This window comes from Cellulomonas fimi (genome assembly GCF_028527925.1).
In the GTDB taxonomy this organism is placed as follows: Bacteria; Actinomycetota; Actinomycetes; order Actinomycetales; family Cellulomonadaceae; genus Cellulomonas; species Cellulomonas fimi_C.
Map to the genome: position 1 here is coordinate 57,265 of NZ_JAPESW010000009.1, position 56,139 is coordinate 113,403.

Sequence of the window (56,139 nt, forward strand, 5' to 3'; positions counted from 1 at the left end):
GGACAGGTCGCCGATCGCGAGGATGGAGAACGGTGCGCCGCCCTCGGTCGTCTCGCACAGGGCCTCGGCCGCCGACATCTTCATCGGCTGCTGGTCGAACATGAGCTTGGCCTGCGCGTCCCCGCTGACGGCCACCACGAGGCCCGCGACGAGCATCGTGACCACGCCGAGCATGACGGCGGGGCGGTAGACGTCGCGCGCCTCGTCCGCATGGTTCGCGCGGACCAGCTTGACCATCCACCACGCGGCGATGCCCGCGACGAAGGTGCCGGCCGTCAGGAACGCGGCGCTGATCGTGTGCGGGAACGCGGCGAGCAGCGTGTTGTTGCTGAGGATCGCGCCGATGTCGGTCATCTCCGCGCGGCCCGTCTCCGGGTTGTACGTCGCACCGACCGGGTGCTGCATCCACGAGTTCGCCGCGAGGATGAAGTACGCGGACAGGTTGGTCGCGATCGCGACGGCCCAGATGCACGCGAGGTGGATCTTCTTCGGCAGCTTGTCCCACCCGAAGATCCACAGCCCCAGGAACGTCGACTCGACGAAGAACGCGGCGAGCGCCTCCATCGCGAGCGGCGCGCCGAACACGTCGCCGACGAAGCGCGAGTACTCCGACCACGCCATGCCGAACTGGAACTCCTGGACGATGCCGGTGGCGACACCGATCGCGAAGTTGATGAGCAGGAGCTTGCCGAAGAACTTGGTGAGCCGCAGCCACCGCTCGTTCCCCGTCCGGACCCAGATCGTCTGCATGATCGCGACGAGCGGCGCGAGGCCGATCGTCAGCGGCACGAAGATGAAGTGGTAGACGGTCGTGATGCCGAACTGCCAGCGGGCGAGATCGAGGGCGTCCACGTGGGTTCTCCGTGCTCTGCGGACCGGACAGGCGGGCAGGTCGCACGGGAGGACGCCTCGGCGGGTGCCCGGCCAGTGGACCTGGGGGAACGCTAAGAAGCACCCCCAGTCTGCTCCTGGGACGAAGGTCCCGTGTAGTGACGGGGCGTCGTGAAACGCGGTCCGGAGGTGTCCGGTGTCACTCGACCGCCGCCGCGCCGACGGTCGTGCCGCGCTCGCAGGGGACCCCTGTGCGATACTGACCACGGTTCCGTCGGCGCCCACACCGCGGACGGACCCTTGAGCTCGCAGCACCAGCGCGCATCGCGCGCCAGTCCGCCGCTCGGCCGTGCCGCTCCATCCGGGAGCGCGCCGCCGCTGCAGGCGACGGCGCCGGCCCAGGTGCAGCAGCCACGACCGACGACTTCCGTCGCCGCGCCGAGGGCGTGCGTGACGACCGACCGACCGAGGACCGCGCGTGTGGGGCGGGGCTCTGCGGTACCCAGGAGCACCACGCGTGACCCCCGAGAACACTCCCGAGAACGCAGACGCCACGACGACGTCCGGGGGTGAGTCCGCGCCGAAGGCGCGGCGCCGCCGGGCGACGCGCACGACCGCCGCCGCCCCTGTCGTCGAGACCACGACCGACGCCGGTGACGGTGCGGCCGTCGCCCCCGAGCCCCCGGCCGAGCCGGCCGGGACCGCCGCCCCCGAGGTCGCCGAGGTCGCACCCGCGGCCGACGTGCCCGCCGAGGCGCCCGCCTCCAAGCCGCGTCGCTCCCGCCGCGTGACCCGCACGGTCACGCCCGCCGCCGAGACCCCCGCGGACGCGACGGCCGCTGGCGAGCCCGCCGCGGCTCCCGCGGAGCCGGCCGCGACCGGCGGCGCCGACGCGACCGCCGAGCCCGCCGCGGAGCAGGCTGCGGCCGAGCCCGCCGCCGAGCCGAAGAAGCCCGCGCGCCGCCGCCGCTCCGCCGCGCGCCCGGCCGCCGCCCCCGAGCCGGCCGCGGAGGTCGTGCCGCCCGCCGCCGAGGTGGCGGACGCCGAGGACGAGGTCGACGAGACCACCGAGGGCACCGACGTCGCCCCCGCGACCGCCGAGGGTGGCGAGACCGCGCAGGACGTGGCCGACGCACCGGCGCTCGACGTCCTCGCCGCGCTCGCCGACGTCCGCCCGGCCGAGCCGCAGGCGCCCACGAGCCCCCGGCTCGCGACGACGGCGCTGCTGTTCCAGGCGCCGGACCCGGCCGCCGCGCGTCCGCGCCGCCGCCGCGCGCAGGCCAGCGCCGGCTCCCCGGAGGAGATCTCCGAGGCCGCGCGTCGCGCCGAGCGTGAGGCCGCGGAGGCGGCCGAGACCGCCGCGGCTGCCGACGCGTCGTCGACGACCGAGGACGTCGAGACCGCGCCCGTCGAGGCCGCGGAGACCGAGCGTGCCGAGCGTCCGTCCCGCCGCCGGGGTCGCCGCGGCCGTGGTGCCGCGCCGGCACCCGTCGAGGAGACCGAGGTCGTCGAGGAGGAGGCCGACGCCGTCGCCCCGTCCGACGCGGACGAGGTCGAGGACCAGGCGGAGGACGAGGCCGTCGACGAGCAGGGCGACGAGCAGGGCGAGGGCGGCGGTCAGCGCCGGCGCCGTCGTCGCGGTGGCCGTGGTCGTCGCAACCGCGGCGACGCGGGCGAGCAGGACCAGGACGCCCCGGCCGACACGGACGCCGAGGACGAGGACGCCGAGCCGCAGGACGCGGACGCCGACGCGGACGAGTCGGACGCGGACGCCGAGCAGGGCGGCTCGAGCCGCCGGCGTCGCCGTCGTCGTCGGGGCAGCCGCGGTGACGCGGCCGAGCCCGAGCGTCCGTCGCGCCGCTCCGCGAGCGACGAGGTCACCGCGCTGCGCGGGTCGACCCGGCTGGAGGCCAAGCGTCAGCGTCGCCGTGAGGGTCGCGACGCGGGCCGCCGCCGTCAGATCATCACCGAGGCCGAGTTCCTGGCCCGGCGCGAGTCGGTCGAGCGGACGATGGTCGTGCGCGAGCGCGCGAACCGCACGCAGATCGCGGTGCTCGAGGACGGCGTGCTGGTCGAGCACTACGTGTCGAACCAGGCGCAGACGTCGATGGTCGGCAACGTCTACCTCGGCCGCGTGCAGAACGTGCTGCCGAGCATGGAGGCCGCGTTCGTCGACGTCGGCAAGGGCCGCAACGCCGTGCTGTACGCGGGCGAGGTCAACTGGGACGCCGCGGGGCTCGAGGGTCAGCCGCGCCGCATCGAGCAGGCGCTGAAGTCCGGCGACTCGGTGCTCGTGCAGGTCACCAAGGACCCGATCGGCCACAAGGGTGCGCGCCTGACGTCGCAGGTCACGCTCGCGGGCCGCTACCTCGTGTTCGTGCCCGGCGGCGGCATGACCGGCATCAGCCGCAAGCTGCCCGACACCGAGCGCAACCGCCTCAAGAAGATCCTGCGCGAGGTCGTCCCCGACTCGGCGGGCGTCATCGTGCGCACCGCGGCCGAGGGCGCCTCGGAGGAGGAGCTGCGCGCCGACGTCGCCCGCCTGCAGGGCCAGTGGGAGGCCATCGAGAAGAAGGCGAAGACCGCGTCGGCGCCCGCGCTGCTCCAGGGCGAGCCCGACATGGCGATCCGCGTCGTGCGCGACATCTTCAACGACGACTTCTCCGCGCTCGTCGTCCAGGGCGACGACGCGTGGTCGACGATCTCGTCCTACATCGACGAGCTCGCGCCCGACCTCGCGCAGAAGGTCTCGAAGTGGACCGGCACGCAGGACGTCTTCACGGTGCACCGCGTCGACGAGCAGCTCGCGAAGGGCATGGACCGCAAGGTCTGGCTGCCGTCGGGCGGCTCGCTCGTCATCGACCGCACCGAGGCGATGACGGTCGTCGACGTCAACACCGGCAAGTTCACCGGCTCGGGCGGAACGCTCGAGGAGACGGTGACGCGCAACAACCTGGAGGCCGCGGAGGAGATCGTCCGCCAGCTCCGGCTGCGCGACATCGGCGGGATCATCGTCATCGACTTCATCGACATGGTCCTCGAGTCCAACCGCGACCTCGTGCTGCGCCGCCTCGTCGAGTGCCTCGGCCGTGACCGCACGAAGCACCAGGTCGCCGAGGTGACGTCGCTGGGCCTGGTCCAGATGACCCGCAAGCGCGTCGGCCAGGGCCTGGTCGAGGCGTTCTCCGAGACGTGCGAGCACTGCCACGGCCGCGGCTTCATCGTCCACGACGAGCCTGTCGAGAAGAACGGACGCCCGGACGCCGGCGCGCAGCAGCAGGCGGCACCGGCCGACGCGGGCGAGTCGAAGCGCTCGCGCCGCAAGCGCGGTGCCGCCAAGGAGACCGCGCCCACGACGCCGCACCCGGGCGTGCCGGTGCTGCCCGAGGCGCGCGAGGCGGTCAAGGCGACGCTCGCGACCATCGCGGCGGCAGCCGCGCACGCGCACGAGCACCACCACGAGGCCGACGGCCACGTCGAGGCGCTGCGCACCGACGCGCCGGTGCGCGACGGCGAGGCGGCCGGCGACGGCGTCGCCGCGGTCGTCGACGAGACGGTCGAGACGGTCGAGGTGCGCGAGAGCGTCGTGGTCGTCGAGGACGCCGTCGAGGAGCTCGCCGCGGCGGAGGCCGCGCCGGGCACGACCGGCGCCCCGGCCGAGCAGCCGGTGCTCGACGTCCTCGCGGCGCTCGCCGCGAGCGGTGTCGCGCCCGCGACGACGCCCGGCACCGCTCCCGACGCCGGCGACGAGGCGGCGGAGTCCGACACCGCCGACGAGCCGCTCGAGCTCACGCCCGTGTCGCCGGACCTCTTCGAGGACGCGACCGAGGACGAGGAGCCCGCGGAGGCCCCGCAGGACTGACGGCACGTGCCGGGCGGCCGGCACCGCTCACGACGACGCCCGCACCGATCCTCCGGTGCGGGCGTCGTCGTGCGTGCGGACGATCCGCCGCGGGACTTCCGCGGCCGGTGGGCCGTCAGCGGCGGGTGCGGTCGTCGCGCGCGTCGTCGTCGTGCTTGCCGCGGCTGGCGCGCTCGCGCAGCTCGCGACCGCGGCGGACGTCCTCGGCGGCCTTCGCGGCCTTCTTGTCGCTCGCCTTGGTGTCGCGCGCGGGGAGCTGGATCGTCTCCTCGGCCTCGATGCCGCCCTGGAGCTCGCGGCCCCGCTCGAGCTCGGCGTCGAGCTCCGCGCCGAACAGCAGCGCGAGGTTGCTGATCCACAGCCACAGGAGGAAGACGACGACGCCCGCGAGGGACCCGTAGGTCGCGTCGTAGGACGAGAACGTCGTGACGTAGAAGCCGAAGGCGACGGACGCGACGACCCACACGACGAGCGCGACGGTCGCGCCGACGCTGATCCAGCGGAACTTCGGCTGCCGGACGTTCGGCGTCCCGTGGTAGAGCAGCGCGATCGCGATGACGACGAGCGCGACGACGACCGGCCACTTGAGCACGTTCCAGACGGTGACGGCGGTGTCGCTGAGGCCGACGGCGTCGCCGATCGTCTGGGCGACCGGGCCGGACAGGACCATCGCCGCGACGATGAGCACCGCGATCACGACGAGCACGAGCGTGATGAGGAGGATCACCGGACGCAGCTTCCAGATCGGCCGCCCCTCCTCGACCTCGTACACGCGGTTCATGCCGCGCCCGAACGCCGCGACGTACCCCGACGCCGACCACAGGGCCAGCAGCACGCCGAGGATCAGCGCGAGGCCGGCCTTGGTGTTGGACGTCGCCGCCTCGACGATCGGCTGCACCGTCTCGGCGGCCTGGTCGGGCGCGCCGAGGTCCGCCACGAGGTCCATCACGCGGTTGAGCGTCTGCTCCGGGTCGCCCACGAGGCCGAGCACCGACACGACCGCCAGGAGGGCCGGCGCGATCGCGAGCACGGCGTAGTACGTGAGCGCGGCGGCCTGGTCGGTGCACTCGTCGGCCAGGAACTCGCGGAACGTCTTGCGCGCGACGTACTTCCACGACGGCTTCGCGAGCTCGCCGGGGGAGTCGGGCTTGCGCGGGTCTTCTGGATCGGGTGCGGCCTCGGTCGTGCTGCGGCTGCGGGACGGGTCCTGGGACACGACGCCTCCTGGTGGGACGCGGCGACTGCGGGACGCCTCTTGCCCGACTGGTCCGACCTGGCGAGGCTAGGTCGGCGCTCGTGCGGCCGCATCCGGGACGCGTCCGGGACGTCGACCGGCCGGCTCGGTGCCGGGCGCCGCGTGGCTCAGGAGGACGCGGCGGCGAGGTCGTCGCGCTCCGCGAGACGCACCCCGGCGACCCGGTCCTCGATGCGCTGCAGCCACCGGTCCCGGCGCGCGGGGGAGACGTCGGCGACGCGCGGGTGGCTGAGCCACCGCACCGGGACGCCCATCTTCTGCCAGACGCCGCGCACGGACGCCTTCTGGACGGTGTTGCCGAACAGCCAGCGGTAGGCCGTGCCGGGCGTCGTCATGGTCGTGGCGACGGTCACGCGACGCAGACGCCCGAACCGCGCGCGGGGGAGCCCGAGCATGCCGTCGTCGTACGCCCAGCCGGGCAGCAGCACCTTGTCGTAGAACCCCTTCATGACGGCCGGCGCGGTCTCCCACCACACCGGGTGCACGAGGACGAGGTGGTCGGTCGCGTCGATGCGGGCCTGGAGGTCGAGCACCATGGGATCCAGGGTCCGGTGCTCCCGCCACGCGGCGAGGTCGGCCCGGCGCATGACGGGGTCGAAGCCGACCGCGTCGAGGTCGACGACCTCGGTCTGCTGGCCCGCACGCCGTGCGCCGCTCGCGGCAGCATCCGCGAGCGCGTGGCAGAAGCTGCCCTCGTAGGGGTGGTTGACGACGACGGTGGTGCGCACACGAGCCTCCTGAACGATGTTCAATTGAACGGTGTTCAGGTTGCGCTGAACGCTGTTCGGTTGTCAAGGTGGCCGTGGTGCGGCACCTGCCGTGACGGCCGGAGGAGGCGACGTGGCGGAGCGGCTGGACCGCGAGCGGATCGTCCGGCGCGCGCTCGACCTCCTCGACGAGGTCGGCCTCGACGGCCTCACCCTGCGCCGCCTCGCGGGCGACCTGGGGGTCCAGGTCGCCGCCCTGTACTGGCACGTGCCGAGCAAGGCGGCGCTGCTCGACGAGATGGCGACGACGATGCTGCGCGACCTCATCGACGCGGCCGGACCGGAGATGCGCGACCTGGTCGGCGAACCGTGGCAGGACTGCGTGCGCGTCTCCGCCGACCGGTTCCGGGCCGCACTCCTCGGTCGTCGCGACGGCGCGCGCGTCTTCAGCGGGACCTACGTGACCGACGAGCGGCTGCGCGGCTGGGTCGAGCTGCCGCTGTCGATCCTCGTGGACGCCGGGTTCGCCGAGGGCGACGCGAGCCGCGCGTGGTCGACGTTGCTGGCGTTCGTGGTCGGGTTCGTCGTCGAGGAGCAGGGGAGGCCGGACCGGGACGACGACGCCGACGTACGCTTCGCGTTCGGCGTGGACGTCGTCGTGCGCGGGCTGGAGTCGCGGCTCGCCGCCGACGCGGTGTGACCAGCGTCGCGCCCCGCCGCGGTTTGACCCTGGCTCACGCGGTCCGTACCCTAGAACGTCGGCGCGTCGTGTGCGCGCTGGTCATGTGTGCCGCCGCAACGGCGTCGACGCGACTCCCCTCGGACCGGTCTCCCGGGCGCTGCGGGACGTGCGCGGGCGCAGGCAGGCACCGGCAGACTTTTGACCGAGCAGTTCGACGAGCAGAGATGAGCAGCAACGTGGTGTACGCGATCGTGAAGGCTGGCGGCCGCCAGGAGAAGGTCGCGGTGGGCGACGTCGTCGTCGTCGACCGCCTCGCCGCGCAGGCCGGCTCCACCGTCGAGCTGCCGGCGCTGCTCCTCGTGGACGGCGAGAAGGTCACCACCGACGCCGCGGCGCTGGCCAAGGTGAAGGTGACGGCGGAGGTCGTGCGGGACGAGAAGGGTCCCAAGATCGACATCCTCAAGTACAAGAACAAGACCGGCTACCGCAAGCGCCAGGGTCACCGCCAGCAGCTGACCCGCATCAAGGTCACCGGCATCAAGTGAGTCGTCCCGCGGCGCGCTGACGCCGCGGCCCCCGCCTTCCGCAGCAGCAAGAGAGCAGGTCAGTCATGGCACACAAGAAGGGCGCGAGCTCCTCGCGCAACGGTCGCGACTCCAACGCGCAGCGCCTCGGCGTCAAGCGCTTCGGCGGTCAGGTCGTCAAGGCCGGCGAGATCATCGTCCGCCAGCGCGGCACGCACTTCCACCCCGGCAACAACGTGGGCCGTGGCGGCGACGACACGCTGTTCGCGCTGACCGCCGGCGCGGTGGCCTTCGCCACGCGTCGCGGCCGCAAGGTCGTGGACATCGTCAGCGCCGAGGCCTGACGACCACTCAGCAGTCGACGAAGGGGCGCACCGGTGCGGTGCGCCCCTTCGTCGTGTGACGATCACGAGAGCGCCCCGGTGACGTCCGGGGCCGGACAGGAGGACAGCCGTGGCGACGTTCGTCGACCGGGTCGTGCTGCACGCGACCGGCGGTGACGGTGGGCACGGGTGTGCGTCCATCCACCGTGAGAAGTTCAAGCCGCTCGCCGGCCCCGACGGGGGCAACGGCGGGAACGGCGGCTCCGTGATCCTCGAGGTCGACCCCCAGGTCACGACGCTGCTCGAGTTCCACCACCTGCCGCACCGGCACGCCCCCTCCGGCACGCAGGGCATGGGCGACCACCGGTCGGGGTCGACCGGGCAGGACCTCGTGCTCGGCGTGCCCGACGGCACGGTCGTCAAGGGCACCGACGGTGAGGTGCTCGCGGACCTCGTCGGTGTGGGCGCGCGCTTCGTCGTCGCCGCGGGCGGGCGTGGCGGGCTGGGTAACGCCGCCCTCGCCTCCCAGCGGCGCAAGGCGCCGGGCTTCGCGCTGCTCGGCGAGCCGGGGGAGGCCCTCGACGTCGTCCTGGAGCTCAAGACGATCGCCGACGTGGCCCTCGTCGGGTACCCCTCGGCCGGCAAGTCGAGCCTCGTCGCGGCGATCTCGGCCGCACGGCCCAAGATCGCCGACTACCCGTTCACGACGCTCGTGCCGAACCTCGGCGTCGTGCAGGCCGGGTCGTCGCGCTACACCGTCGCCGACGTGCCGGGACTCATCCCGGGTGCGTCGCAGGGGCGCGGGCTCGGGCTGGAGTTCCTGCGCCACATCGAGCGGTGCGCGGTCATCGTGCACGTGCTCGACTGCGCGACGCTCGAGCCCGATCGCGACCCGATCTCGGACCTCGACGTCATCGAGTCCGAGCTCGCGGCCTACGCCGGCGATCTCGGCATCGAGGGCGGGCGGGTCCCGCTCGCCGAGCGTCCGCGCGTCGTCGTGCTCAACAAGGTGGACGTGCCCGAGGCGCGCGACCTCGCCGAGCTGGTCAGGCCCGAGCTCGAGGCGCGCGGCCTGCCGGTGTTCGAGATCTCGACGGCCAGCCACGAGGGCCTGCGCCCGCTCACGTTCGCGCTCGCCGAGCGGGTCGAGCAAGCCCGACGCGAGGCCCCGCAGCCCGAGGGCACGCGCGTCGTGCTGCGCCCCAAGGCGGTCGACGACTCCGGGTTCACCGTGACGCGGCGCGAGGGCGGCGGCGCCGTCTGGTTCGCGGTGCGCGGCGAGAAGCCCGAGCGCTGGGTCCGGCAGACGGACTTCTCCAACGACGAGGCCGTCGGCTACCTCGCCGACCGGCTCGCGCGGCTCGGCGTCGAGGACGCGCTGTACTCGGCCGGTGCGGTCGCCGGGGACGAGGTGCGGATCGGTCCCGACTCGAACGCGGTCGTCTTCGACTGGGAGCCCACGCTCATGACGGGTGCCGAGCTGCTCGGCGGCCCGCGCGGCTCCGACGTGCGCCTCGAGGACCGGTCGCGCCCGACCCGTGGCGAGAAGCGGCAAGAGTACCGCGAGCGCATGGACGCCAAGACGGCGGCCCGCGACGAGCTGTGGTCCGAGCGCGAGCACGGTGTCTGGACGGACCCGGACGCGGACTGACGGGAGCGTCGGCCGACGACGTCGCGCTCGTGCCCACGGCACCGCCGGGGTGGACGGCGCGGGATGGCGACCAGCCTGAGCGGCGGGGCTGACCCGCTCGCGCGTCGCCGGGCGTCCGGCGCGCGGATGCGTCCGCGGTGGTGCCGGGTCGCGGGGGCAGAATGCGCACGTGAGCGCCGCACCCCTGCACGACCGCCAGCAGCTGCCCGCCGCCGCGCGGGTGGTCGTCAAGGTGGGGTCGTCGTCGCTCACGAGCCCGGACGGGCGCCTCGACCCCGAGCGGCTGCGCGCGCTCGTCGACGTGCTGGCCGAGCGGCGCAACGCGGGCGGTCAGGTCGTGCTCGTCTCGTCGGGCGCCATCGCGGCCGCGATCGGGCCGCTCGGCCTGGCTGCCCGCCCGCGTGACCTCGCGACGCAGCAGGCCGCCGCGTCGGTCGGCCAGGGGCTCCTCGTCGCGCACTACACCAGGGCGTTCGCGGACCACGGGCTCCGTGTCGGGCAGGTGCTGCTCACCGCGGAGGACACCGTGCGCCGCGGGCACTACCGCAACGCGCACCGGTCGCTGACGCGGCTGCTCGACCTCGGCGTCGTGCCGATCATCAACGAGAACGACGCGGTCGCGACCGACGAGATCCGGTTCGGCGACAACGACCGGCTCGCCGCGCTCGTGTCGCACCTGGTCCACGCGGACGCGCTCGTGCTGCTCACGGACGTCGACGCGCTGTACACCGGCCCGCCGTCGCGGCCGGGGTCGCGGCGGCTCACGCACGTCGCCGGCCCGCGCGACCTGGACGGGGTCGACGTGTCGTCGCGGGGGAGCGCCGTGGGCACGGGCGGCATGGTGACCAAGCTCGAGTCCGTCGCGATCGCGACGCAGTCGGGCATCCCCGTGGTGCTGACGTCCGCGACGCAGGCGCGCGCCGCGCTCGCGGGCGACGACGTCGGGACGTGGTTCGCGGCGACCGGGCGACGGTCGTCGATCCGGCTGCTGTGGCTCGCGCACGCGGCGCGCACGCGCGGCCGGCTCGTGCTCGACGACGGGGCCGTGCGGGCCGTCGTCGAGCGGCGGACGTCGCTGCTGCCGGCCGGGGTCACGGGCGTCGAGGGGACGTTCGACGCCGGCGACCCCGTCGAGATCGTCGGCCCGGACGGGACCGTCGTCGCGCGCGGGCTCGTCGCGTACGCGTCGGACGAGGTGCCCGACCTGCTGGGTCGCACGACGTCGGACCTGCGGGACGACCTGGGGCCGGGCTACGACCGCGAGCTCGTGCACCGGGACGACATGGTCCTGGTCAGGCGTCGGCGGGTGCCCGCCGCGCGCTGACGCGGCTCATGAGCTCCGGGCCGCGGATGGCGGGCGCACACCGCCTCGACGAGGGGCTCTGGTTCGTGCGGGTCCCTGAGCAGGGGACGCGCGTCGTCGACGGCGGCACGCTGCTCGTGCTCGCGCTCGACGTGCGCCCCGTAGACGGTGGCGAGCCGGGTGGCGGCCGGGTCGTGGATGCGCGGACCGACGCGCGCGCCGGCGGTCTACCCTGACGGGATGACCGCATCGCTCGAGGCACCCCTGCACGACGCCGCCGGGACGGACGTCGCCGCGGAGGTCCGCGAGGTCGCGCAGCGCGCGAAGGTCGCGTCGCGCGCGCTCGCGACCGCGACCCGCGCCACGAAGGACGCCGCGTTGCACGCGCTCGCCGACGCGCTCGTGACCGCGACGGACGAGATCGTCGCCGCGAACGCGCTCGACCTCGAGAAGGGTCGCGCCGGCGGGATCTCGCCGGGCCTGCTCGACCGCCTCGCCCTCACGCCCGAGCGCATCGTCGCGATCGCCGACGCCCTGCGCGAGCTCGCCGGTCTGCCCGACCCGGTCGGCGAGGTCGTGCGCGGCTCGACGCTCCCGAACGGCCTGCGCCTGCGTCAGCTGCGCGTCCCCATGGGCGTCGTCGGCATGATCTACGAGGCGCGCCCGAACGTGACGGTCGACGCGGCCGGCCTCGCGCTCAAGTCCGGCAACGCGGTGATCCTGCGCGGCGGATCCGCGGCGGCGCACAGCAACGAGGTCATCGTCCGCGTGCTGTCGGACGCGCTCGTCGCACAGCGGCTCCCCGGCGACCTCGTGCAGTCGATCGACGCGTGGGGGCGCCCGGGTGCCGTCGCGCTCATGCACGCGCGCGGGCTCGTCGACGTGCTCGTGCCGCGCGGGGGAGCGGACCTCATCGCGACCGTCGTGCGCGAGTCGACCGTCCCCGTCATCGAGACCGGCGTCGGCAACGTGCACGTGTACGTCGACGAGAGCGCCGACCTCGACGTCGCGCTGCCGATCCTGCTCAACGCCAAGACGCAGCGCGTCGGCGTCTGCAACGCGGCCGAGACGCTGCTCGTGCACCAGGGTGTCGCGGACGAGTTCCTGCCCGTCGCGCTCGCCGCGCTCGCGGACGCCGGCGTGACGATCCACGGCGACGAGACGACGCTGCGTCTCGCGCCCGAGGAGGTCGCGGTCGTCGCGGCGACCGACGAGGACTGGGCGACCGAGTACCTGTCGCTCGACCTCGCGGTCCGCGTCGTCGAGGACCTGGACGAGGCGCTCGACCACATCCGGACGTGGAGCTCGGGCCACACCGAGGCGATCGTCACGCGCGACCTCGCCGCATCCGAGCGCTTCGTCGCCGAGGTCGACTCCGCGGCCGTCATGGTGAACGCCTCGACGCGGTTCACGGACGGCGGCCAGCTCGGCCTGGGCGCCGAGATCGGCATCTCGACCCAGAAGCTGCACGCCCGCGGCCCGATGGGCCTCGCCGAGCTCACGACCACCAAGTGGGTCGTGCAGGGCGACGGGCACGTCCGGCCCTGACGCCACAGCGCGTCGTGCGACACTTGTCGCTCCCCGACAACCCCACTGGAGGAACACCGTGCACAGCGCACTGATCGCCGCCGCCGAGGAAGCCGCCGAGCACGCCAACGAGCTGCCCTTCCCGCCCGTGGTGTTCGGGATCGGGGCGTTCGTCGGCCTCGTCGCCATGCTGCTGTTCACCTTCGCGTTCCGGAGCGTCGGGACCCGCCACTGAGCGCGGCGGGGAGCACCGGTCCGATGACGCAGCGGCGACCTCGCCTGGGGGTGATGGGTGGCACGTTCGACCCCGTCCACCACGGGCACCTGGTCGCCGCGAGCGAGGTCGCGGACAGGTTCGACCTGGACGAGGTCGTCTTCGTCCCCACGGGCCACCCGACGTTCAAGCAGGACCAGGACGTCACGGTCCCGGAGCACCGCTACCTGATGACCGTCATCGCCACGGCGTCGAACCCGCGGTTCACCGTGAGCCGCGTGGACGTCGACCGTCCGGGGCTGACGTACACGGTCGACACGCTCCGTGACCTCAAGACGCTGCGCCCGGACGCCGACCTCTACTTCATCACCGGCGCCGACGCGATCGAGCAGATCCTCACGTGGAAGGATGCCGAGGAGCTGTTCGCCATGGCGCACTTCGTGGCGGTGACCCGTCCGGGTCACACGTTGTCGGTCGACGGCCTGCCCGCCGACCGGGTGAGCATCCAGGAGATCCCCGCCCTGGCGATCTCCTCGACCGACGTCCGCGCGCGGGCACGCGCCGGTCAGCCGGTCTGGTACCTCGTCCCCGACGGGGTCGTCCAGTACATCGCGAAGCACAGGTTGTATCGAGGTCAGTCATGAGTGAACCGGGAGAGCGACGGCGTCGTCGCGAGCTCGAGCGCGCCGCCGCCGAGCAGGAGGCCGCCCAGGGCGTGTCCCGCCGCGCCATGCGCGAGCAGTCGGCGGGCGGGTCCGGCGTGCCGTCCTGGTCGCAGCCTGCCGACGACCAGGCGGCGCGGTCCCGCCGGTCGATCCGCGACACGTCCCTCGACCCGACGAGCGCCCCGCGGCCCGCCGCCGGCGGACAGCCTCCCGCCGCGCAGCCCGCGCCGGCGTGGCCGACGGCGACCTCTCGTCCCCCGGCGGCGCCGCAGCAGTCCGCGCCCCGACCCGCGTCCCCGAGCGCCCCCCGACCGACGTCGCCCGCTGCGCCGTCGCCGCAGTCCGGGGCGCGTCCGGCCCAGCCTGCAGGCTCTCCGCAGCAGGGTGCCTCCCGGCCGTCGTCCGCGCCGAGCCAGCGGCCCGCGTCGCCGGGCTACGCCCAGCCGTCCGCCGGCCCGTCGTACGGCGGCGGCTCCGCGCCGCGGCCGTCGTTCCCGTCGCCGGCGCCCGGGTCGCCCGCGCCCGCCCAGACGCCGACCCCGGGCCCCGCGCCCTCGTCCTGGCCGCAGCAGCCCGCGGGCTGGCCGTCGGCGTCGCGTCCCGACGCGTCCGCGGCCGCGCCCGTCGCACCGGCTCCGGAGCGCCGCCCGGCGGCCTCCGCGCCGGCCGACCCGCCCCGTGCGGCGGCGTCGTGGTCCGCGGGGTCCGCAGGGTCCGCGCCGACGACCGACCGCTCGGGCGCGTGGAGCCCCGCGCCGTCCGCGACGTCGTGGAACCCGTCGGGTGCACGCACCGACGCCGCAGCGCAGCCGGCCGGCCCCGGTTGGCCGTCCGCGACGTCGCCGTCGGCAGCGTCCGCCGGCACGGCTCCCGCGGCGGCCGAGACGTTCACCGCCGCGTCGGCGGCTCCGGCGACGGCCGTGCCCGGGTCGTGGGGCCGCCCGGCCGACACGCCCGTCGGTGCACCGGCAGGACCCGACGGTGGCGCGCCGTTCGCCCAGCGGCCGGACCCGACCGCCGCGCGCGCCCCGCGCGTCGACGACCTGGACGAGGACGACGACGAGGATGACGACGAGGACGCCGAGGAGCGGCCGCGTCACCCGTACACGTGGCTGCACCTCATCGTGCTCGCGCTCGTCGCATTCGTGCTCGGCTTCCTCATCGTGCTGCTGCTCAACAACGCGCGCGGCGAGGAGCCCACCCCCAACGCGGCCCCGCCGGCGGCCGCGACCGACGTGAGCGCACCGCTCATCACCTGACCGAACCACCCGAGGAGTTCCGTGCCCGCGACCGAACGAGCCGTCGAGCTCGCCGTGGCGGCGGCCCGCGCCGCCTCCGACCTCAAGGCGCAGGAGATCATCGCGCTCGACGTGAGCGAGCAGCTCGTCCTCACCGACGTGTTCCTCATCGCGTCCGGCACGAACGAGCGGCAGGTCGGCGCGATCGTCGACGCCGTCGAGGAGGCGCTGTTCCACCTCGGCAGCAAGCCCGTGCGCCGCGAGGGCAAGGGACAGGGGCGCTGGGTCCTCATCGACTTCGGCGACGTCGTCGTGCACGTCCAGCACGCCGAGGACCGCGTCTACTACGCCCTCGAGCGCCTCTGGAAGGACTGCCCCCTCATCGAGCTGCCCGCCGACGTGCACGGCGAGGGCAGCGGGGCGTGACCGCCGGACGTGTGCTGCTCTGGCGGCACGGGCGAACCGCCCACAACGCCTCCGCACGACTGCAGGGCCAGGTCGACATCCCGCTCGACGACGTCGGCCGCTGGCAGGCCCGCACGGCCGCCGCGCGGATGATCGCGCGGCACGAGCCCACGCGCATCGTCACCTCGGACCTCAGCCGAGCCCACGACACCGCCGCGTACCTGGCGCGCGCGGCGGACCTCGAGCTCGTCGTCGACCCGCGCCTGCGTGAGCGTGGCTTCGGCATCTGGGAGGGCCTCACGGGCGACGAGATCGTCGCGTCGTGGCCCGAGGAGTTCGCCGTCTGGCGGGCCGGGGGAGAGCCCGAGGGGGTGGGCGCCGAGACGCGTGCCGAGGTCGCCGACCGGGTCGCCGTGGCCGTCGAGGAGCACGCCGCCGCGCTCGGCCGCGCCGACACGCTCGTGGTCGTGTCGCACGGCTCCGCGATCAGCTCGACCGTCGGCCGCCTGCTCGGCCTCGGTGACCGGCTGCACGCGTTCGCCGGGATGCTCAACGCGCACTGGACCGAGCTGGTCGCGACCACGCTCGACGGCGTGCCCGGCTGGCGCCTCACGGGTTACAACCTCGGACCCACCGACGCGTCGACCGACTGGAACGCCGGACCCGACCGCCGGGAGTCCGACGCCGACGCCGAGACCCGCGACCCCGATTAGGAGATCGACCGGGGTTCGTCCTAGACTCTCCGAGCGCCCGCAAGGGTGTGGGACCCGCTGCGGTGGGTTCGGAACGGGGCTGTGGCGCAGCTGGTAGCGCACCTGCATGGCATGCAGGGGGTCAGGGGTTCGAGTCCCCTCAGCTCCACCGAAGTAGCAGGTCAGAGGCCACGTCGGGATCCTGAACACAGGAGCCAGACGTGGCCACTGGACATTTAATGGACACTTATCGGTCCGGACTCGACCTCACGCAGGAGAGTCTCGGACCGGCATGTTCAAGTCGGGTGGACGGCGTCTAGACCTGCAGACGGGGCCTGCTGGCACCGATCCGCGTCCACGGCAGTTGAACGCGCCGGCCCACGGTGCCGGCCTGACCGGCCAGCGTGCCCGGCCCGGTCGCGCGACCCGCGATCTTGCATCTCCCCGTCACGCGGGCTGGGGTCTACCGTGACTGATCACCATGGACCAGACGGACGTGCTCACCGCAGCGCGCGAGGCGTACGCTCGCGGCGATTGGCAGGCGGCCTACGGCTCGCTTTCCCAGGCCCGCGCGTGGGGCGAGCTCGACGCCGCCGACCTCGCCGCCCTGGGCGGGGCCGCGTGGTGGGTCGGTCACGTGCAGGAGTCGCTGGAGGCGACCGAGCTCGCGTACCGACTGCTCGAGGAGGCGGGCGACGCCGAGCCGGCCGCGATGCGCGCGCTGGACCTGGCGCTCCTGTGGTTCACGCGCGGCGACGTCGTCGTGACGTCCGGGTGGCTCAACCGCGCGCGTCGGCTGCTCGACGGCCTGCCCGAGAGCGCCGCACACGGCTACCTCGCCTACATCGACGGCTCCCTGGCGCTCTCGCGGTGGGACATGCCCGTGCTCGACCGCGAGGCCGAGGCGCTGGCCGGCATCGCGCGCCGGCGGCGTGACCCGGCGCTCACCTCGCTCGCCCTCGTGCTCGCCGGGCTTGGCGACCTGCGCCGCGGGCGCACGGCGTCGGGATTCGGGCAGCTCGACGAGGCGATGCTGCCTGTGCTCGCCGGCAGCCTACCGCCGGAGTGGGCCGGCGAGGTCTACTGCACCGTCATCCACGCGTGCCACGAGCTCGGCGACCTCGAGCGTATGCGCGCCTGGACCCGCGCGACCGAGCAGTGGTGCGAGCAGTTCCGCGGCGAGGTCGTCTTCTCGGGCATCTGCCGCGTCCACCGGTTCCAGCTGCTGTGCACCGAGGGCGGCTGGGCGGAGGCCGAGGAGGGCATCGAGCGCAGCGGTACGGACCTCGAGGGCCGCAACAACTGGGTCGCGGGCGAGGCGTTCTACCAGCTGGGCGAGATTCGCCGGATGCGGGGCGACCGCGACGGCGCGCTCGCCGCTTACGCGCGGGCACGTGCGCTAGGCACGGAGCCGCAGCCGGGCGAGTCGTTGCTGCGCCACGCGACCGGCGACGGCGACGCGGCGTGGATCGGGCTCTCGAGCGCCCTGGCCGGGCGCGACCGCCTTGCCGGTGCGCGCCTGCTCACCTCGGGCGTCGAGGTCGCGCTGGGCCTCGGCCTCGTCGAGGAGGCGGACCGCTGGTGCCGGCGCCTCGAGCAGATCAGCCGCGAGTTCGACACCCCGGGTCTGCGCGCGTGGGCGGCGCACGCGCGCGGCGCGGTGCAGGTCGCCCACGGCCGGCACGACGACGCCCTCGCCTCCCTCGAGGCGGCGGCGCGCGAGTACCGGTCCCAGCGCTGCCGCTACGAGACGGCGCAGGTGTACGAGCTGCTCGCGCGGGCGCACGGAGGGGCGGGCCGGTCCGAGGTCGCCGCTGGGGATCGCGCGACGGCGCTCGCTATCTACCGCGAGCTCGGCGCCGCGCCCGACGTGCGCCGACTCGACGGCGACGGCGGCCTCCCGGCTGGCCTCACCGACAGGGAGGGCGAGGTGCTCTCGTGCGTCGCGACGGGCATGACGAACCGCGCGGTCGCGCAGACGCTCGTCATCAGCGAGAAGACCGTCAGCCGCCACCTCGCCAACATCTTCACCAAGATCGGCGTCACGTCGCGCACCGCCGCGGCGGCGTGGGCGCATGAGAACGGCCTCCCGCGCCGGTCCTGAGGCTGCGGGTCGCCATCGCGCCGGGCGACGCGTCTGCACCAACCGCCGCACGCCCCGCCCGCCCGGGTGCACCGAACGCCCGATGCCGAGCCCCCGCGCGACCTCCTAGCGTCGGGACGACCCCGGACGCCGAGAACGGAAGGAGCGTGCGGTCATGTCGTTCGACCTCGCGCTCGCCGCCGGTAGCATCTCGACGGTCGTCTTCGCGGGCAGCACGCTCCCCATGATCGTCAAGGCCGTTCGGACCAAGGACCTCACGTCGTACAGCCTGTCGAGCCTGCTGCTCAGCAACCTCGGCAACCTCGTGCACTCGGTGTACGTCTACAGCCTTCCGATCGGCCCGATCTGGGCGCTGCACGCCTTCTACGTCGTCACGACGGCGCTGATGCTCGCGCTCTTCCTGCTGCATTGCTCCCGGGGGTCGGACGTGCGGCGACCACCCCATGCAGCCGCCCGCAAGACGCACGATTCGCCCGATGAGGCGCCCACCCGCCCGTTCGTACGGTCGGAACGAGCCGGCCACAGGGGCCTGGCAGAACCGGAGACTGACCATGATGACGACGACACTGGCGACGCGGGGCACTGAGACCACGGCCGACCACCGCTCTGCGATCGCCGAGACGGAGCTCGACACGGCGGCCGCCCAGGCGTTCGCGGGGCGGATGCTGGGCGTGCTCAACGACGCAGCGGTCGCCATCCTGACGAGCACCGGCCATCAGACCGGCCTGTTCGAGACGATGGCGGCCCTGCCCGCGGCGACGAGCGCGCAGATCGCCGCCGCGGCTGACCTCGACGAGCGGTACGTGCGCGAGTGGCTCGGCGGCATGACGACGGCGCGCATCCTGCACTACGAGCCGGCGACGGCGACCTTCTTGCTCCCCCGCGAGCACGCGGCTGTCCTGACCTCGGCGGCCGGCCCGAACAACATGGCGATCCTCATGCAGCATGTCGCGATGATGGGCGAGGTCGAGCAGGGCGTGATCCGGCGGTTCCGCGAAGGCGGTGGCCTCTCCTACGGCGACTACCCGCACTTCCACCGGAACATGGCCGAGACGAGCGCCGCGGTGCACGATGCCGCCCTGGTGGATGGCATCCTGCCGCTCGCCCCGGGCCTGCCGGACGCACTGAGGGCGGGCATCGAGGTGGCCGACGTCGGTTGCGGCCGCGGTCACGCGGTGAATCTCATGGCCCAGGCATTCCCGGCCAGCAGGTTCACCGGGTATGACTTCTCGACGGTCGCGATCCAGGCGGCGCGCCAGGAGGCAGCGGAGCTCGGCCTGACGAACGCGCGCTTCGAGGCGGTCGACGTCGCGCTGCTCACCGACGACGGGAGGTTCGACCTCATCACCGCGTTCGACGCGATCCACGACCAGGCGCAGCCGGGCCTGGTGCTCGAGAACGTGCGGCGCGCACTCGCGCCCGGCGGCACGTTCCTCATGGTGGACATCAAGGCGTCCAGCCATCTCGAGCAGAACCTCGATGTGCCGTGGTCGAGCTACCTCTACGCGATCTCGACCTACCACTGCATGAGCGTGTCGCTCGGGCTCGACGGCGTCGGGCTGGGCACGGTGTGGGGCGTCGAGCTCGCCGAGACGATGCTGCGCGAGGCCGGGTTCGCCAAGGTCGAGCAGAAGCAGGTCGACGCCGACCCGTTCAACGCGTACTTCGTCGCGCGGCGGTGAGTGCGGTCGGCCGCGCCGAGCGCCTGACGCCCGGCGCGGCCGACTGCACAGACTCCTTGAGCGGCATCACCCGAACGCCCTGCTTGTGGTGTCCGTGGATCTGCATGATCGTGCAGACCAGATCCAGCAGCACCTGCCCGTCGCTGGCCGCGCCCGGCGGCGTTCTGTGCTCCGCGAGGTGGGGCAGGAATCCCGGCGGACCTCCTGAGCGGCGATGATCTGGATTGCGACACACCACCCATGAAGCTCGCGAAGGGGCGCCGAGTTCGACGGTGAGCCGTGGCTCCCGTTAGCGGCAGGCTCGGGTGAACCGCCCTGGGATCGATGCAGGCTCTCAACCGCGGAAGGATGAGGGTCATGCGGGCACCGAGGAAGTATCCGAAGGAGCTGCGAGCGCGGGCGATCCGGCTCGTGTTGGAGTCGCGTGAGCCCCACCTCATCCGCCGCCACGCCACGCCGCAGGCTTCTCGCGTCGCGGCTGGGTCCGCGGCCCGCACCTCAACGCTGCATCGCATCACTACGAACCCAGCAGGAGTCATAGCGGCTCCGAAGACACCGCCACCACAACGCACGTCGTCGGCCAACTCTGAACGTCCCGCCGTCACCCAAGCGCCTGTGACCGACGGACCCTCGCACCGAAAGGGTCCGCCAGCGCGGCGTCGGTAGCCGCACGCCACAGAACCGTCCGCACCTCTCGCTCCCGGCATGGAAGGGACCGTACTGCTCACACTAAGAAGCGACGGCGGGGCTCGGCGGTCAGTTTCAACCAGACCCTGCCAGCCGGGCGGGGTGGACAGAAAATGGACACTTTGCGGCACCTAAGGGCCCCGAGAAGGACCGATCCGGCGCCATAGGATGGGTCGACGACGCCCTCAGATCCCGGCGTCAGCCCAGGTCAGGCCGAATCGATAGCCCGCTGCGTGTAGCCGCGCGGTCGCCTGGGGTCGAAGGCGCTCCCGGCTTCTTCGCGCTAGGTTCGGACGGGGAGCAGTTTCTGCGCCGGTACCTGGGCGAGGATCCCGACGTTAGGCCGGCTCCGATGTGGCTCGGGAATGCGCGCCCGACCGCCTGCATGGGCTGTCGGTACCCCGACGCCACGGTGGCTCGCATCGGGGAAGACGGCCTTTGGCGCTTGGACCTGCACGAGGCGAAAGTCGGGTTCGTGCGCGGACCGTTCGCTTGGAGGCAGTTCCAGAAGGATCTGGCGCTTGCCAAGGCGGGCAGCGCGCGGGGTATCGAGTGGCACTTCTTCGCGAGCGAGCTCACGGGCAAACTCGGGCCCTCGCATCGCCTGCTGGCGAAGATGGAGCAGGCGGCGCAAGCCGCCGGTGTCTCGGTCAAGTTCGTCATGCACATTCCGGCCGGAGGTTGACGCGATGTACTGGTTCGCAGGGATCTCTCCGGAGCAGGCAGTGGCCTATCGGGATCACGTGCGCGCTCGAGAAGAGCTCGAGCTGCACAAGCTCGCGCGGCGGATGCGCGAGACTGACGGACCGATCGATGCCATGGATGCGTCGTTCGACTCCCTGGTGCCGCTGTGGAAGTGGTTTGTCGACTATGCACTGGCAGGCAGTCCAGGGGTGGGCGAGGCGGAGTGGATGCCCTTCGTCGCTCGCGCTGACACAGTCGATCTGCCGGTGCAATCCAGCGGCGGTCGTCGCGCCCTCGTGGCGGCTATCGGCCTCGAGCACTATGCCCGCCTGGTGCTCGACCGGCACGATCCGCCAGCGACGTGGGAGGTCGTCTCGTCGGTGTCGCGTCACGGCCCCGAAGAGCCCCACCAGTCGACCGGCGTTCGGTGCGGCGCGGGGCCAATCACCGTCCTGACCTTCGTATACCCCCTCGCCAGAGCGGTCGTCCACGACCGGTTGCACGCGAGGCGCCCGGACGCTCTGCTCGATCGGCTGCTGGCGCAGATGAGCCTGCCCAAGGCTCCGCGCCAGCGCCGGGAGGCGTCGGTGCTGGCGCCGCTCGTCGACACGAGCCCAGGTGTGGTGCCGCCGCAGGCGTTGGTGTCACCCGTGTGGGGCTGGCCTGCGGGCTGGGCGTATGGCGGCTCGTCCCGACCTGCGGCGCCACCGGTGGGAGAGGCGATGACTTTGTGGCGTGGTGCGCCCGAGCACCTGGAGGAGCCGGCCAAGCTGTCAGCCCTTCCCGCCGACGAGATCGCTGCGGCCCTGGACCGAGCCGGCTTTCTCGTGCAGGCGGGCGAGCTCGACGGCGCGCCCCTTGCTGGCGTGTCCGAGGAGGAGGTGATCGAGCTCGGCCACCGGCACGAAGTTGCGCAGGCGGGGGTGCTCGTGGCTGACGGTGCAGTTCGTGCGATACATGTCGAGCCGCTGCAGGGCCCGAAAGACGAGTGGGCTGCTCTGACCCGCGAGCTGGGTGAGCTCGCGCGACGGCTGGACGCGCGATGGCTCGCCGACGCAGACATGGACTAGGAACCTCGGAGATCGCGACAGCTGACGTCGTGGTGGAAAGGGTGAGGGTCAGGCATGTCGAGCTGACCTTGCGTGCGCCCGCAGAACGTTGGCGTCTGGGCGACGTCACAGCGTCGCGCGGGGGATACGAGTGACGCCGTCCGCCGGCCGGCGGGCTTCGACCCGTCCGTCGGGATCGCGTCGGCTGGCCGGCTGCTCATTCACGGCTACGTGGACGAGCAGCCCGTGAGCAGTGCTGACCACCCTGACGACGCTGGCCCTCGCGGCGTCGGCGTCCCCGCGCAGCGCACCCTCCAGTCAGGATCGACCGCGGCGGTGGACAGAAAGTGGACACTTTGTGGCACCGAATGGCTCCGAGAAAGACCGATCCGGCGCCGTAGGATTGGTCTACGACGCCCTCAGATCCCGGCGTCAGCCCAGGTCAGGCCGAAGGCCTCGGAGAAACGCCGAGATCCGCACGACTTTCCATCTGCACTGCGGTACTTCAGGGGGTCAGGGGTTCGAGTCCCCTCAGCTCCACCGAAGTAGCAGGTCCGGACGCACTCTAGTGACGCCTCGATGGGCGCGATCGCCTCGGCGTAGCGCTCGAGGGCGGCCGCGACCTTCTCGACGTCATCGCCGAAGATCCGTGCCTTGGTCTCGACGGGTTCCATGACCGCCAAGAGCTGCGCCGCCTCCGGCGCCTGGTACACGCCCGCGAGCGCCCGCCAGCGAGCTACGGCTTGCGCGCCGTGATCTCGCACTGCTGCGCCCTGGCCCGCGAGCGCCTCCGCCGCAGCAACAACGCCGTCCGGGTCGAGAGCGCCGCCAGGGATCGCGCTCGGATCGACGAGCCCCCTTCGGCGTCGACGACCTGCCCCCTCAAGCGAGTCGTACGAATCAGGCTCCGTCTACCCGGTTCGGTCCTCGAAGCGGACCGCTTCGGCGGCGACGGCGTGCAAGCTCCGCCGCGTACGCCTCGTCGGGACTGCCGGACGACCCGATCGTCCGAATTTCGCCCTTCCGTCATCACGAGACCGGAGAGGACATTTGGTACGACCGCTGAGCGACGAGGGGGCGTCACATGCTGGCATTCGATCTTGTCCGCGCCTCCATACATCCGGACGAGCCGACGGGGCAGGACGACGGGGACGGGCCGATCCCGCGGACCCACCACAGCGATCTCCGTGACGCCTATCTCGACGCACTCGATCTGCTGGAGGGCGGCCTCAGCGCGCTCACCGCGGACCTCGCCGCAGAAGACGCAGTCCAGGCGGCGTTCCAACGCGACCTGGCACTGGCTCCCAACGGCGCACGGTGGGCCTCGAGCTTTGCCGAGCCGCTCGCGTTCGCCGGCGGCGCGCGGCAGCTCGTGCGTCAGGTCGAGGTCTGCGCCAGCGCCGTGGCGGCGTCGGCTGCTCGCACGCCTGCCGGCATCCCGCGATTCGCCTGCGGCCTTTGGCCGGATCCTCGACCGGCCGCACGCTCGTTCGCTGCTGGGGACGGTGTCGTGGTGCTGCTGAACACCGGGCTGCTGGCGGCTCTGCGGATCGTGGTGCAGACAGTCGCGGCCAGCATCCGCACGCTCAGGGAGCTGCCGGAGCGCTGGGTGGACGGCGACCTACCGTTGGGCTACCAGAGCGGTGCGATGAGCGACGTGCTCGAGCGGTGCCAGACGGGTCGCGACGTGCGTGCCGAGCCGATCCAGATCTCGATCCACACCGGGGGCGCCGACCTCTTCCGTCGGCACGCCATGCTCTCCGCCTACTGCCAGGTCATCGCCCACGAGCTCGGGCACTGGGCGCAGCGACGCCCAGGTCCTGACGACACGTGGCTGGACGACAACCCCGACTTCCAGCGCGCGGCGCGCGTCACGAGCCCGGCGCAGTGGGCTCAGCCGATCGACGAGGTCGACGAGCTGGCCACCGCGAACAGCGAGAACCATGCCGATGCCATCGCGTGCGAGATCCAGACCCGACCGCCTCTCGGGCCTGGGTACCCGTCACCGAGCCAGGTCATCGGGGCCATGGCGCCGTGGGCGCTGCACTCCGGCCTGTGGTGGGCGGCCGCCGCGCACACCGACAAGCACCTCGGGTGGACGCACCCCTACCCCGAGATCCGGCTGGGCCTGACGGCTCTACGCCTCGGACAGCCCGCGTCCGAGCTGGCCAACCTGCGGGCCTCGCGTCCACGGCCGGTGGCGACCGAACCGCCGGCGCCCGGAACGCCTGCGGACATGGCGCTGAAGTTCCAGGCGTGGAGCGAGGTCATGCTCGACATCGCGGCCAACCGGCAGGTCGCGCTCGACCGCGGCCTCGAGTCCCGGGCGTCGACGTGGGACCGCTTCACCATCGAGGTGGACCGTCGCCTCAAGGAGCTTCCGTGACCGACGGCGGACGATCCTGGGGACCGATCGGCGTGGACCAGTGGATCCAAGGAGCCGCTGCCCTCGGACTGGAGCAGCGCGGTCCGCAGGTCTGGCTCGTCGGACCCTGTCCCGGCTGCGGGCACGAGCTCGCACGGGACATCACGGCCGCGATCGGTGTCGGCCTGGTCGACGGAGCCGCACTCGATCGGCTGTCGATCACGTGCAACTGCGGCCAGGTCCACGCGGGGCGCGCGGCTGATGCGCGGCCGGCGGGTTGCGGCGCCGCCGGCTCGGTCCAGATCGTGACGCGATGAGCGCGACGCCTCCCACCGACGGTCACGGAGTCGCGGACCGCCTCCGCGTCGTCGGAGTCGCGACTCAGCCGGGCGACAGTGAGATCGACGCGTGGGCCGACGCGGCGGTGGCCGAGCGGCTACCGCGTCTACGCGCGGTCGCCGCAGAGTGGCAGAAGACCGTGGGTGCGGTCGCGGGGCTCCTGGGGGCCGGGACGCTGCTGAACGCCGACTCCACCGCACGGGCGCTGCCGCTCGGTGCCCGTCACGTGTTCACACTCGCTGCCGTGCTCGCGTTCACGGCGGCAGCCGCGTCCATCGTCCTCGCCAGCGTGGCCGCGCAGCCCCGGATCCGGACCATTCCGCCCGGGGTCGCCGCGCGCCGCGCGGCTCGAGACGAGGCGTTCTCCTACGCGCGCGCTCGCCTCGTCGCGTCGCGGTGGTGCGCGGGCGTCGCGCTCGTCGCCCTCCTCGTGTCCTTCGGAGTCCGGTGGTACGCCTGACTTCCCGTACCGCGCCCGGGCAGGAGGGGGCGTGAGAAGCGTTCGGCCTCGGGCACGAGGTCCAGCGGCAGGTCCCACGGGCCGTTGCGCCTCTCGCCGAGGAGAGACCACGCTCCGCGCGCGGCATCCGTGCTCCGGCCGGATGGAACGGCCCGGCGTGCGCTAGGCCTCGGTCGCGGTCTCCGTCCGCGCGAGCTCGACACGGCGCCGGTGCGGCCGGCCGCGCTCCTGCCCCTCCGAGCTCGTGCACGGCTTGCCCGGCAGCGCGTCGCAGCGCGGGCAACGAACGGTCAGGGCCACGGTGTGGAGGTCGTCCGTCACGACGAGCAGTCTGCTCGCCCAGGGCTCTGCTCGCACGCGTCTCGACGAGGTGTTCATCCTCCCCGCGGCGCGGCGACGTCGACACACCGCTCGTGCGGTCGGCCGGCGCCGTGGCGCGCCGCCGGGCGACGACGTGCGCTCGCCGCCTGACGCGCGTCGGCACGCCCGCGACGGGACGTTCGCCGACCGTTCGCCTGCTCGTGGCGCGCCGCTCGGGCGCTGGCCGACTCTCCGGCGTAGGAACGTCTCGACATCGCGTGGCGGTGCTGTGGACCACGTCCGGATGTGGCCCGCCGTCCCCGATGTGCGCCGAGTCGGTTGAGTCACGCGATCCGGGAGACCTCGATGCGCAACGTCCAGACCGTGGTCCGCCTCCTGTCGTCCTGCCTCGTCGTCGTGGGCACGGTCCTCGGCGTGGCCGCCGCTCCCGCCGGCGCCGACGCCGATCATCCCGTCGACATCAGAGGCCTGGCGCGGTGCGACTCCGCCGCGGGCGAGTGGGTGGTCACGTGGGAGGTGACGAACCGCGCCGGCGTGGCGGGGACCATCGGCAACGTCCGGGCCTATCCGGCGGGTCGCGCGCTCGTCGGGATGCCGAACCGCGTCCAGCCGGGCGAGTCCGTGCACGGCGAGCAGCACCTGCTCGCGAGCGAGTACTCGGGCGAGATCGTGTTCGACGTGAACTGGGACGACGGTGCGGTGACGTATCAGCACCACTGGCCGGTCCACATCCGCGCCTCCTGCGCAGGCTGACGCCGTCGTGACGCGACGGCGTCACTCGCCCGTCGGCTCGTCCTTGCGACGGATCACGAGCAACGGGTCCGGGCGTCCGACGACCGCCGCGTCCTTCCCGTCGTAGTCGAACTGGTTGAGGAAGAACCGCATCGCATTGACGCGCGCCCGCTTCTTGTCGTTGGAGCGGATGATCGTCCAGCGCGAGTACCGCTTGTCGGTGCGCCGGAACATCTCCTCCTTGGCCGCCGTGTAGTCCTCCCACCGATCCAGCGACGCGAGGTCCATGGGGGAGAGCTTCCAGCGGCGCACCGGGTCCAGCTGGCGGATGGCGAACCGTGTCCGCTGCTCGGTGCGGGACACCGAGAACCAGAACTTGGTGAGGTGGATGCCGGCGTCGACGAGCATCCTCTCGAACGCCGGCGCCTGCGCCATGAAGGTCGCGTACTCCTCGTCCGAGCAGAACCCCATGACGCGCTCGACGCCGGCGCGGTTGTACCAGGACCGGTCGAACATGACGATCTCGCCGGCGGTGGGCAGGTGCTGGGTGTACCGCTGGAAGTACCACTGGCCGCGCTCGCGGTCGCTCGGCTTGCCGAGCGCGACGACGCGTGACGTGCGCGGGTTGAGGTGCTCGGTGAACCGCTTGATCGTGCCGCCCTTGCCGGCGGCGTCACGCCCCTCGAACAGGATGATCGCGCGCCTGTCGTTGTCCTCGAGCCAGTACTGGAACTTCAGGAGCTCGACCTGCAGGCGGTACTTCTCGAGCTCGTAGTCGTCCCGGTCCATGAGGTCGGCGTACGGGTAGCCCTCGCGCCAGGTGTAGACCGGGTTGCCCTGCGGGTCGATGAGGTCGGGGTCCGGCGTGTGGCCGTCCCGGACGGTGTAGCCGCTGTCGCGCAGGTACTCGATGTACTCGCGCAGATCGCGCGGCGGGTCAGCGACGGACATGGGAGCTCCTCGGTTCTGCGGCGCGGTGCGCCCGCGACGGCGTGTCCTTCGAGTCTGCGGTCCGTCGACCGGCGCGGCACTCCGCACCCGCCGTACCTCCGGCTCGAGGGTCAGGTCGGCACGGGCAGCGCCTCGGGCTGGCGGTGGAGCGTGTGCAGCCGGTCGACGACGAGCACGCCCCCGAGCACGGTGATCGCGAGCGCGACGGCTGCGACCACGTCGGTGAGGAAGTGGTACCCGAGGTAGAGGCGGCTCAGCGCCACCACAGAGGTGCCCACGACGGTCAGCACGCTCCAGGCCACGAGGCGGGGGACGGTCGGGTTGCGGCTGCACACGAGGTAGCCGGCGACCAGGAGGAACGTCGCCGTCCCGATGGTGTGCCCCGACGGGAAGGAGCCCGTGGTCTCCGCGCCCGGCACGAACATCGTCTCCGCGGGCGGTCGCGCGCGCCCGACGAGGCCCTTGATCGCGAGGCTGATGATCGTCGAGGCGACCATCGCCCCGGCGAGGAGCAGGGGTCGCCACCACTCGCGGCGCACCAGCCCCCACACGACGCACGCGACGAGCACGATGATCGGCAGGATCGTCGGTCCGGTCACGAATGTGATGGCGGCGAGAACGGACGTCCACCCGGAGCTGCGACGGCCGACCAGCCACTCCAGGACGGGCTGGTCGAGGTCCCACAGGTCGTCCTTCTCCCGGACACCGTCCAGCACCGCGAGGAACACCCAGAGCCCGGCGACCACCAGCACGATCCCCGGCAGGAGCGCCCAGAGCACGGGGCGGGCTCGCAGCGCGGCGAACCACGACGTTCTCGGGGGTGCGAGGGGAGGATCGTCCGACATGGACCGACGCTAACCGGGAGGCGGCGCCCCCACGACCGCACCGGACCGCCCGGACGGCGCGAGGTCGCCGTCAGGTCAGGGGGTGAGCGTGCCCTCGACACCGGCGGGCAGCAGGAACCAGCCGAGGAACTCGGCGCCTTCCTCGGTCGCGTCGAAGCCGCCGATGCGCTCGTCGCCCGGCTCGTAGAACACGTCGCCCGCGCGAAGCCGCACGACGGGCCCGTCGCCGACCCGGAAGTCGACCGAGCCGGCCGTCACGACCCCGAACACCGGGCCGTTGTGCGTGTGGGGACCCGCGACGAACCCTGGCGCGAGCGTGATGCGGCGGACCTCGACGTGACCGGTCCGGAACTCCGCGGGGAGGTCGTGGTCGGCGAGCAGGACGCGGGTGACGGGCGCATCGGTCATGCGCACATCCTCGCCGGTCAGCGCATCGCGCCCCGGTGCTGACGGCGCACGAGGGAGGCGGTCAGGGAGTCAGGTCGGTGAGCAGCGCGGGCAGCTCGTCGAGGAGCTCGCGCGCGAGGTAGCCCGTGCGCCCGACGCGGACCGCGAGGCGGTCGTCCGCGGTGGCGTGCAGGTGCGTGGCCCAGCAGGCGGCCTGGGCGGGGTCGGCGCCGCGGCCGAGCAGCCCGACGAGCGCACCGGCGAGCACGTCCCCGCTGCCGGAGGTCGCGAGGCCAGACGTCCCGGTCGAGACCTCCCACCGGCCCCCGTCGGGCGCGCCGATGCGTCCCTGGCACGTGACGACGGCGTCGTAGCGCTTCGCCACGCGGTCCGCCGCGGAGTCGCCGAGGTCGTCGTCGGGGACGCCGAGCAGCCGCGCGGCCTCCGTGGTGTTGGGCGTGAGGACCAGGCGACCCCGCAGCTGCTCGGCGACGTCCGGGAGGTCGGCGAGGACGCCGAGCGCGTACGCGTCGAGCAGCACCGGCGTGGACCGCCGGACGAGCGGCACCAGCGCGGTGAGCAGGGCCCAGGTGCGGTCGGCGTCATCGAGACCCGGACCGACCAGGACGGCGTCGGCGGCCCGCAGGTCGTCGGCCAGGACGTCGAGCCCGGTGCCCTCGACCGACCCCTGCTCGGACTCCGGGAGCCCGACGACGCCCGCCTCGGGCAGCGCGACGGCCAGCGGCACCGCGACCGACCGCGCGACGGCGAGCGTGAGGCGTCCCGCACCCACCCGGAGCGCCGCGGTCCCCGCGAGCAGGACGGCGCCCGGCGTCTGGCGCGCGCCCCCGACGACGACGACCTGCCCGCGCCCGTACTTCGAGCCGGCGAGCGACGGCAGGGGCCACTCGCGCAGGAGGCGCGGCGTGACGGTCTCAGTGCGGGTGGGCATCGGTGTCCCCTTGGTGGGTGGTGGCAGGCGTCCCCTGCGCGTGGAGGTGGGCGTCGTCGTTGAACGCGGTCAGCTCCCACCGGGGTGGACCCGGCCGGTGGCCCGGAGGGCGGACGAGCCGGGTCACCGCGGCGTTCCGGACGGGGTTCCGGCGGCCGAGCTCGAGGACCTCGGTCTCGGTCATGCGCTCGCAGACGTACCGGACGGTCATGAGGACCGCGTCGTGCGCGACCACGAGGACGCGCCGGTCCGCCTCCCAGCGGTCCAGGTCCGTGAGGAAGGAGCGCACCCGGAGGGTCAGGTCCGCCCAGGACTCGCCGCCCGGCGGCCGGTAGAAGAACTTGCCGAGGTGCCGTCGGCGCGCGGCCTCGGCCGGGAACCGCGCGTCCACCCCGGCGCTCGTGAGCAGGTCGAGGATCCCGAGCTCGCGGTCGCGCAGGCGCTCGTCGTGGTGCACGGGCAGGTCCAGGCCGGCCGCCCGGAGGGCGATCGTCGCGGTCTGCACCGCGCGCACGTAGGGGGACACCCACACGACGTCCGGACCGGACGCCGCCGACGACGCGTCCGCGAGCCAGGCGCCGAGCGCGGTGGCCTGCTCCGCGCCGAGCGCAGACAGCGGCGTGTCGGCGTCGCGCGTGTCGAGGTCGATGACCTCCTGCCGGGCCCGTTCGGCGGCGGCCGCCGCGACGTTGCCGACGCTCTCGCCGTGCCGGACGAGCATGAGCTCCGTGACGCCCCTCGCGAGGTCGCCGTCGTGCGGGCTCAGGCGGGCCGGGTCCCGGTGCGGCTCCGTCCAGGGCTCCATGAGCGTGGTCACCTCTCGTCGTGGCGCGGGCGGTGGGGACATCGTGGAACGCCTCGCGCGGTTCCGCCTGTGCTCGCGTCGACGACCGGCCGGGTCCGACCCCCGACCGCCGTCGTGCACCCGTCACCGAGGCGTGCCCGTGCACGGACGGTCGCCGTTCCGCCGCGGCGACCACAGGCCCGCTGGTACGGTCCGCCCGTGGCTGTCGGGAACCGTCGGGACGTCGTCGTCGCCTCGCTCGTCACGCTCGTCGTGCCCGCGGGCGTCGCAGTGGCGGGCATGGCGGTCGTGGCGCTGATGGCGTCGCGGCCGTCGGTCGGCTGGGAGGGGCTCGGGCTCGTCCTGCTGGGGATGGGCGTCGTGGCGCTGCTGGCTGTCACCGCCCTCGTGGTGACCGCCTCGATCGCCTTCCGCCGGCTCCCGCCGGGGGAGCGGTGGCGGCCGGCGCTCGCGGCGGTGCTCGGCGCGCTCGTGGTCGCGGTGGCGCTGACCCGCGCGCCGGGCGGGCCGATCGCCCAGCTGTGCCTGCTGAGCCTGCCCGTGCTGCTGCCGCTCGCGGTCACGGGGCACGCGCGCTGGCGGTGGGTGGCTGTCGTCGTGGGCGCGGTCGTGCTGCTGGGGCTCGGCGACACCGCCCTGCAGGGCCGGCGGGACAGCGCCGAGCGACGGACCGAGCTGCAGCGGTTCGGCGACGCCCTGCCGTTGACGGACGGACGCTCGCTCGACAGCCCGATCCCGGGCGGGTGGACGTACCTGACCACGCGGTGGCCGTACCCCGGGTCGGACTGGGACTCCGACCTCGACATGCAGTGGCGGCGGGGTGCCGGCACGTCCGACGAGTCGAACTACGTCGTCGCGGTGAGCACGGACCGGACGGACTGCGCACCGCTGGGCTCCGAGCCGACGTGCACCGTGATCGGTCGCGGGGTGCACGGCGACGTCACGGTCCACGACAACGCCACGCGGTACGTCTTCGTCCGCGTCGACGACGTCGAGTGGCGCGTCGAGACGACGGGGTTCACCGAGGCGGAGGCCGTCGACGTGCTCGAGCGGCTCGAGGCCGTCGACGCGGACGACTTCGTCCGCGTCGCGGAGCGGGCGGAGACGCTGCGCTGACCGTCGCCGACGCGCGTCGGCCGTAGGTCCGCGCGCCGGTGGTGCGCGACGTGGCCCTGGCAGATTCTGGTCTAGACCAGTAGCCTGCTGAACGTCATCGTCGACCGCCAGGAGGCAGGCCATGCAGCGTTCCGTCGTCGTCGCGATCGAGGAGGGCCTGCACGCCCGCCCCGCCGCGCTCTTCGTCGCGGAGGCCGCGCGACAGCCCGCACCGGTGACCATCGCGAAGGACGGGTCGACGCCCGCACCGGCCCGCTCGATCCTGTCCGTCATCACGCTGGGGGTGTGCGCGGGCGACGAGGTCACCCTCGCGACCGAGGCCGACGACGACGAGGCGGCCGCGTCGCTCGACGCGCTCGAGAGCTTCCTGAGCCGCGCCGCGGTGGGCTGAGACCGCGCAGGAGGGCCGGTACGGCGTCCCGCACGACGCGGTACCGGCCCTCGCCGCGTCTACAGACCGAGCTCGTCGAGCACGGGCAGGCGCGCCCGCACCGCCGCACGTGCCGCGTCGGCCCCGTCGGCCGCGAGCGCGACCTCGGCGAGCTCGCGGCACTGCGCCGCGGTCACCGTCGCGAGCACCGCGCCGACGTCGGGCAGCGCGCGCGGGGTCATCGACAGCGACGAGACGCCCAGGCCGACGAGGACCGGCGCGAGCGCGGGGTCGGCCGCCGCCTCGCCGCACACCCCGACCGGGCGCTCGCGGAGCCGGCCGCCCGCGCACGTCGCCGCGACGAGGTCGAGCACCGCGGGCTGCCACGACGTCGAGAGGCGAGCGAGCCGCGCGAGCTCACGGTCGGCGGCCATCGCGTACTGCGTGAGGTCGTTGGTGCCGATGCTCGCGAACGTCGCGTGGGCCAGCAGGTCCCGTGCCCGCAGCGCCGCCGACGGCACCTCGACCATGACGCCCGCCTGCGACAGACCGTGCGCGGCGCACCGCTCGACGAACTCGCGCGCCTCGTCCGCCGTCGCGACCATCGGCGCCATGACCCAGACGTCGGCGTCCGAGTCGCGCGCGGCCGCGGCGATCGCGGCGAGCTGGTCGTCCAGCACCTGGGGGTGCTCCCACGACGTGCGCAGCCCGCGGACGCCCAGCGCGGGGTTGGGCTCGTCGGGCGCGGTGACGAAGGGGAGCGGCTTGTCGGCGCCCGCGTCGAGCGTGCGCACGACGACCTTGCACCCGGGGAACGCCGCGAGCACCTGCCGGTAGGCGGCGACCTGCTCGTCGATCCCGGGTGCGGCGGTCCGGCCCAGGAACCCGAGCTCGGTGCGCAGGAGCCCCACGCCCTCGGCACCCGCCGCGGCGGCCGCCTCGGCACCTGCGGGGTCGGCGACGTTGGCGAGCAGCGCGACGGGCAGCCCGTCGGCGGTCGCCCCGGGCGCGGCCAGACGCGTCGCCCGACGGGCCGGCCGGCTCGCACGCTCGACGGCCTCGGCGTCCGGGTCGGGGGTCACGACGCCCAGCGAGCCGTCGACGAGGACCGTGTCCCCGTCCCGCAGGGCGCCCGCCCCGGCGACCGCGACGACCGCGGGGATGCCGAGCGAGCGGGCCAGGATCGCGGTGTGCGACGTCGGCCCGCCACCCTCGGTCACGAGCGCGAGCACGCGGTCGGGGGAGAGGCGCGCGGCGTCCGCCGGGGCGAGGTCGCGCGCGACCAGCACGAACGGTGCGTTGCGGTCGGGGACTCCCGGCACCGGGGCGCCCGTGAGCGTGGCGACGACGCGGTCGCGCACGTCCTGGACGTCGCGCGCCCGCTCGGCGAACAGGCCGCCGAGCGCGACGAGCTGCTCGGCGACGCCCGCGGCCGCGTCCCACACCGCGCGCTGCGGCGTCGCGGACGCCTCGAGGACGCGGCGGCGCGCCTCGTCGACGAGCGTCGGGTCGGCCGCCATCTCCGCGGTCACCGCGAGCACCTGCGCGGCCTCGCCACGCGCGCTCCCGGCGGCGGCCAGGAGCGCGTCGTGCACGGTTGCGGCCGCCGCGTCGACGCGGTCGGCGGCCGCCGCCAGGTCGGTGCCGGGGGGCAGCGGCTCGCTCGACGGTGCGGGCAGCGGGTCGGGCATGCGGGCGACCACGCCTGCGCGGCGTCCGGGGCTGACCCCGACGCCGCGCAGGACGAGAGCGGTGCTGGTCATCGCGCCGCGTCGGTCGCGGGCGCGGCGGGCGGCGCCGGCTTCTCCGTGCGCGGTGACGGGACGTCGACCACGTCGGCGGTCGGGTCGACGGGCGCGACGTCGTCGTCCTCGCGGCCGGGGGTGCGCAGGTTCCACCGCGTGATGACCCAGCGGAACAGGAAGTAGTAGACGACCGCGTACCCGAGCCCGACGAGGATGAGCAGCAGCGGCTGCTCGGCGATCCGGAAGTTGAGGACGTAGTCGATCGCGCCGGCGGAGAACCCGAACCCGTCACGGATGCCGAGCGCGTTGGTGAGCGCGAGCGACGTGCCGGTGAGCACCGCGTGGATCGCGTACAGCGGGTACGCGACGTACACGAACGCGAACTCGAGCGGCTCGGTCACGCCGGTGACGAACGAGACGAGCGCGGCCGAGCCCATGATGCCGGCGATGACCTTGCGGTTCTTCGCCTTCGACGTGTGCACGATGGCCAGGGCGGCGGCGGGCAGGGCGAACATCATGATCGGGAAGAAGCCCGTCATGAACGTGCCGGCGGTCGGGTCGCCGTGCAGGAAGCGCGCGATGTCGCCGTTCCAGACGTCGCCGTTGGCGTCGGTGTACTCGCCGAACTGGAACCACGGCAGCGAGTTCAGCAGGTGGTGCAGGCCGATCGGGACGAGCAGGCGGTTCGCGGTGCCGTAGACGAACGCGCCGAGGATCGTCGAGCCGGTGACCCACTCGCCGACGGCGGTGAAGCCCGCGTCGAAGGCCGGGTAGATGAGCGCCGCCACGACCGCGATGAGGATCGCCGCGCCGGCCGTGACGATCGGCACGAACCGGCGGCCGCCGAAGAAGGCGAGGTAGGGCGGGAGCTTGATCCGGTAGTACTTCTGGTACAGCAGCGCGGCGACGAGGCCGATGACGATGCCGCCCAGCACGCCGTAGTTGATGAGCTCCTGCTTCTCGCCCTCGGCCGCCTCACCGAGGATGAACGGCGAGAGGGCGGTCGTGACGCCCTTGAACACCAGGTACCCGATGACCGCCGCGAGGCCCGTCGAGCCGTCGGACTTGCGGGCGTAGCCGACGGCGACACCGAGCGCGAACAGCAGGGGGAGGTTCGAGAAGAGCGCGTCGCCGGCAGCGGCGAGGACGGCGGCGACGGGCAGCAGCCAGGCGGCGTGCGCGCCGAGCCCGTCCGCGCCGAGCATGTCCGCCTGGCCGAGCCGCAGCAGCAGCGCGGCGGCGGGCAGCGACGCGATGGGCAGCATGAGGGAGCGGCCGATGCGCTGGAGCTGCGCGAGGCCGGGGATCCCCTTGCGGGGGGTGTCGACGGGGTCGACGACGGCGGTGGTCATGGAGCACTCCTCGCTGAGGGTCGATGACGTGCGGGCCGAGGGGGAGGGGGCCAGCGGCGGACCGGAGCGTCTGGAGCGCCGCGCTGTGCCCTGGTCTGGACCAGTTGCGCACAGAGTGGTCTAGACCTCATCATGTGTCAAGGGTCACACCGCGACGGCGCGGAGCCTCCCGGTCATCGGGGAGGCCGGCCCGCCTAGCCGTTCTGAGGAGTGGACCTGGACGCGGACCAGCGGGCTGACGCCGACCCGGCACGCGGCGACGACGCCGACGACACGCCCGTCGCGCACAAGTACCTCGCCGTCCGGGACCACCTCGTCGGGCTCGTCGCGCAGGGCCTGCGGGTCGGCGACGCGATCCCGTCCGAGCGCACGCTGTGCCAGCAGTTCGGCCTGTCCCGGATGACCGTGCGGCAGGCCGTCGACGCGCTCGTCACGGAGGGCGTCCTGGTCCGCGAGCAGGGCCGCGGCACGTTCGTCGCGCCGCAGCGCATGGACTTCGAGATGCGCCTGACGACGTTCGGCGAGGAGATGCGCCGCCGCGGCATGGAGCCGACCACCGCCGTCCTCGCGGCGCAGACCGTCGCCGCGACGCCCGACGTCGCCGCCGCGCTCGAGCTCGAGCCGCGCGCCAAGGTGCACTACCTGTACCGGGTGCGCAGCGCCGACGGCGACCCGATGAGCATCGAGCAGGTCTGGGTCCCCGCCGCGCTCGCGCCCGACCTGCTCGACGGCGGTGCGCCGCCCAGCATGTACGACGCGCTGCGCGCCCGCGGGCTCGCGCCCGAGTGGGGCGAGGACACGCTCTCCGCCGACGACGCGACCGACACGGAGGCGTCGCTGCTCGGTCTCGGCGACCGTCGCGCGGTGCTGCGGGCGGCGCGCCGGACCTACAGCGCGCAGGGCGCGACGATGTACTCCCGCTCCTGCTACCGCGCCGACCGCTACAGCGTGTGGGTGCCGCTGCGTGCGCCCCGACCGTCGCTCGTGCCGCGCCGGCGGGCCTCCGGCGACGACGGCGCCCGCCCCGACGTCCCGACCCTCGCCGACGACCCGGCGACGCCCCCCACGACGACGCGGCACGCTCCCGCCGCCGCGGCAGCACGAGGAGAACGGCCATGAGACCCGAAGGCATGGAGCAGGCCGCGGCGATCCTGGCCGCGCTCGGCGGCGTCGAGAACATCGACGAGATCGAGCCCTGCACGACGCGGCTGCGCTCGCTGGTCCGGGACACCGCACGCGTCGACGCGGCCGCCCTGCGCGCCGCCGGCGCGTTCGGTGTGATGATCTCGGGCCGTGTCGTGCAGGTCGTCGTCGGCCCGAACGCGGACACGATCGCCACGGACCTCGACGACCTCATGTGAGACCGCCGGTCGACGACCGGCGCCCGGACGAAGGAGCACCACGATGAGCAAGGCAGCGCAGATCCTCGCGGCGCTCGGCGGCGACGCGAACGTCCTCGACCTGGAGCCGTGCGTGACCCGGCTCCGCGTCGAGGTCGAGGACCCGTCGCGCGTCGACGACGCGGCGCTCAAGGCCGCCGGGGCGATCGCCGTCGTGCGCTCGGGCGTCGCGGTGCAGGTCATCGTCGGCCCGGAGGCCGACACCCTGGCCTCGGACATCGAGGACCTGCGCTGATGGCCCTGCCGATCCTCGCGCCCGTGACCGGCCGCGTCGTCGCGATGACCGACGTCGACGACCCGGTCTTCGCGGGCGAGCTCGTCGGCCCGGGCCTGGCGATCGACCCCGCGCTCGACGAGCCGGCCGAGGTCGTCTCGCCCGTCGACGGGACGGTCGCGAAGCTGCACGCGCACGCGTTCGTCATCGAGACCGCCGACGGCCGTGGCGTGCTCGTCCACCTCGGCATCAACACCGTCCAGCTCGGCGGCGAGGGGTTCACGCTCCTGGTCGCGGAGGGCGACGCGGTCGGGGCCGGTCAGGTCCTCGTCACCTGGGACCCGGCGGCGGTCGCCGCCGGCGGACGCTCGCCGGTGTGCCCCGTGGTCGCGCTCGACGCCGGCCCCGCGACGCTCACCCGGCGCGCCGAGCCTGGTGACGGCGTGTCCGCCGGGGACGCCTTCCTCGAGTGGGCGTAGGGGGCGCGGTCAGGACGCCGACGCCTCGGCGGCGCCGACCACCTGGTCACGCCCGGCGTGCTTCGCCGCGTACATCGCGTGGTCCGCGGCGCGCAGCATGTCGTCCGCCGTGCCTCCGGGCGCCAGCGTCGCGACGCCCGCGCTGAGCGTCAGCCGGACCTCGTCGCGACCTGCGGGCACACGGAGCCGCGCGCATCGTGCGCGCACGTCGTCGGCACGACGCGCCGCCTCGCGGGCCGTGACCCCGGGCAGCAGCAGGACGAACTCCTCGCCGCCGAGCCGCGCGGCGGTCTCGCCGTCCTGCGTCGCCTCCGCGAGCTCGCGACCGACCGCGACGAGCACGGCGTCGCCGACGGCGTGACCGTACGAGTCGTTGACCGCCTTGAAGTGGTCGACGTCGACGAGCACCATGCTCAGCGGACGGCCGTCGCGCGTGGCCTCGTCGACGGCGTCCGCGAGCCGCTGCGCGAGCGCGCGACGGTTGTGCAGGCCGGTGAGCCCGTCCCGCGTCGCCTGGTCCACCAGCTCGGCGCGGAGCCGCTCGAGCTCGGTGACGTCGCGCAGCACGACGACCGTGCCGGCGGCCCGTCCGACCGGGTCGGTCATCGGCGTCACGCGCACGTCGAGCACCGTGCCGCTCGCGGTCGTGAGCGTCCCGCGGTCGCGGACCGTGGCGTCGCCGTCGAGGTAGGCGCGCCACGCGGCGTCAGGGCCGTCGTCCAGCCCGCTCGCGTCGGTGGCGGGGACGAGCGCGCGCGCCGCGGGGTTCGCGTCGAGGACGCGGCCGCGCGGGTCGAGCACGATCACGGCGTCGTCCAGGACCTCGAGCACCTGCCGGGTCGTCACGGGCACGACCGCGCTGTGCCCGCCGAACCTCTCGACCCACCACCAGATGGCCGCGCTCACGAGCAGGAACATCGGCGTCAGGTGGAGGTTCTCCGACCGGGCCGCGACCAGCGTGGTGAGCACGTTGCCGACGGTCGGGATGGTCGCGGCGAGCGCGGCGACGGCGAACACCCGGCGGTGCCCGGGGACGGCGCGCACCATCGCGCCCAGCGCGAGCACGATGCCCGCGACGACGAGCGCGTAGCAGTAGGCGGTGTGGACCCAGTACAGCGGTCCCGCACCCACGGTCACGTCGGTGCCCTCGACTCGCAGGCGCAGGAACCACTCGTGCACCGGGTCGAGCACGAGTGCCACCACGAGCAGGGTCGGGTGCACGAGCAGCAGCGCACCCGTGCGCCGTGACAGGCGTCGGCCGGACAGCACCGCCAGGTACCAGAACGTCGCTCCGGCGACCGCTGCGACGCCCGGGAGGACGAGGTAGTGCAGCGTGACCGTGGCCGGCACCGAACCTGCCGCGACGTGCAGGAGCGCGCGGGCGGTGGCCCACAGCGACCCGCCGAACATCATGACGGCGAGCGGCAGCGCGAGCGGGGAGGACCGGCGTCGGCGCGCGACGAGAAGACCCGTCGCGGTCGCCACGACGGCCGCGAGCAGCGAGACGGCCTCGACCAGCGTGGGCACACGCACCTCCGTGCCGTCTGATCGGCCGCAGGACGCCCGGAGTGAGAGGACGTGCCCGGCGCCACCCGACCGAGGGACCCCGCGGAGGCTAGATCCGTCCTCGGACGGGTGTGCGTTCGGCCGGGTCGGCGTCGCCGGGTGGAGCCATCTCGGCGCGGACGCCGAGCAGCCGGACCTCGCGGTCCTCGATCTTCTCGGCCAGGGCTGCGGCCGCCTCGACGACCGTGGCCGCGTCGGTCGTGGGCGCGGGCAGCTTGCGGCTCATCGTCGTCGTGACGAACGGCGCGTAGCGCACCTTGAGCGCGACGCGCACGACCGGCCGCCCGGCCTGCGCGGTGTCCTGCACGACGTCGCGCGCCAGCGCGAGCACCGCGTCGCGCACCTGCTGCGGTGTCGTGAGGTTGTGCTGGAACGTCGTCTCCCGGCTGTGCCCGCGCGGGACCCACGGGCTGTCGTCGACGGTCGCCGGGCCCAGGCCCTGACCGAGCTCGTGGTACCACGCGCCCATGCGCGGACCGAACTCGGCCACGAGCGGCTCGACCGCGGCGTCGGCGAGCTCGCGCACCGAGCCGATGCCCAGCGCGGCGAGCCGCTTCGACACCTTGGTGCCGACGCCCCACAGGTCGATCGTCGGGCGGTCGCCCATGACGTCGAACCAGTTCTCCGCGGTCAGCCGGAAGACGCCCGCGGGCTTGCCGAACTCGGTCGCGATCTTCGCCCGGACCTTGTTGTCGCCGATGCCCACCGAGCAGTGCAGGCGCGTCTCGCGGAGCACGGCCTCCTGCGCCCGGCGCGCCAGTGCTTCGGGGTCGTCCGTCCGGGCGCCCAGGAACGCCTCGTCCCAGCCCAGCACCTCGACGACGACGTCGAGCGACCGCAACGTCGCCATGACGCGCTCGGACACCGCCTCGTACTCGGGCGCGTCGACCGGCAGGAACACCGCGTCGGGTAGCTTGCGTGCCGCGATCCGCAACGGCATCCCCGACCGGACTCCGTGCTCGCGGGCCTCGTACGACGCGGTCGACACCACGCCCCGCTCGGTCGGGTCGCCGCGACCGCCGACGACGACCTGCCGCCCGGCGAGCTCGGGGCGTCGCAGCACCTCGACGGCCGCGACGAACTGGTCGAGGTCGACGTGCAGCACCCAGGCGGCGTCCGTGCCCATGCCCCCTGAGTGTGCCCGTCGACGCCGACAGCCGCCGCCGGACGACTGGCCCGCGGGCCCGGCTCCGGGGAGCGGCTACTTGATGGCCCCCTGCGTCACGCCGGCCATGACCCAGCGCTGGGTGAACAGGTAGACGATGATCGCGGGCGCCATCGCCATCAGGTAGGACGCGAACGCGACGTTGTAGTTGCTGCTGAACTGCGTCTGGAAGACGCTCTGCAGGACCGGGAGCGTCTGGAGCGTCGAGTCGGCGGTGATGAGCGACGGCATCATGAAGTCGTTCCACGACGCGAGGAACGCGAAGATCGCGACGGTCGCGCTCATGGGCGCCATCATCGGGAACACGATGTGCCGGAACACCATCCACGTGGTCGCGCCGTCGAGGCGGGCGCTCTCCTCGAGCTCCTCCGGCAGACCGCGGATGAACGCGGTGAACAGCAGCACGCTGAACGACAGCTGGAACATCACGTGCAGCAGCGCCACGCCGACGGGGTTGGCCAGCCCGACCATGCCGGTGAGCTTGACCTGCGAGAGCGCGAGGACGGGGAACGGCAGGAACATCGCCGCGAGCAGGTAGAAGAACGAGTACCGGAAGAAGCGCCGGTCCCAGTTGCGCGCGATCGCGTAGGCGGCGAACGACGCGAGCCCGACGGTGCCGACGACGGTGACGGCCGTGACGAACACGGAGATCGCGAAGCCGCGCGGGAAGTTGGTGAGCTCCCACGCCTGCACGAACCCGTCGACGCTGAACGGCGAGGGGAGCGAGAAGACCTGGCCGTCGACGGACTGCGCGGTCGTCTTGAACGCCATCGTGACCGTCGCGTAGAGCGGCAGGAACACGGCGAGCGTGCAGACGAGCAGCGTGGTCGTGGCGCCCCAGCTGGGGCGGTCCTCCCCGCCGCGGCCGAGGAAGCGGCGGCGCCGGCGGACCGGGACCTGGCCGGGGGTCGTGGTGACGAGCGTCTGGGCAGTCATCAGAACGCGTTCCTTCCGCGGGTCAGGCGCAGCTGGACGACGGCGAGCACGACGGCGATGAGGAAGAAGATCGTCGCGTTGGCCATCTGGTAGGCGTAGTCGCCGCCGGTGAAGCCGGTGAAGATCGTCATGGCGACGCTGCGCGTCGCGGTGCCGGGACCGCCGTTGGTGAGGCCGACGATGATGTCGTAGGCGTTCAGGAAGTTCTTGAACCCGATGACCATGTTGATGACGACGTACCCCGCGACGAGCGGCAGCGTGATCGAGAGCAGGCGCCGCATCGGCGTCGCACCGTCCATGGCCGCGGCCTCGTAGACCTCGCCCGGGATCGACAGGATGCCGGCGATGTAGATGAGCAGCGCGCTCGGGATCGCCTGCCACGCCGTGACGATGACGATCGTCACCCACGCGAGGTCGGGGTTGGCCAGCAGGCTCTGCTCGAGCGCGGTGACGCCGATCGCCTGGCCGAGCTGCGGGACCGAGTTCGAGAACAGGAAGTTGAAGACGTACGCGATGACGATGCCCGAGATGACCATGGGCAGGACGAACACCGCGCGCAGCGCGATCTTCGCGCGGATCTTCGCGGTCAGACCGACCGCCAGGAGGAACGCGAGGACGTTCACGAGCAGGACCGTCACGAGCGCGAACCCGACGGTGAACGCGTACGAGCTGCGGATCGCGGGGTCGGAGAACAGCGCGAGATAGTTCGTCAGGCCCGTGAACTCGAACTCGCCGAACCCGACCGAGTCCGTGAAGCTCAGCGTGATGCCCATGATCGCGGGCAGGGTGATCGAGAGCGTGAACAGCACGAGCGCGGGCACGAGGAAGAGGTAGAAGGTCCGGTTGACCGGCGGTCGGTCCTTCGTGGTCGGCCTGCGCGGGGGAGCGACGTCGCTCCGGCGCGGCCGGGTCGCGGCTGCGGTGGCCATGGGAGGTCTCCGTTCGTGGGAGTGGCGGAGCGTCGTCAGGAGCGGAAGGCCAGGCGCCGCCAGTCGGCGTCGAGCGTGCGCAGCACGGGCTCGGGGTCGGCACCGGCCGCGAGCGACTGCGTGTAGTTCTGCAGCGGGATGGACTGCGGGACGAGCTGCGACGCGCCGAGGTAGAACGCCGAGCGGTCGTAGTACTCCTTGAGCTCGACGAGCGTCGGGTTGGTCACGGGCGCGGCGTCGGTCGTGACGCCGAACCCGAGCGCGTGCGCGTTGTACGCGTCGATGACCTCGGGCTGCATGAGGAACGCGAGGAACTCGCGGGCCGCCGCCTTCTTGCGCGACCCCTCCGGGATCCAGAGCGCGAGGTCGATGTTGACGCGCACCTTGCGGTCGGCCGGGTCGTCCGTCATGGGCAGCGGAAACGCGCCGACGTCCAGGTCGGGCGCGGTCTTCGCGATCTCCCCGATCGCCCACGGACCCTGCAGGTACATCGCCGCCTCGCCGCTCGCGAACGCGAGGTTCCCGTCGCCGTAGCCGCGGCTCGCCGCGTTCGGGTTGTCGTAGGGCAGCAGCTGCTGCATCTGCTCGACGGGCTCGAGGAACTGCTTCTCGAACGACACCGGCGAGTCGGGGCCGACGTTCGTGCCCTGCCGCTTGAGCTGGTTGAAGAACTTCGTCGTGTCCAGCCGGCCGCCGACGGAGTAGTCGAACGGACCCTGCGCGATGGTCCACGGGTCCTTGTAGGTGCCGTAGATGGGCGTGACGCCCGCCGCGCTCAGCGTGTCGCAGACCGCGAGCAGCTCGTCCCACGTCGTCGGCGGCGTGAGGTCGTGCTCGGCGAAGATCGTGCGGTTGTAGAGGACCGCGGCCGCCATGAGCGAGTACGGGATGACGCTCGTGCGGTCCGGGTAGGTCGCCGTCACGTCGATGAGCGGCTGGAGGCCCGGCAGGATGCGCGCGGCCTCCGGCATGTCGCCGAGGTCGCTCAGCACCCCGCGCTCGACGTAGCGCGAGATCTCGAAGTTGTAGTTGAGGCAGCCGATGTCGGGCGGCGACTCGCGCACGAACGACCCCGCGAGGTTCGACGTGGCGTCGTGCCGCACGCGCACCTTGCTCTGGGCGTCGTGGAACTGCTGGATGAGGTCGTCGAAGTAGCCGATGACCTCGGGCTTCGACTGGAAGAACACGATCTCGGTGGTGCCCGAGCCGGCGCCGCCGCGCGCGCACGCGCCCAGGGCCAGGCCTGCGCCGACCGCGCCGACGCCGCGCAGGAACGCGCGTCGGGACAGCTCGCGCGAGGCGAGGGTCGGCGGTGGGGTGAGGCCCGTGTCGGGCGGTGGCTGCGCGGCGTCCGGTCGTGCGGTCCTGGTGGTGGGCACGGCGTCGTCTCCCCTCGGTGTCGAGCGGCGGCGGGGGTGCCGCCGCCGTGGGGCGGGTGCCGTGGCACCCGCCCGGACCGGCATCAGTCGACCGGCGCGTCCGCGAGCCGGAGCCAGACGGTCGTCTCCGCGGGCACGCGGTCGCCGTCGAGCGGTGCGCTCGACACGACCACCTCGCCCGCGGGCATCGGCACGCTCGTCGTGCCGAAGTTCGTGATCGACGCCCACCCGCCCGGACGTACGAACGCGACGACGGTGGCGGGCACGTTCTTGAGCCATTCGAGCGTCTCACTCGTCTGGAGGTGTCGCCTGGCGGCGAGCGCACGCCGGTAGAAGGCGAGCGTGGACTCCGTGTCGGCCTCCTGCCGGTCGACGGCGAACCGCTCGAACGACGCCGGGACCGGCAGGTGCGCGCGGTCCTCGCCGAAGCCCAGCGTCGGACCGTGGGACGCCCACGGGAGCGGCACACGGCAGCCGTCGCGGCCCTTCTGCTCGCCGCCCGACCGGAAGAACGTCGGGTCCTGCAGCACGTCGGCGGGCAGGTCGGCGACCTCGGGCAGCCCCAGCTCCTCGCCCTGGTACAGGTAGGCCGACCCGGGCAGCGCGAGCGTCAGCAGCGTCGCGGCCCGTGCGCGGCGACGGCCGCGCTCCTCGTCCGGGAGCGGGTCGGTGCCGTCGGACCGCAACCACGCGACGAGGTCCGTGCCGTCGGGCAGCCCGTAGCGGGTCGCGTGCCGGACGACGTCATGGTTCGACAGCACCCACGTCGACGACGCGCCCGACTCCCGGGCGAGCGCGAGGTTCTTGTCGATGATCGACGCGAACGTCGCGGCGTCCCACGACGCCTCGAGCAGGTCGAAGTTGAACGCCTGGCCCAGACCCTCGGGGGAGGCGTAGCGCGAGCGGCGGTGCGCGGGCACCCACGCCTCGGCGACCGCGGTCCGCGGCGGGTCGTACTCGTCGAACACGCGGCGCCACTCGCGGTAGATGTCGTGCACCTCGTCACGGTCCTGGAGCGGGTGCGCGCCGCCCCAGATGTCGGCGTCGAGGTCGGCCTGCGAGGGGAGCGGCTCGGCCATGTCCTTGGCGAGCGCGTGCGCGACGTCGATGCGGAAGCCGTCCACACCACGGTCCGCCCAGAACCGCAGCGTCGTGAGGAACTCCTCGCGCACCTCGTCGTCGGCCCAGTTGAGGTCCGGCTGCTCGGGCGCGAACAGGTGCAGGTACCAGTCGCCGTCGCCGACGGGGTGCCAGGCGGGTCCGCCGAACGTCGACGTCCAGTCGCTCGGCGGCAGCTCGCCGTGCTCGCCGAGGCCGCGGCGGAAGACGTAGCGCTCGCGGGCGCGGGACCCGGGAGGCGACGCGAGGGCCTCCTGGAACCAGACGTGCCGGTTCGAGGTGTGGTTGGGGACGATGTCGACGACCACGCGGATGCCCGCGGCGTGCAGCGCGGCGCGCATCTCGTCGAACTGCGCGAGCGTGCCGATGCGGGGGTCGACGTCGCGGTAGTCGTCGACGTCGTAGCCGCCGTCGGCGAGCGCGGACGGGTAGAACGGGCTGAGCCACACGGCGTCGACGCCGAGCTCGCGCAGGTAGGGGACCTTGGCCGTGATGCCGGGGAGGTCGCCGATCCCGTCACCGTTCGAGTCGGCGAAGCTGCGCGGGTAGATCTGGTACACGACCGCCTGCCGCCACCACGTGGCGTCCTTCTCCGGCAGGCCTGCCGCCACGTTCCCGAGCACCGTCATCGAGGTCATCCGTCCCCCTGTTTGATGTAAGCCTTAAATTTAAGGCGTGGCACTAGAGTGACGCGGAACGGTGGAGGAGGTCAAGGGTGGCGACGGTCCCGGTGTCGACGAGGCGGCTGCGCGAGGTCAGCACACGCCTCGTCCTCGACCACGTCTGGGACGCCGACGAGGTGACCGGGACCGCGTTGATCGAGGCCACGGGCCTGTCGCGCGCGACCGTGCACGACGTCTGCGACGAGCTCATCGCCCAGGGGTGGGTCGTCGAGCTCGAGAGCCAGCGCCCGGCCGGGGACCCGAGACGTGGCCGGCCAGCGCGGCGGTACGCGTTTGACGCGCGCGTCGGTGTGGTCGTCGGCGTCGACGCGGGCCAGCACCGCGTGAGCGCGACCGTCACGGACCTGCGCGGCCACGCGCTCGCGCGCACCGAGCAGTCCGTGGCGGCGGTGGACGGCACGGCGGAACACCGTCTCCTGCTCATCGAGCAGGCGGCGCTCGGCGCGCTCGCCGACGCCGGGACGACGCCTCGCAGCGTGCTCGCCGTCGCGGTGGGCGTGCCCGCACCCGTCGACCGCGACGGTCGGACCGCGTTCCAGGACAACGCGTTCTGGGCGCGCATGAACCCCGACATCGGCGGCTACCTGCTCGCGCGGCAGGGCTGGACCGCGATCACCGACAACGACGCCAACCTCGCGGCGGTCGCCGAGCACTGGCGGGGGCACGGGCGGGACGCGCGCTGCCACGTCACGCTGCTCGCGGGCGAACGGTTCGGCGCGGGCGTGGTCGACGACGGGCGGCTCCTGCGCGGCGCGCACGGCGGCGTCGGCGAGATGCGCTACCTCGACCTCGTCGAGGGCGTCGGGTCCGCCGACGGCATCGCCGCCATCGTCCGCGACGACGCGCGCGCGCAGCTCCGCCGGCTCGACGGCCACGCCGGGTCGGTCCTGCAGGACCTAGACCCGGCCGTGCTCGACGCCGCACGCGTGTTCGCCGCCGCGCGCGAGGAGGACCCCCTCGCCGTGAGTGTGCTCGAGCACGTCGGTGCGCTCCTCGCGCGGGTCGTCGCGACCTTCGCGAGCATCTACGACCCCGAGCGCGTCATCGTCGCCGGCGCGGTCGCGGACTCGTGCGAGCCGCTGCTCGAGCTCGTGCGGCACGAGCTCGACCGCTACCTCGACCCGCCGGGGATCCAGGTGCTCGCGTCCGACCTCGGGGCCGACGTCGTCTCGGTAGGGGCGGTCAAGCGCGCGCTCGACCACGTGCGCGCGCACGCGCTCGAGATCGAACCGGCGCGGCTGCGCTGACCCCTGCGCCGAACCCGACGCGCCCCACGGTCGAACCGAGGACCACGAGCGCCGCCGCCGCGAGGACGTGCCAGACGCCGTGCCCCTGCCACGGCGTCGACGGGTCGCACCACGGCAGACCTGGGCGCGACATCGTCCCCACGGCTGCCCCCACCACGAGCAGCGCGAGCGCGAGCGTGACGCTCGGCCGCAGCGGCGGGCGAGCGCGAGCGCGCAGGACCGTCAGGCCGACCGCCGCCACGGCCACCCCGACCTGCGCGAGGTCGCCTGCCCGCGGGGCGAGCACGACGACGGGGACGAGCCCGCCCGCCGGGAGCGCCCACCACCACCAGACGCGCGTGCGGCCGCCCAGGTCGGCGGCCGCGTCGGCGACGAGAAAAGCCAGCGTCGCGAGCAGCGGGAAGTCGTGCGCGACATCCGACCACGCAGGGTCGGGCCCGTGCTCGACGGCCGAGCCGACGCCGGTCGCGGCGACGAGCGCCGCGTAGGTGCCGACCCGGCGCACTCCGGCGCCGGCCGGGTCGGTGCGACGGGCGACGAGCAGCACGACGAGCGCCCCGACGACGAACGCGAGGCTCGTCACTGCCGCGACGGGCTCCGTCACGGGACCGTCGGCGGCCTCGCACTGCGCGTCGCCGGCGACGATGCCCGTCCAGCGCGCCACCGCGTCCACCGTTCCAGCCTAGGCAGCCACTCGGCGAAGAAAGTTGCGTCTTCATGCATCCGAACGCGTCCATCCACCGGAAGAGAGGTCGAGAGTCCCGCCACCGGGCGGGCCGCACGGAAGGACGACCACGATGCGCGCACGACCTCTTGCCGCGACCGGAGCCGCCGGTCTCGCCCTCGCCGCCGTCATGCTGACCTCCGCCCCCGCCGGCGCCGCTCCCGGCGACGCGACCCTGTACGTCCTGCACGGCGTGCCGGGCCTCACGGTGGACGTGTGGGTCAACGGGCAGCGGACGCTCGACGACTTCACGCCCGGCACGCTCGCAGGTCCGCTCGAGCTCGCGCCCGGCACGTACACGGTCGCGATCACGGCCGCGGACGCCGCCGACGCGTCGTCGCCGGCGATCGGCCCGGTCGACCTGCAGCTCGCCGGGAACACGTCCTACACCGCGGTCGCGCACCTCGACGCGTCGGCCAACCCGACCGCGACCCTCTTCACCAACGACACGTCGACCACCGCCGCGGGTCAGGGCCGCCTCACGGTCCGGCACGTGGCCGCAGCACCCGCGGTCGACGTCCTCGCCGGCGGCTCCGCGGTGATCTCCGGCCTGACCAACCCGAACGAGCAGGTCCTGAACCTTCCCGCCGGCACGGTCAGCGCCAGCGTCGTCGCCGCCGGCACGACCGAGCCCGCGCTGCTGGGCCCGGCCGACGTCAACGTGGCCGAGGGCACCAACACGATCGTGTACGCCTGGGGCAATGGGACGGCGACCCCGTCGACGCTCGCGCTCGCGACGCAGGTCATCGACGGCCTGCACGGCACGCCGAGCGGGGTGCCGGCGGGGGAGCTGGGCCTCGCGGCCGACCCTGAGGTCCCGGCGTGGACCTGGGTGGCCGGTGGCCTGCTGGTGGCCGGGCTCGCCGCGGCGTCGGCCACGGCCGTCCGCCGTCGCGCGGTGACGGTCCGGCGATGAGGACTCCCGACCGTCACGCCTGGCAGCGCCTGGCGTCCCGGGCCGTGGCGCTCGGCGTGGCGGTCGGGGCCGTCGCAGGCTGCACCGCGGGCTCGGGACCCGCACCGGTGCCGACTGCCCGCACCACGGTGGCCGCGTCGCCCACGGGCGACGCGGCCCCGCCCGCGTCCACCCTGCCGCCGGTCCCCGTGCAGGACGCGGTCGCCCCACCGCCGGAGATGGTGATCGCGCCCGTCCGGCTCCAGGTCCCCGACCTCGCCCTCGACATGCCCGTCGACGCGGTCGGCGTCGCGGCCGACGGCTCGATGGAGGTGCCCCCGGACGCGGACCGCGCGGGCTGGTACCGGTTCGGCCCCGGCCCGGCGTCCGCCGAGGGCACGACGCTCCTCGCCGGCCACGTCGACTCGCGGATCAGCGGTATCGGGCCGTTCGCGGACCTGCGCCGGCTGACGCCGGGTGCTCAGGTCCAGGTGACGACGAGCGACGGCTCCGTGAAGCCCTACGTCGTGGTGGACGTCACGAAGGTGCCCAAGGAGACGGCACCGCTCGAGGACTGGTTCTCGCGCGAGGGGTCCCCGCGGCTCGTCCTCGTGACGTGCGGCGGCGCCTGGCGGGAGGACGTCGGCCACTACGCGGACAACGTGGTGGTCACGGCGGAGCCTGGGTGATCCCTATGCTGGTCACACTGCCGCCGACGTCGACGCACCGCCCTGAGGAGCCGCCCGTGAGTGCACGCGAGCCGTCGCCCGCGCGCGCCCCGGGCGAGGACCCGGACGGCGTCGACCAGCTCGGCCGCGACTTCGCCGCGGGGGACGAGCGCGCGATCCGCGAGGCGTACGTGCGCTGGTCGACCCTCGTGCACACGCTCGCGCTCCGCTCGCTCGGCACGACCGCCGAGGCCGAGGAGGTCACGCAGCAGGTGTTCGTCGACGCGTGGCGCGGTCGACACCGGTTCGACCCGACCCGGGCGCGGCTGCCCGCGTGGCTCGTCGGCATCACCCGGCACGCGATCGCCGACGCGCACGAGCGCCGCACGCGCGACCGCAAGCTCGCCGACGCCGCGACCCCGCCCCCCGCGACCGTGGCCTCCGCGGACGACCGGGTCGTCGACCGCCTCGTGATCGCCGACGAGCTCGACCGGCTGGGCGACCCGCAGCGCACCATCCTGCGGCTCGCCTTCTACGACGACCTCACGCACGACCAGATCGCGACGAGACTGGACCTGCCGCTCGGCACGGTGAAGAGCCATCTGCGGCGCAGCCTGGCGCGGCTCCGGACCCGATGGGAGGTGGACGGTGCGCTTCGATGACGAGCACGTGGACGACGACGTGCTGACGCTCCTCGCCCTCGGGGAGGACGGCGCGTCCGACGCCGAGCGCGCGCACGTCGACGCGTGCGAGCGGTGCACGGCCGAGGTGCGGACGCTCGCGGACGTCGCGGGCCTCGCCCGGACCGCGGGCGAGCTCGCGCCGCCGGCGCCGCGGGTGTGGGACGCGATCGCGGCCGAGCTCGGCCTCGCCGACGGCGTCGACGGGGCCGTGCCGACGCGTCCGGTGCTCGCACCGGTCGCACCCGCCGACGTGCCGGGTCCGTCGCAGCCGTCCGCGGAGCAGGCTGCTCCCGCGGAGACCGCGGCGGCGCCGTCGCCCGCGGCCGTCCCCGCCCCCGCGGCCACGGGCGCCGAGGCGCAGCCGGTCGCCGACGTCGTGCCGCTCACGCGGCGCTCGGATCGCTGGCGCTGGGTCGCGGCCGCCGCGGCCGTCGGCGTCGTCGCGGGTGCGGGCGTCACGTGGTGGGCGGGCCGCGAGCCCGCTCCGCAGGTCGTCGCGTCCGCGACGCTCGAGCCCCTGCCCGGCTGGGACGCGGCGGGGTCGGCGGAGGTGGAGACGCGCTCCGACGGGTCGCGCCAGCTCGTCGTGGACCTCACGGGCCAGGTCGGCGGCGACGGCTTCCGCGAGGTGTGGCTGCTCAAGCCCGACGTGTCCGGTCTCGTCAGTCTGGGCACGCTCGACGGCTCGACCGGCCGGTTCGACCTGCCCGCGGGCCTCGACCTCGACGAGTTCTCGGTCGTCGACGTCTCCGAGGAGCAGTTCGACGGCGACCCGGCGCACTCGGGCGACTCGATCGTGCGCGGACCGCTGCAGGCCTGAGCCCGCCCACGCCGCTGGTGCATCCAGGAGGGGGTGTCGACCGGAAGTACCGGTGACACCCCCTCCGGGGCGTCCGGCCCGCGCGGGCCGACCTCGACGACGCAGGAGTCGACGATGAAGATCCGACGCACCCTCTCCGCCCTGTGCGCTGCCGCTGTCGCGGCGGGCGCCGGCCTCGCCCTCGCGCCCGCCGCGAGCGCCGCCGGCACGACGTCGCTCGCGAGCGTGCTCGCGTCCGACGGCGACACGTTCGACCGCAACTGGTACGACTTCGACATCGTCGACCAGGCCGTCGCGACGGTCCTGGCCTCGAAGCCCGGCAGCCCCGTGGCGGTCCTCGCCGACGGTACGGTCCCGCTCACCGCGTTCATCCCGAACGACCGCGCGTTCCAGGTGCTGGCGAAGGACCTCACGCACCGCTGGTACGGGACGGAGCAGGAGGTCCTCACGGCGATCGCCGGGGCGGTCGGCGTCGACGCCGTCGAGCAGGTCCTGCTCTACCACGTCGTGCCGGGCGCGACGATCGACTCGGCGACCGCGCTCGCTTCGAGCGGCGCGACCCTGACGACCGCGCAGGGCGGCACGATCAAGGTGAAGGTCTGGTCGAAGCGCTACGCGATCGTGCAGCTCAAGGACCAGGACCGCAGCGACCTCGACCCGTTCCTCGTGCGGTCCAAGCTCGACCTCAACGCGGGCAACGTCCAGATCGCGCACGGCATCTCGCTCGTCCTGCGCCCGCTCGACCTCTGACGCCGCGGCGACGACCGTCGCGTCCACCGCCACGGCGGGGTGAGGCAGGAGCCCGGCTCCAGAGGGGGGGCCGGGCTCCTGCGTGCGGCACGGGGGAGGGCCCGTGCCGCGTCGGTCGGGTCACGGCACGGCGACCTCGGCGGGGATGTACGCGTACGGCAGCTCGCCGACGAGCCGCGACGTCGCGCCGTTCAGCTCGAGCTCGAGCGTCGGGGCCAGCGTCCCGCCGTAGACGACGTCGGACGGTCCGGGCCCGGTGGGCACGGTGTCGATGAAGCTCTCGACGAGCAGGTTCGGCATGACGTAGTGCGAGTACTGCTGCAGCGGCTGCTCGGGCGGGTTGCCCAGGACGAGCGCGCTGCCGTTCATCGGCCGGTAGTTGCTGCGCAGGCCGGGGCCGACGAAGCCGTAGACGCCGTCCGGTCCGGCCGCGATCTCGCCGGGGTCGGTGAGCCCGGGCGCGAACGTGAACATGTGGCTGATCGTCCACAGGTAGTACTGGCCGTCCTGGACGACGAGGTGCGGTCGTTCGGTCTGCTGGTTGGTGCACTCGGCGGACAGCAGCGGCGGGAGCAGCTTCCACTGCGTGAAGTCGGCGGACTTCAGCTCCATGAGCCCGATGTTCCCGGTGTAGTACCGGGCGTCGGCCGGTGTGACGTGGCCCGGCGGGACGCGTCCGATCTCCGACCGGTCGCACGTGTGCGTGCCGGCGACGCCGCCGTTGTTGCCCTCGAACAGCGCGTAGATCCGGTGGTCGGTGGGGTCGCGGAACACGAACGGGTCGCGGAACGCGTAGATGATCGGGCCGGCCTGCGACTGCTCGAGCGTCTGGTAGAGCGTCCCGTCGGCCTCGGCGATGATCTGGTGGTCCTCGAACCCGGTGAACCACACGCCGTCCGCGTCGGTGTGGATCTGACCCTGCGCGTGCGCGAGACGCTGGAGCGCGTCGGTCGGGTCGATCCCGCCGTCGTCGTGGCCCGACGCCGTGTAGAACGCGTGGATCGTGCCGTCGTCGGCGATCACGGTCGACCCGGCCCACTCGCGCGAGCCGAAGGACGAGCCGGCGGGGAACAGGTCGCCGCCGTACGTCCAGTTCTGCGCGTCCTGGGAGTAGAAGAAGCCGATCTTCGCCTGCCAGTGCCGGTCGCCGAAGAAGATGTCCCGGGGCGCGGTGAGCGAGAAGATGATGTTCCACCCCTCGTACGCCACGGGCTGCATGTTCAGGTCGGTGAGCGGCCAGGTGTCCCAGATCCAGACCTGGTCGGTCATGACCGGGAAGTCGGACGGGATGAGCGGCGCGGTGTTGGTGGCGTCCTGCTCGATCTTGAGCGCGTCGGCGCGCGTCCAGTTGGCGTGGTACGTCGAGCGCGGGCTGAACACGGCGTCGATGCGCTGACCGCCGCCGATGCTCGGGCCGGGGATCCGGTCGGGATCGGCGACGGCGGTGGACGGTGTCGTGAGCACGGCGAGCGTCGCGGCCGAGAAGGCGAGCGCGAGCACACCGCGGAGGGTGCGGTTCATGAGAGTTCCCCTCGTGCGGGTCCCGGCGGGCGTCGTCGCCCGTCGGGCCGGACGGACCGGCGTCCGAGGTGTCGGACGGTGCCGGTGGTGCGGCGCGGGGTCTGAGGGCGCGCCGGGGACACGGTGCGCCGATCGTCAGGACGCACCGGTGCGGTGGGGCCGTCCGGAGGGCGACCGACCGGGTGGGGCGGCGTGCGCTGTCCTCACACGCCTGAGCGCTGCGTCGGCGTGCATGACTGAGGGCACGCCGCAGGTGCGTCGGGCGCACCTGGGTTCCAGGAGGTCACAACCGCGTGACTCCCGTTCATTCCGGCGATGACTGCCGGACCGGACCTAGGGAAGCACGGTCCCGGAGTGGTCGCAAGGGTCCGGGACGAAGTCGTCGTCATCCTGTTCCCTTCCGCTTGACAACGTTGTCAGCCACGCGCCAGGCTGACGCGGACGGCTCGAGGGGGAGCCGCCCGGACTCGACGAGGAGTACCGCGTGCGCGCACGGACGTTGGCCGCAGTCGCCGGAGGGGTCGTGATGTCGATGGTCCTCGCGTGCCCCGTGCCGGGGGAGTCCGAGGGCGACGACCCGTATCGGCCGGTCGCCCACTTCGCCCCGGCGCAGCACTGGGTCAACGATCCCAACGGCCCGGTCTGGTACGAGGGCCGCTACCACCTGTTCTTCCAGCACAACCCCGCGGGCGACGTGTGGGGCTCGATCTCGTGGGGCCACGCGGTCAGCGACGACCTCGTGCACTGGGAGGAGCTGCCCGTCGCGATCCCCGCGACCGAGGACGAGCTCGTCTTCTCCGGCACGGTCGTCGTGGACCACGGCAACACGAGCGGCCTCGGCGCCGACGGTCGCGACCCGCTCGTCGCGGTCTACACGAGCTACGACCCGACGACGCACGTGCAGGCCCAGTCGCTCGCGTCGAGCACCGACGGCGGCACGACGTGGACCCGGTACCCGGGCAACCCCGTGCTCGACGTCGGCTCGCGCGAGTTCCGCGACCCCAAGGTGCTCTGGTACGCCGACGGCGGGTACTGGGTGATGCTCGTCGTCCTTGCGACCGAGCACGTCGTGCAGCTCTACCGCTCCGACGACCTGCGCTCGTGGACCCACCTGAGCGACTTCGGCCCGGCGCACGCGGTCGGCGGCGTGTGGGAGATGCCCGACCTCGTCGAGCTGCCGGTCGACGGCGACCCGGACCGGACGCGGTGGGTCCTCGTCGTGAGCCTCAACCCGGGGTCGCCGACGGGCGGGTCCGGCACGCAGTACTTCGTCGGGGACTTCGACGGCACCGCGTTCACGCCCGACGACCTGCGCGACGGTGACGACGAACCCGCCGGCGACGTGGTGGCCGCGTTCGACGGCCCGACCTACGGCGACGGCTGGGAGACGACCGGCAGCGCGTTCGGCTCAGGTCCCGTCGCCGGCACCCTGCCGGGGCAGAACCCTGTCTCCGGGTTCCTGGGGGAGCGGGCCGTCAACAGCTTCGTCGGCGGCGACCGGTCCGTCGGGACGCTGACGTCGCCCCCCTTCCGGATCACGCGCAGCCACCTCGCGCTGCTCGTCGGCGGGGGTGACGCGCCCCGCGAACCGGGCACGGGCGACGGCGCCGCGCCCCCCGGGACGGTGCTGGGCGACTTCGAGGGCGACGGGTTCGCGGGGTGGACCGCGTCGGGCACGGCGTTCGGCGACGGCCCGACCCGCGGCGACGCACCCTGCCAGGACGGCGTCACCGGCTACCTCGGCACGGGCCTCGCGAGCTCGTACCGCAACGGCACCTCGGGGGACCCGTGCGTCCCCGTGCCCGACACCGGCACCGGGACGCTGACGTCGCCCCCCTTCACGATCGACGCCGATCACGTGAGCTTCCTCGTCGGCGGCGGGCCGCACCCGGACACCGCGGTCCGCCTCCTCGTCGACGGGCAGGTCGTGCGGTCCACCTCCGGGCCGCAGAGCGGGACGCTCGACTGGGCGTCGTGGGACGTGAGCGACCTGCGTGGGCGCGAGGCGCGCGTCGAGATCGTCGACGCGTCCACCGCCGGGTGGGGCCACGTGCTCGCGGACCACGTCGTGCTCGGCGACGAGCCGGCGCTCCCGCGTGGGGCCGCGGCGTCCGTGGACCTCCTCGTCGACGGGCAGGTCGTGCGCAGCGCGACCGGCACCGGCTCCGAGGCGCTCGACTGGGTGTCGTCGGACGTCCGGGACCTCGTCGGGCGGGACGCGCGCCTGCGCGTCGTGGACTCGGCGACCGGCCCGTGGGGGCACGTGCTGGTCGACCACGTCGTCGCGACCGACGCGGCCGTCCCGCGCCGGCTCGAGCGCTACGACTGGATGGACCACGGGAGCGACTTCTACGCGCCGCTGACGTTCGCCGAGCACCCGGACGGCGAGGCCGTCGCGATCGGCTGGATGAGCAGCTGGACGTACGCCGCGTCGACCCCGACGACGGGCTGGCGCGGGGCCATGACGCTGCCGCGCCGGCTCTCGCTGCGGACCGTCGACGGCCACGTCCGGCTGGTGCAGGTCCCCGCGCCCGACGCGTCGGCCCTCGCGAGCGAGCCACGCTGGACCGTGCGCGACGTGCCGCTCGACGACGCGGTCGTGCCGCTGCCGCGCGCGGCGGGGGACGCGCTGCTGCTCACGGCCGAGCTCGACGTGGGCACCGCCGACGAGGTGGGCCTGCACGTGCGCGGTAAGGACGGGCAGCGGACCGTCGTCGGCTACGACGCGCGCACGGGCCGCCTGTTCGTCGACCGGCGGGCGTCGGGCGTGGTGGACCTGCACCCCGCGTTCCCCGCGGTGCACTCGGCGCCCGTCGAGGTCGCGGACGGGCGCGTGCGGCTCACGGTCGTGGTCGACCGGTCGTCGGTCGAGGTGTTCGCGCAGGACGGCCTCGTCACGATCACCGACCTGGTGTTCCCCGACGCCGACGCGCAGGGCGTCGCGGCCTACGCGGAGGGCGGCCGCGCGGTGCTGCGGTCGCTGGAGGTGCGTCGCCTGGGCTGACGCGGCGTCACGCGCACCGGTCCGGGGCACGCTTGCCCGACCCGCCGACCCGCCGGACCGGGGGTCAGGCGGGCCGCACCCACCCCTCGCGGGTCCGCCGTGCGCTACGCGGTGCCGTGGCGCCGGGGTGCGATCTCGCCCGAGCCGCGCACGACGAGCCGCGTCGCGAGCACCGTGTGGGTCGACGGGAGTGACCGGTCCTCCAAGCGGGCGAACACGCGCTCGGCCGCCGCGCGCCCGATGGCGACCGGGTCCTGCGCGACGACCGTGACGGCGGGGTCGAGCAGGTCCGCGAGGGCGAAGTCGTCGAAGCCGACCACGGCGACGTCGTGCTGCATCCCGAGGGACCGCAGCGCGCGGATCGCGCCGATCGTGACGAGGTTCTGGCTCGTGAACAGCGCCGTGGGCGGGTCGTCGGAGCGGAGCAGGCGGAAGGTCGCGTCGAACGCGAGCTCGACCGTGTGGAGGTCCCGGACGACGAGCTGGTCGTCCGCGGGGACGCCCGCCTCGGCGGCGGCCTGGCGGAACCCGTCGAGGCGCTGGGCGGCGGTCGCGATCGTCGACAGGTCGCCCAGGTGCGCGATCCGGCGGTGGCCGCGGCGCAGCAGGTGCGCGGTCGCGCCGCGGGCTCCCGCGACGTTGTCGACGACGACGCTGTCGACGTCGATCCCGACGGGAGCGCGGTCGACCGCCACGACGGGCGTGCCGGCGTCCATCTCCGGGCGCAGGTACGCCTGGTCGCCCCCTGTCGCCGACAGGATCAGCCCGTCCACGCGTCGGGACACGAACGTGCCGACGAGCGCCCGCTCGCGCTGCGGGTCCTCGTCGCTGCTCGCCGACAGGACCGACACCCCGCGGGACTCCGCGACGTCCTCGACGGCGCGGTGCATCGCGGCGCAGAACGGGTTGTCCACGCTCGACAGGAGCAGCCCGATGCTCTGGGTCCGCCGGACGCTGCGGCGCAGGTTGCCCGCGAACGGGTCGGGCTGGAAGTGCAGCTCGCGCGCCGCGCGGTTGACCCGCTCGGCGGTCGCGGCGGCGACCCCGGGCTCGCCGTTGACGACGCGCGAGACGGTCTTGATGCCCACGCCGGCCCGTTCGGCGACGTCGCGCATGGTCGCCCGGGCGCGCC

General features: G+C 73.7%; 57 protein-coding genes and 1 tRNA gene (2 of these 58 cut by a window edge). 36 read left to right on the plus strand and 22 right to left on the minus strand.

Going from position 1 to position 56,139, the window contains the following annotated elements:
* Nucleotides 1–852: the 5' portion of a cytochrome ubiquinol oxidase subunit I gene (locus OMK64_RS06425; RefSeq protein WP_272727251.1), read on the minus strand. 657 nt of this gene lie to the left of the window's left edge; 852 of the gene's 1,509 nt are visible here — the first part of the coding sequence; it begins with the start codon at nt 850–852; the stop codon falls past the left edge of the window.
* Nucleotides 853–1,348: 496 nt separating this feature from the next.
* On the opposite strand from OMK64_RS06425, the gene OMK64_RS06430 reads away from it, so the two are divergent.
* A complete protein-coding gene (locus OMK64_RS06430; RefSeq protein ID WP_272727252.1) occupies nt 1,349–4,693 on the plus strand; it encodes an Rne/Rng family ribonuclease in 3,345 nt (1,114 codons plus the stop codon).
* A gap of 115 nt (nt 4,694–4,808) precedes the next feature.
* Here the strand turns inward: OMK64_RS06430 and OMK64_RS06435 are convergent, their stop codons facing one another.
* A complete protein-coding gene (locus tag OMK64_RS06435) occupies nt 4,809–5,909 on the minus strand; it encodes a YihY/virulence factor BrkB family protein (RefSeq protein ID WP_272727253.1) in 1,101 nt (366 codons plus the stop codon).
* 146 nt (nt 5,910–6,055) lie between these two features.
* Nucleotides 6,056–6,676: an NAD(P)H-dependent oxidoreductase gene (locus tag OMK64_RS06440; RefSeq protein WP_272727254.1), complete on the minus strand. Its 621-nt coding sequence runs from the start codon at nt 6,674–6,676 to the stop codon at nt 6,056–6,058.
* A gap of 112 nt (nt 6,677–6,788) precedes the next feature.
* On the opposite strand from OMK64_RS06440, the gene OMK64_RS06445 reads away from it, so the two are divergent.
* From OMK64_RS06445 to nadD, 9 genes are all read left to right on the plus strand, one after another.
* A complete protein-coding gene (locus OMK64_RS06445) occupies nt 6,789–7,355 on the plus strand; it encodes a TetR/AcrR family transcriptional regulator C-terminal domain-containing protein (protein WP_272727255.1) in 567 nt (188 codons plus the stop codon).
* Nucleotides 7,356–7,573: 218 nt separating this feature from the next.
* Complete coding sequence (gene rplU / locus OMK64_RS06450; protein WP_174768669.1) at nt 7,574–7,882, plus strand: 50S ribosomal protein L21; 309 nt, start codon at nt 7,574–7,576, stop codon at nt 7,880–7,882.
* A gap of 65 nt (nt 7,883–7,947) precedes the next feature.
* Nucleotides 7,948–8,205, plus strand: a complete 258-nt coding sequence (gene rpmA / locus OMK64_RS06455; RefSeq protein ID WP_272727256.1) for a 50S ribosomal protein L27 — start codon at nt 7,948–7,950, stop codon at nt 8,203–8,205.
* A 109-nt stretch (nt 8,206–8,314) separates the two neighbouring features.
* Nucleotides 8,315–9,835 carry a GTPase ObgE gene (gene obgE, locus OMK64_RS06460; protein WP_272727257.1) on the plus strand — a complete coding sequence of 507 codons (1,521 nt, stop codon included), beginning with the start codon at nt 8,315–8,317 and terminating at the stop codon, nt 9,833–9,835.
* A gap of 169 nt (nt 9,836–10,004) precedes the next feature.
* Nucleotides 10,005–11,159, plus strand: coding sequence for a glutamate 5-kinase (gene proB, locus OMK64_RS06465; protein WP_272727258.1), 1,155 nt, complete (start codon nt 10,005–10,007; stop codon nt 11,157–11,159).
* Between the two features lie 8 nt (nt 11,160–11,167).
* Nucleotides 11,168–11,374 carry a hypothetical protein gene (locus OMK64_RS06470; RefSeq protein WP_272727259.1) on the plus strand — a complete coding sequence of 69 codons (207 nt, stop codon included), beginning with the start codon at nt 11,168–11,170 and terminating at the stop codon, nt 11,372–11,374.
* Between the two features lie 4 nt (nt 11,375–11,378).
* Complete coding sequence (locus tag OMK64_RS06475; RefSeq protein ID WP_272727260.1) at nt 11,379–12,686, plus strand: glutamate-5-semialdehyde dehydrogenase; 1,308 nt, start codon at nt 11,379–11,381, stop codon at nt 12,684–12,686.
* A gap of 58 nt (nt 12,687–12,744) precedes the next feature.
* Nucleotides 12,745–12,900, plus strand: coding sequence for a hypothetical protein (locus OMK64_RS06480; RefSeq protein WP_272727261.1), 156 nt, complete (start codon nt 12,745–12,747; stop codon nt 12,898–12,900).
* A 23-nt stretch (nt 12,901–12,923) separates the two neighbouring features.
* Nucleotides 12,924–13,523: a nicotinate-nucleotide adenylyltransferase gene (nadD, locus tag OMK64_RS06485; RefSeq protein ID WP_272727262.1), complete on the plus strand. Its 600-nt coding sequence runs from the start codon at nt 12,924–12,926 to the stop codon at nt 13,521–13,523.
* 454 nt (nt 13,524–13,977) lie between these two features.
* Here nadD and OMK64_RS06490 read toward each other — a convergent pair whose 3' ends face one another.
* Nucleotides 13,978–14,337: a hypothetical protein gene (locus tag OMK64_RS06490; RefSeq protein ID WP_272727263.1), complete on the minus strand. Its 360-nt coding sequence runs from the start codon at nt 14,335–14,337 to the stop codon at nt 13,978–13,980.
* A gap of 127 nt (nt 14,338–14,464) precedes the next feature.
* Between OMK64_RS06490 and OMK64_RS06495 the strand changes: the two genes are divergently transcribed.
* The 9 genes from OMK64_RS06495 to OMK64_RS06535 all read left to right on the plus strand — a co-directional run bounded on the left by OMK64_RS06495 (nt 14,465) and on the right by OMK64_RS06535 (nt 22,106).
* Entirely contained in the window at nt 14,465–14,803 is a 339-nt protein-coding gene (locus OMK64_RS06495; RefSeq protein WP_272727264.1) for a hypothetical protein, read from the plus strand.
* 21 nt (nt 14,804–14,824) lie between these two features.
* Nucleotides 14,825–15,208: a ribosome silencing factor gene (rsfS, locus tag OMK64_RS06500; protein ID WP_272727265.1), complete on the plus strand. Its 384-nt coding sequence runs from the start codon at nt 14,825–14,827 to the stop codon at nt 15,206–15,208.
* The gene (locus OMK64_RS06505) at nt 15,205–15,900 is read left to right on the plus strand and encodes a histidine phosphatase family protein (protein WP_272727266.1); all 696 of its coding nucleotides are present in this window, start codon (nt 15,205–15,207) and stop codon (nt 15,898–15,900) included. Before rsfS ends, OMK64_RS06505 begins: the two co-directional genes overlap by 4 nt.
* 75 nt (nt 15,901–15,975) lie before the next feature.
* Nucleotides 15,976–16,048 (plus strand) — tRNA-Ala (locus OMK64_RS06510).
* A 312-nt stretch (nt 16,049–16,360) separates the two neighbouring features.
* Complete coding sequence (locus OMK64_RS06515) at nt 16,361–17,983, plus strand: LuxR C-terminal-related transcriptional regulator (protein ID WP_272727267.1); 1,623 nt, start codon at nt 16,361–16,363, stop codon at nt 17,981–17,983.
* 154 nt (nt 17,984–18,137) lie between these two features.
* On the plus strand, nt 18,138–18,569 hold the full coding sequence (locus OMK64_RS06520) for a hypothetical protein (RefSeq protein ID WP_272727268.1): 432 nt from the start codon (nt 18,138–18,140) through the stop codon (nt 18,567–18,569).
* The gene (locus tag OMK64_RS06525; RefSeq protein ID WP_272727269.1) at nt 18,538–19,665 is read left to right on the plus strand and encodes a class I SAM-dependent methyltransferase; all 1,128 of its coding nucleotides are present in this window, start codon (nt 18,538–18,540) and stop codon (nt 19,663–19,665) included. Before OMK64_RS06520 ends, OMK64_RS06525 begins: the two co-directional genes overlap by 32 nt.
* Before the next feature lie 1,132 nt (nt 19,666–20,797).
* Complete coding sequence (locus tag OMK64_RS06530) at nt 20,798–21,037, plus strand: hypothetical protein (RefSeq protein WP_272727270.1); 240 nt, start codon at nt 20,798–20,800, stop codon at nt 21,035–21,037.
* Nucleotides 21,038–21,041: 4 nt separating this feature from the next.
* The gene (locus tag OMK64_RS06535; RefSeq protein ID WP_272727271.1) at nt 21,042–22,106 is read left to right on the plus strand and encodes a hypothetical protein; all 1,065 of its coding nucleotides are present in this window, start codon (nt 21,042–21,044) and stop codon (nt 22,104–22,106) included.
* 398 nt (nt 22,107–22,504) lie between these two features.
* Here OMK64_RS06535 and OMK64_RS06540 read toward each other — a convergent pair whose 3' ends face one another.
* Complete coding sequence (locus OMK64_RS06540) at nt 22,505–22,798, minus strand: hypothetical protein (protein ID WP_272727272.1); 294 nt, start codon at nt 22,796–22,798, stop codon at nt 22,505–22,507.
* A gap of 371 nt (nt 22,799–23,169) precedes the next feature.
* Here OMK64_RS06540 and OMK64_RS06545 point away from each other — a divergent pair, with 371 nt between their 5' ends.
* Genes OMK64_RS06545 through OMK64_RS06555 form a run of 3 tightly spaced genes read left to right on the plus strand, consistent with a single transcriptional unit; the run spans nt 23,170 to nt 25,249 of the window.
* Nucleotides 23,170–24,471, plus strand: coding sequence for a hypothetical protein (locus OMK64_RS06545; RefSeq protein WP_272727273.1), 1,302 nt, complete (start codon nt 23,170–23,172; stop codon nt 24,469–24,471).
* Nucleotides 24,468–24,767, plus strand: coding sequence for a hypothetical protein (locus tag OMK64_RS06550; RefSeq protein WP_272727274.1), 300 nt, complete (start codon nt 24,468–24,470; stop codon nt 24,765–24,767). Before OMK64_RS06545 ends, OMK64_RS06550 begins: the two co-directional genes overlap by 4 nt.
* Nucleotides 24,764–25,249, plus strand: coding sequence for a hypothetical protein (locus tag OMK64_RS06555; RefSeq protein ID WP_272727275.1), 486 nt, complete (start codon nt 24,764–24,766; stop codon nt 25,247–25,249). The genes OMK64_RS06550 and OMK64_RS06555 overlap by 4 nt, the downstream gene beginning before the upstream one ends.
* A gap of 162 nt (nt 25,250–25,411) precedes the next feature.
* Here OMK64_RS06555 and OMK64_RS06560 read toward each other — a convergent pair whose 3' ends face one another.
* Complete coding sequence (locus OMK64_RS06560; protein ID WP_272727276.1) at nt 25,412–25,570, minus strand: zinc finger domain-containing protein; 159 nt, start codon at nt 25,568–25,570, stop codon at nt 25,412–25,414.
* A gap of 345 nt (nt 25,571–25,915) precedes the next feature.
* Here OMK64_RS06560 and OMK64_RS06565 point away from each other — a divergent pair, with 345 nt between their 5' ends.
* Nucleotides 25,916–26,323 (plus strand): hypothetical protein, encoded by a 408-nt coding sequence (locus tag OMK64_RS06565; RefSeq protein WP_272727277.1) that lies wholly within the window; start codon nt 25,916–25,918, stop codon nt 26,321–26,323.
* Nucleotides 26,324–26,344: 21 nt separating this feature from the next.
* Here the strand turns inward: OMK64_RS06565 and ppk2 are convergent, their stop codons facing one another.
* The 5 genes from ppk2 to OMK64_RS06590 all read right to left on the minus strand — a co-directional run bounded on the left by ppk2 (nt 26,345) and on the right by OMK64_RS06590 (nt 30,242).
* Nucleotides 26,345–27,253, minus strand: a complete 909-nt coding sequence (gene ppk2 / locus OMK64_RS06570) for a polyphosphate kinase 2 (RefSeq protein ID WP_272727278.1) — start codon at nt 27,251–27,253, stop codon at nt 26,345–26,347.
* 110 nt (nt 27,254–27,363) lie between these two features.
* A complete protein-coding gene (locus OMK64_RS06575; protein WP_272727279.1) occupies nt 27,364–28,098 on the minus strand; it encodes a phosphatase PAP2 family protein in 735 nt (244 codons plus the stop codon).
* Nucleotides 28,099–28,173: 75 nt separating this feature from the next.
* The gene (locus tag OMK64_RS06580; RefSeq protein WP_272727280.1) at nt 28,174–28,506 is read right to left on the minus strand and encodes a cupin domain-containing protein; all 333 of its coding nucleotides are present in this window, start codon (nt 28,504–28,506) and stop codon (nt 28,174–28,176) included.
* 61 nt (nt 28,507–28,567) lie between these two features.
* Nucleotides 28,568–29,437, minus strand: coding sequence for an NAD(P)H-hydrate dehydratase (locus OMK64_RS06585; protein ID WP_272727281.1), 870 nt, complete (start codon nt 29,435–29,437; stop codon nt 28,568–28,570).
* Complete coding sequence (locus OMK64_RS06590) at nt 29,421–30,242, minus strand: histidine phosphatase family protein (RefSeq protein WP_272727282.1); 822 nt, start codon at nt 30,240–30,242, stop codon at nt 29,421–29,423. The genes OMK64_RS06585 and OMK64_RS06590 overlap by 17 nt, the downstream gene beginning before the upstream one ends.
* A 198-nt stretch (nt 30,243–30,440) precedes the next feature.
* Between OMK64_RS06590 and OMK64_RS06595 the strand changes: the two genes are divergently transcribed.
* Together OMK64_RS06595 and OMK64_RS06600 are read left to right on the plus strand one after the other, a co-directional pair.
* On the plus strand, nt 30,441–31,358 hold the full coding sequence (locus OMK64_RS06595; RefSeq protein WP_272727283.1) for a hypothetical protein: 918 nt from the start codon (nt 30,441–30,443) through the stop codon (nt 31,356–31,358).
* A gap of 121 nt (nt 31,359–31,479) precedes the next feature.
* Complete coding sequence (locus tag OMK64_RS06600) at nt 31,480–31,749, plus strand: HPr family phosphocarrier protein (RefSeq protein ID WP_272727284.1); 270 nt, start codon at nt 31,480–31,482, stop codon at nt 31,747–31,749.
* A 59-nt stretch (nt 31,750–31,808) separates the two neighbouring features.
* Here the strand turns inward: OMK64_RS06600 and ptsP are convergent, their stop codons facing one another.
* Nucleotides 31,809–33,491 (minus strand): phosphoenolpyruvate--protein phosphotransferase, encoded by a 1,683-nt coding sequence (ptsP, locus tag OMK64_RS06605; RefSeq protein WP_272727285.1) that lies wholly within the window; start codon nt 33,489–33,491, stop codon nt 31,809–31,811.
* Entirely contained in the window at nt 33,488–34,825 is a 1,338-nt protein-coding gene (locus tag OMK64_RS06610) for a PTS transporter subunit EIIC (protein WP_272727286.1), read from the minus strand. The genes ptsP and OMK64_RS06610 overlap by 4 nt, the downstream gene beginning before the upstream one ends.
* A gap of 210 nt (nt 34,826–35,035) precedes the next feature.
* On the opposite strand from OMK64_RS06610, the gene OMK64_RS06615 reads away from it, so the two are divergent.
* The 4 genes from OMK64_RS06615 to OMK64_RS06630 are packed head-to-tail and all read left to right on the plus strand — an operon-like array spanning nt 35,036 to nt 36,918.
* Nucleotides 35,036–35,944 (plus strand): GntR family transcriptional regulator, encoded by a 909-nt coding sequence (locus OMK64_RS06615; RefSeq protein WP_272727287.1) that lies wholly within the window; start codon nt 35,036–35,038, stop codon nt 35,942–35,944.
* Nucleotides 35,941–36,186 carry a PTS sugar transporter subunit IIB gene (locus OMK64_RS06620; RefSeq protein WP_168679346.1) on the plus strand — a complete coding sequence of 82 codons (246 nt, stop codon included), beginning with the start codon at nt 35,941–35,943 and terminating at the stop codon, nt 36,184–36,186. Before OMK64_RS06615 ends, OMK64_RS06620 begins: the two co-directional genes overlap by 4 nt.
* Nucleotides 36,187–36,229: 43 nt before the next feature.
* Nucleotides 36,230–36,460 (plus strand): PTS sugar transporter subunit IIB, encoded by a 231-nt coding sequence (locus OMK64_RS06625; RefSeq protein WP_272727288.1) that lies wholly within the window; start codon nt 36,230–36,232, stop codon nt 36,458–36,460.
* A complete protein-coding gene (locus OMK64_RS06630; RefSeq protein WP_272727289.1) occupies nt 36,460–36,918 on the plus strand; it encodes a PTS sugar transporter subunit IIA in 459 nt (152 codons plus the stop codon). Before OMK64_RS06625 ends, OMK64_RS06630 begins: the two co-directional genes overlap by 1 nt.
* 9 nt (nt 36,919–36,927) lie before the next feature.
* Here the strand turns inward: OMK64_RS06630 and OMK64_RS06635 are convergent, their stop codons facing one another.
* The 6 genes from OMK64_RS06635 to OMK64_RS06660 form a co-directional block, all read right to left on the minus strand.
* Nucleotides 36,928–38,445: a sensor domain-containing diguanylate cyclase gene (locus OMK64_RS06635; RefSeq protein ID WP_272727290.1), complete on the minus strand. Its 1,518-nt coding sequence runs from the start codon at nt 38,443–38,445 to the stop codon at nt 36,928–36,930.
* Between the two features lie 88 nt (nt 38,446–38,533).
* Nucleotides 38,534–39,610, minus strand: coding sequence for a DNA polymerase IV (locus OMK64_RS06640; protein ID WP_272727291.1), 1,077 nt, complete (start codon nt 39,608–39,610; stop codon nt 38,534–38,536).
* A gap of 75 nt (nt 39,611–39,685) precedes the next feature.
* Entirely contained in the window at nt 39,686–40,585 is a 900-nt protein-coding gene (locus OMK64_RS06645) for a carbohydrate ABC transporter permease (protein ID WP_272727292.1), read from the minus strand.
* Nucleotides 40,585–41,514, minus strand: coding sequence for a carbohydrate ABC transporter permease (locus OMK64_RS06650; RefSeq protein ID WP_272727293.1), 930 nt, complete (start codon nt 41,512–41,514; stop codon nt 40,585–40,587). The genes OMK64_RS06645 and OMK64_RS06650 overlap by 1 nt, the downstream gene beginning before the upstream one ends.
* Nucleotides 41,515–41,549: 35 nt before the next feature.
* Nucleotides 41,550–42,803, minus strand: coding sequence for an ABC transporter substrate-binding protein (locus OMK64_RS06655; RefSeq protein ID WP_276595676.1), 1,254 nt, complete (start codon nt 42,801–42,803; stop codon nt 41,550–41,552).
* Nucleotides 42,804–42,976: 173 nt separating this feature from the next.
* Entirely contained in the window at nt 42,977–44,650 is a 1,674-nt protein-coding gene (locus OMK64_RS06660; RefSeq protein WP_272727295.1) for a glycoside hydrolase family 13 protein, read from the minus strand.
* A 77-nt stretch (nt 44,651–44,727) separates the two neighbouring features.
* Between OMK64_RS06660 and OMK64_RS06665 the strand changes: the two genes are divergently transcribed.
* Nucleotides 44,728–45,942 (plus strand): ROK family transcriptional regulator, encoded by a 1,215-nt coding sequence (locus OMK64_RS06665; protein ID WP_272727296.1) that lies wholly within the window; start codon nt 44,728–44,730, stop codon nt 45,940–45,942.
* On the opposite strand, the gene OMK64_RS06670 is transcribed toward OMK64_RS06665, so the two are convergent.
* Entirely contained in the window at nt 45,878–46,615 is a 738-nt protein-coding gene (locus OMK64_RS06670; protein ID WP_272727297.1) for a hypothetical protein, read from the minus strand. The two genes, OMK64_RS06665 and OMK64_RS06670, sit on opposite strands and share 65 nt — an antisense overlap.
* A 124-nt stretch (nt 46,616–46,739) precedes the next feature.
* Here OMK64_RS06670 and OMK64_RS06675 point away from each other — a divergent pair, with 124 nt between their 5' ends.
* The 5 genes from OMK64_RS06675 to OMK64_RS06695 all read left to right on the plus strand — a co-directional run bounded on the left by OMK64_RS06675 (nt 46,740) and on the right by OMK64_RS06695 (nt 50,482).
* Complete coding sequence (locus OMK64_RS06675; RefSeq protein WP_272727298.1) at nt 46,740–47,582, plus strand: DUF4397 domain-containing protein; 843 nt, start codon at nt 46,740–46,742, stop codon at nt 47,580–47,582.
* A complete protein-coding gene (locus OMK64_RS06680; protein WP_272727299.1) occupies nt 47,579–48,250 on the plus strand; it encodes a class F sortase in 672 nt (223 codons plus the stop codon). Before OMK64_RS06675 ends, OMK64_RS06680 begins: the two co-directional genes overlap by 4 nt.
* 56 nt (nt 48,251–48,306) lie before the next feature.
* The gene (locus tag OMK64_RS06685) at nt 48,307–48,891 is read left to right on the plus strand and encodes an RNA polymerase sigma factor (protein WP_272727300.1); all 585 of its coding nucleotides are present in this window, start codon (nt 48,307–48,309) and stop codon (nt 48,889–48,891) included.
* On the plus strand, nt 48,878–49,732 hold the full coding sequence (locus OMK64_RS06690) for an anti-sigma factor (protein ID WP_272727301.1): 855 nt from the start codon (nt 48,878–48,880) through the stop codon (nt 49,730–49,732). Before OMK64_RS06685 ends, OMK64_RS06690 begins: the two co-directional genes overlap by 14 nt.
* Nucleotides 49,733–49,846: 114 nt before the next feature.
* Nucleotides 49,847–50,482 carry a fasciclin domain-containing protein gene (locus tag OMK64_RS06695; protein ID WP_272727302.1) on the plus strand — a complete coding sequence of 212 codons (636 nt, stop codon included), beginning with the start codon at nt 49,847–49,849 and terminating at the stop codon, nt 50,480–50,482.
* 120 nt (nt 50,483–50,602) lie between these two features.
* Here OMK64_RS06695 and OMK64_RS06700 read toward each other — a convergent pair whose 3' ends face one another.
* Entirely contained in the window at nt 50,603–52,003 is a 1,401-nt protein-coding gene (locus tag OMK64_RS06700; RefSeq protein WP_272727303.1) for a glycoside hydrolase family 68 protein, read from the minus strand.
* Nucleotides 52,004–52,487: 484 nt separating this feature from the next.
* Here OMK64_RS06700 and OMK64_RS06705 point away from each other — a divergent pair, with 484 nt between their 5' ends.
* The gene (locus OMK64_RS06705) at nt 52,488–55,007 is read left to right on the plus strand and encodes a glycoside hydrolase family 32 protein (RefSeq protein ID WP_272727304.1); all 2,520 of its coding nucleotides are present in this window, start codon (nt 52,488–52,490) and stop codon (nt 55,005–55,007) included.
* Nucleotides 55,008–55,111: 104 nt separating this feature from the next.
* Here OMK64_RS06705 and OMK64_RS06710 read toward each other — a convergent pair whose 3' ends face one another.
* Nucleotides 55,112–56,139: the 3' portion of a LacI family DNA-binding transcriptional regulator gene (locus tag OMK64_RS06710; RefSeq protein WP_272727315.1), read on the minus strand. It continues 34 nt past the right edge of the window; 1,028 of the gene's 1,062 nt are visible here — the last part of the coding sequence; its start codon lies beyond the right edge, outside the window — the gene reads right to left on this strand; it ends in the stop codon at nt 55,112–55,114.

Coding starts and splice junctions, on each gene's coding strand:
- OMK64_RS06590 (WP_272727282.1), bottom strand. CDS start 30,242: ATGGAGCCCTGGACGGAGCCGCACCGGGACCCGGCCCGCCTGAGCCCG.
- OMK64_RS06475 (WP_272727260.1), top strand. CDS start 11,379: ATGACCGCATCGCTCGAGGCACCCCTGCACGACGCCGCCGGGACGGAC.
- OMK64_RS06470 (WP_272727259.1), top strand. CDS start 11,168: ATGAGCTCCGGGCCGCGGATGGCGGGCGCACACCGCCTCGACGAGGGG.
- OMK64_RS06600 (WP_272727284.1), top strand. CDS start 31,480: ATGCAGCGTTCCGTCGTCGTCGCGATCGAGGAGGGCCTGCACGCCCGC.
- OMK64_RS06625 (WP_272727288.1), top strand. CDS start 36,230: ATGAGCAAGGCAGCGCAGATCCTCGCGGCGCTCGGCGGCGACGCGAAC.
- OMK64_RS06700 (WP_272727303.1), bottom strand. CDS start 52,003: ATGAACCGCACCCTCCGCGGTGTGCTCGCGCTCGCCTTCTCGGCCGCG.
- OMK64_RS06610 (WP_272727286.1), bottom strand. CDS start 34,825: ATGACCACCGCCGTCGTCGACCCCGTCGACACCCCCCGCAAGGGGATC.
- rpmA (WP_272727256.1), top strand. CDS start 7,948: ATGGCACACAAGAAGGGCGCGAGCTCCTCGCGCAACGGTCGCGACTCC.
- OMK64_RS06630 (WP_272727289.1), top strand. CDS start 36,460: ATGGCCCTGCCGATCCTCGCGCCCGTGACCGGCCGCGTCGTCGCGATG.
- OMK64_RS06525 (WP_272727269.1), top strand. CDS start 18,538: ATGACGACGACACTGGCGACGCGGGGCACTGAGACCACGGCCGACCAC.
- OMK64_RS06695 (WP_272727302.1), top strand. CDS start 49,847: ATGAAGATCCGACGCACCCTCTCCGCCCTGTGCGCTGCCGCTGTCGCG.
- OMK64_RS06680 (WP_272727299.1), top strand. CDS start 47,579: ATGAGGACTCCCGACCGTCACGCCTGGCAGCGCCTGGCGTCCCGGGCC.
- ppk2 (WP_272727278.1), bottom strand. CDS start 27,253: ATGTCCGTCGCTGACCCGCCGCGCGATCTGCGCGAGTACATCGAGTAC.
- OMK64_RS06515 (WP_272727267.1), top strand. CDS start 16,361: ATGGACCAGACGGACGTGCTCACCGCAGCGCGCGAGGCGTACGCTCGC.
- nadD (WP_272727262.1), top strand. CDS start 12,924: ATGACGCAGCGGCGACCTCGCCTGGGGGTGATGGGTGGCACGTTCGAC.
- OMK64_RS06675 (WP_272727298.1), top strand. CDS start 46,740: ATGCGCGCACGACCTCTTGCCGCGACCGGAGCCGCCGGTCTCGCCCTC.
- OMK64_RS06580 (WP_272727280.1), bottom strand. CDS start 28,506: ATGACCGATGCGCCCGTCACCCGCGTCCTGCTCGCCGACCACGACCTC.
- OMK64_RS06650 (WP_272727293.1), bottom strand. CDS start 41,514: ATGGCCACCGCAGCCGCGACCCGGCCGCGCCGGAGCGACGTCGCTCCC.
- OMK64_RS06565 (WP_272727277.1), top strand. CDS start 25,916: ATGCGCAACGTCCAGACCGTGGTCCGCCTCCTGTCGTCCTGCCTCGTC.
- OMK64_RS06520 (WP_272727268.1), top strand. CDS start 18,138: ATGTCGTTCGACCTCGCGCTCGCCGCCGGTAGCATCTCGACGGTCGTC.
- OMK64_RS06545 (WP_272727273.1), top strand. CDS start 23,170: ATGCTGGCATTCGATCTTGTCCGCGCCTCCATACATCCGGACGAGCCG.
- OMK64_RS06585 (WP_272727281.1), bottom strand. CDS start 29,437: ATGCCCACCCGCACTGAGACCGTCACGCCGCGCCTCCTGCGCGAGTGG.
- ptsP (WP_272727285.1), bottom strand. CDS start 33,491: ATGACCAGCACCGCTCTCGTCCTGCGCGGCGTCGGGGTCAGCCCCGGA.
- OMK64_RS06620 (WP_168679346.1), top strand. CDS start 35,941: ATGAGACCCGAAGGCATGGAGCAGGCCGCGGCGATCCTGGCCGCGCTC.
- OMK64_RS06535 (WP_272727271.1), top strand. CDS start 21,042: ATGTACTGGTTCGCAGGGATCTCTCCGGAGCAGGCAGTGGCCTATCGG.
- OMK64_RS06645 (WP_272727292.1), bottom strand. CDS start 40,585: ATGACTGCCCAGACGCTCGTCACCACGACCCCCGGCCAGGTCCCGGTC.
- OMK64_RS06575 (WP_272727279.1), bottom strand. CDS start 28,098: ATGTCGGACGATCCTCCCCTCGCACCCCCGAGAACGTCGTGGTTCGCC.
- OMK64_RS06555 (WP_272727275.1), top strand. CDS start 24,764: ATGAGCGCGACGCCTCCCACCGACGGTCACGGAGTCGCGGACCGCCTC.
- OMK64_RS06640 (WP_272727291.1), bottom strand. CDS start 39,610: ATGGGCACGGACGCCGCCTGGGTGCTGCACGTCGACCTCGACCAGTTC.
- OMK64_RS06660 (WP_272727295.1), bottom strand. CDS start 44,650: ATGACCTCGATGACGGTGCTCGGGAACGTGGCGGCAGGCCTGCCGGAG.